This is a genomic window from Rhizobium sp. AQ_MP (genome assembly GCF_014237835.1).
In the GTDB taxonomy this organism is placed as follows: domain Bacteria; phylum Pseudomonadota; class Alphaproteobacteria; order Rhizobiales; family Rhizobiaceae; genus Allorhizobium.
Window position 1 is genome coordinate 278,560 of record NZ_JACJVI010000004.1, and the last position, 55,690, is coordinate 334,249.

Here is a 55,690-nt window from a genome sequence, read left to right on the forward strand (position 1 = left end):
CGGCATGGGCGGTATGGGCGGCATGGACATGATGTAAGACCTTCGGGTCTTACCATCAGGTCCATTGGAGCCGCCCATCACCTAGAGTGGTTCAGCGCGTCAAGCGCGCTGAACTGGCGGCATGGACATGATGTAAGACCTTCGGGTCTTACCATCAGGTCCATCAAAGCCGCCCATCACCTAGAGTGGTTCAGCGCGTCAAGCGCGCTGAACTGGCAGCATGGACATGATGTAAGACTGATCGGGTCCGACATCTGAGCCATCCGGTTCATTTCTTAAAGGGCGACCTCCGGGTCGCCCTTTTTGCATGTGGCGATGCAGTTTCGAAGACGTTTGCAACATATGGTAGCTGAAGTCGTCCCGCTGACTGTCATTTTAATTTATTCTAATATTAAGTATACTTCACTTATCCTGTCATTCTGTCCCGGATTGAAACGGAAACCGTTTTCATCAGAAATAAATCGTGGTATCCAGTTCGTTAATTCCGGCGCCATCAGCGTGTTAATCTTCGACTTTCTTGTGGGGGACAGTCGAGAGCCGGGCGGTAACACTAGTACTGCCGTGGTGCGCATTGCTGTGGCCGGAACACTATGCGGCGATAGGTTTGTCCTGATCGGTCGGTCCGTCGACTGACCGACCTGGTTTCAAAGGCTGTGCTTTCTCGATCAGGAGCGGGTGGCACAGTGATCGTTGTCGTGTGTTTCGAGTGCCGGGAGCCTGATGGACGGATGATCGTTCCGATGGGGGCACCGGCCTGACACGCCGGGATGGGGGTGGCCTCAGGGCAAATTTGCCCGGGCCGATGGAATATGGGCCGGTTCTGGCTATCGACTTGGGGAACGCCTTGTTCAAAATTGCGAATGCGGATCTTGCGACCACCTTCAGGGTGAGCGAACAGGATGGAGACGGTCTGGCAGGGCAGAACGCCTGCCGATTCGGCCTGTCCGAAGACTGGACAGGCGACCTGACAAACGGGCTCCTGAAGCTTGGTGACCGTGCACGATCACTGCACGGTCTGAGCAGCCATGAATGTGGTCTGCTCACGGTGATGCGCTGCTATGATCCCGCCGATCGGGCACATATCTTGCGGCTGTTCGAACAGGCGGCCACACAGCCATCCCGGTTCTGCTACTCGACGACCATCGTCTCGAGCACATCTCACCGCCAACCCGTCTTCTGCATCGGCGAATCCTCTGCCTTTGAAGGCAGTGGCGGCGGCATGGTCGGGCTCTTTATCTTCCCCCGGTTCCAGCTGCCGACAACGGTGTCCGTGACGCCGTCCTAAAATTTCCGGTGCGCGCGTCACTGGGCCTTGGTGCCGAGGGTGCGCTAACACCCTCGGCGCACCTGTGGTCAGACGCGAGCGGGAATACCTAGTCCTTTCTGGCTTGCCGGACGGGCTTCAGCCCGGGCCCACCAGTCAAGAACCCGAGGAAAATCTGCGAGGCCCAGATCGGCCTCGCCGTCGTAGAAGACCTTAAGGCAACGCACCCAGGGCCAGGTGGCGATATCGGCGATCGTGTAGTCTTCGCCTGTCAGCCAAGGCCCCTTTTCAAGCTGTGCCTCAAGCACGCCGAGCAGTCGGCGGCTTTCGTCGCGGTAGCGCTGGGCCGGATAGGGATTGTTCTCCACCTTGTCGGCTGCGAATTTGTGGAAATGGCCGTACTGGCCGAACATCGGACCGACACCGCCCATCTGGAACATCAGCCACTGCAGGACCGCGTAGCGTGCAGCGCCCTCCTTCGGCAGGAGCTTGCCGGTCTTGTCGGCGAGATAGATCAGGATCGCGCCAGACTCGAAGATGCCGATCGGCTTGCCATCCGGGCCATTCGGGTCGATCAGCGCAGGAATACGACCGTTCGGATTGAGCGAGACGAATTCGGGGCTCTTCTGGGCATTGGTGCCGAAATCGACGAGATGCGGCTCGTAGGCAAGCCCGAGTTCTTCCAGGGCGATCGAGACTTTGACGCCGTTCGGCGTCGGCAGGGAATAGAGCTGGATGAGATCGGGATTGGTGGCCGGCCATTTGGCGGTGATGGGAAATGCGGAGAGATCTGCCATGGAAAGCTCCTTTGCTCGGCGGACTTTTTCGTAGGTAGGAAGCGAGCCCGTCGGCGGGAAGAGGAATGCAGCGAACAAGAGCGGATCAGTCGTTTCCTTTTTGTGAACGAACAGTCAAAAACTGTTAACCTATCCCTGCGACAAAAAAGCATGCATCTAGGCGGCAGTTACTGGAACCGCCAAGGCTGGGGGTTTCAGGGTCAACGCTCAACGGAGTTCCCCCCTTATGTCCGCCACCAATAACGGTCTTCTCGTTCTCGTTCGTATCCTCCTCTCCTTCATGTTCATCATGTCGGGCTTCGGCAAGCTGGCCGACCCGGCCGGCACCGCAGGCATGATCTCCGGCGCTGGCCTGCCCGCCGCCGATCTGCTCGCCTATGCCGCCGGCCTCTATGAGCTGGTTGCCGGTCTCTTCATCCTCGTCGGCTTCCAGACCAAGATCACCGCCTGGACCGTTGCTCTGTTCTGCGTCTTCACCGGTCTCGTCTTCCACACCGGCACCGTTGCCATCGAAGGCTGGCCGGAAGGTGCGCTCGGCTGGATCAACACGCTGAACCAGATCATGGTCATGAAGAACATCACGATGGCCGGCGGCTATATCGCTCTCGCCATCACCGGCGCCGGCGCCTACTCGATCGACGCACGTCGCTCGGCTGCCTGATATCCCTGCCTCACAAGGCAAAAGGAAACCCGCTGGAGAGATCCGGCGGGTTTTTTTGTGTTTCTTGCTGACTATCGTCGTGGGGTTACCCCCCTCTGCCCTGCCGGGCATCTCCCCCACACGGGTGGAGAGCGGATGGGGGCGGCGCCGCGCACTCCCTCTCCTCTCCCCACCTGTGGGGGAGATGTCACGAAGTGACAGAGGGGGGCAACACACACACACAAAGGCTGCTGGCGAGTTGCTCCTTAAAGCGCGCCGCGCACGGCCTCGATGATCCGGCCGATCATCGCATTGCCCTCATGCTCCTGCTTCCGTGCCCTGACAAGGCAGGCCTCGGAGCGAAGAATAACGCCGTCCGAGAGGACCTTAAGGTGGTTGGCGCGCAGCGTCGAGCCGGTGGAGGTGATGTCGACGATGATATCGGCCTGGCCGGCAGCGGGGGCCCCTTCGGTGGCTCCCAGACTTTCGACGATGCGATAAAGCTGAATGCCGTGGCTTCCCGAAAAATGCTGTTGCGTCAGGCGCCAGTATTTGGTGGCGATCGCCAGACGCCGGCCATGGCGGGTGCGGAATTCGGCCGCGACATCGCCGAGATCGGCCATGGTGTCGACGTCGTACCAGATTTCAGGCACGGCGACGACGACATCGGCATGGCCGAAGCCGAGGCGAGCTGCGATCTCGACGCGGGCGTCGGCTTCCGCCAAACCCTCGCGGATCAGGTCTTCGCCGGTGACGCCGAAATCGACCGTGCCATTGCCGATCTCGCGCGAGATTTCGGAAGCCGAAAGATAGGCGATCTCGACATCGTCGAAGCCTTCGACACGGCCGCGATAGGAGCGGTCATTGCCGACGGCGACGATCTTCATGCCGGCACGCTCGAAGATGGCGGAAGCATCGTCTTTCATGCGCCCCTTGGAGGGCAGACCGATGGTGATGGTCATGACGCACTCCTTTCCGTCTCGATGCGATCCAGCCACAGCGAGAAGCCGACGGCGGGGATATGACTTTCTGCACCAAGCAGGGTCAGCAGCCGGTCGAAACGACCGCCACCGGCGAGCACGGCGGGTTTGCCTTCCACGGCCACTTCGAAGACGAGGCCGGTGTAATAATCCAGCGGACGGCCGAAGGCGGCGCGGTAGGTGATGCGGGTGAGATCCGTGCCGATATTCGCAAGGGCTGCCACGCGTTCATCGAAGCGGCTGAGTGCTGGTCCGAGCTTGAGGTCGGCGGCATCGGCAAAGCCGGCGAGTGCCGCCGACGCATCGCCAAGCGGCAGTTCGAGCGAGAGGAATTCGCGCAGCAAGAGGAGGGCCGCACCATCGAGGCGGGTCTCGGAGAGTTCCAGCTTTTCCTTGAGGCGGCGGGCGATCTCGGCCGGGGTGCGGCTCGCATTGGTGAGATAGCCGGTTTCCTGCATGGTCGCATCGATATGGGCGATCAGGGCCTCCTGGTCACCCTTTGCCAGCAGGTCCGAAACCTCCGGCGCCAGACCCGGCACCGGCGTCGGCGTCGCGAGCGTGCGCAGGAGCTGGTCGATCTGGACGGGATTGCCGAAGGCCTGGATCAGGCGCTTCTGCCAGCCGGCGGGCAGGCCGAGCGCCTTGACGACGGCTTCGAAGACGGCCTGATCGCCGAGCGTGACGGTGAGCGGCTTTGTCGGCAGCAGGCGCGTGAGGATCGCCACGCTGTCTGAAATCGCGCGGGCATCCGAGGCGGCGACCGCGATATCACCGAGATCCTCGATGCCGGCCTGGTAGAACTCCTGCGGGCCTTCGCGGCGCTGACGGAAGACTTCGCCGAGATAGGCGTAACGCTTCGGCGTGCCGGTCGCGGTTTCGATGTGGCGCAGGCAGACGGGAATGGTGAATTCGGGGCGCAGGCAGAGGCTTTCGCCGCGCTCGTTTTCGGTGAGGAAGATGCGGCGACGCAGGTCTTCGCCCGCCATATCGAGAAAAGGGGCTGCCGGCTGGATCACGGGTGTATCGACGCGGGTCGTGCCGCGCGATGTGAATTCCTGCAGGATGGTGCCGGCGAAATCCGGCATGTCGGTCAGGGGCATGGAATTGAACCTGGAATGTGTTGATACCCCCCTCTGCCCTGACGGGCATCTCCCCCACAAGGGGGGAGAGCGGGTTGGGGCCAGCCCCTCGCGCTGCCGCCACTCTCCCCCCCTGTGGGGGAGATGTCACGAAGTGACAGAGGGGGGTAACCGCCAGCTCTGACATCAGACACCGCAAACGGGGCCCTCAGCATCAGCGACATGCGCCGACCGGCCCCCTCCCCCTTGTGGGGAGGGTTGGGTAGGGGAAAAGCCACCCGCTCAGACATCAATCACCTTTCGCCCGTCGACGATCTTCCGCCTGATGCTCAAGGATCTCCTTGACCTTGGCGACCAAATCCGCCTCGGCTACGACTTCCTGGGCGACGCGGGCTTCGCGCCATTCGGCATTGTCGGTGATCTCGCCGGAGAGGCGCTTGCCCTCGATCAGGTCCTTGATCTGGACGACACCTTGCGCGCGCTCGTCGCCGCCCTGGATGATGGCGATGGGGGCACCGCGGCGGTCGGCATATTTCAGCTGGTTACCGAACTTCTTCCAGTTGCCCTGGTACATTTCGGCGCGAATGCCTTCGGCGCGCAGCTGTTGCGTAAAGCGCTGGTAGCGGCCCATGCTCTCGACATCGCCATCCATGACGGTGACGAGGACCGGGCCCAGCACCTCATCCTGACCGAGCTTGCCGAGGTTCTTCAAGGCCGTCATCAGGCGCGAGACGCCGATCGAGAAGCCCGTGGCCGGGACCGGCTGGCCCATGAAGCGCGAGACGAGACCATCGTAACGGCCACCACCGCCGACCGAGCCGAAGACGACCTTTTCGCCCTTCTCGTTGGTGACGTCGAAGGTGAGTTCGGCTTCGTAGACGGGGCCGGTGTAGTATTCGAGGCCACGGACGACGGAGGGGTCGATCTTGATGCGCGTGGCATCGTAACCGGCGCCGGCGACGAGCGCGCCGATCATGTTCAGCTCCTCGACGCCCTCTTCGCCCTTGGATGTTCCGGCGACGAGAGCGGCCAGTTCGGCTGCGCTTTCGGCATAGGACTTAATGCCGACGAAGAAGAGGACTTTGGCGATCTGATCTTCGTTCAGCCCCGCGCCCTTGGTAAAGTCGCCGCTCTCATCCTTTCGACCTGCGCCCAGCAGCAGCCTAACGCCCTCAGGTCCAAACTTGTCGAGCTTGTCGATGGCGCGCAGGACGCCGAGGCGCCGTCCGGCATTCTCCTCGCCGCCGACGCCGATCGCCTCCATCACGCCGTCCAAAACCTTGCGGTTGTTGACGCGGATCACATAGTCGCCGCGCTTGATGCCGAGGGCTTCCAGCGTGTCAGCCATCATCATGCACATTTCGGCGTCGGACTGGACGCCGGGTGCGCCGACGGTGTCGGCATCGAACTGCATGAACTGGCGGAAGCGGCCAGGACCCGGCTTCTCGTTGCGGAAGACGTAGCCGGCGCGATAGGTGCGGAAGGGCAGCTGGATTTCCTGGAAATTCTCCGCAACATGACGCGCCATCGGAGCGGTCAGGTCATAGCGCAACGACATCCACTGTTCGTCATCGTCCTGCAGCGAGAAGACGCCCTCGTTCGGGCGGTCGCTGTCGGGCAGGAACTTGCCCAGCGCATCGGTGTATTCGAAAAGCGGCGTTTCGATCGGGTCGAAGCCGTAGCGCTCATAGACCTCGCGGATGGTCTCCATCATCTGGTTGGCGGCGCGAATGTCGGCGGCCTCGCGATCGACGAAGCCGCGCGGCAGGCGGGCCTTCAGCTTCTGGGGCTTCTTGTTCTTATCGCTCATGATGACAACCGGAATTTTCGTTTCAAAAAGGTGCCGGTGTCTTAGAGGATCAAGGATTTGGCGGCAAGGGCGAAGGCGGGCGGGGACGAGGCCCGATGCTGGAAAATGGGCGGTGGCGGTGGTATATTCCGGCGCGAAACCAGAGGTTGGACCAATGAACAAGCGCGTCACGCTCGAGATGCCGGAAGAAATGCACCAGTTGATCGTTGAATACGCCTCGGAAGCCGGCGCGGAGCCGGATGATTATCTGCGTCAGATGATCCAGCGCGAGCTTCAAAACCTGCAAGATTTGGCTGCCGCCGATGAGGCCATGAAGCGTATTCAGAGCGGCGAGGACAAAGTTGTCAGCTCCGAGGAGTTCTGGTGTGGCCTGGACGATTGAGTATCGTCAGCCCGTTCAGAAAACGATCAAGAAACTCGACCCCGTCATCCAGCGCCGCATCAAGCAGTTTCTTGAAGAACGCCTTGCTACCCACGACAACCCCCGAAGCCTCGGCGATCCGCTTCACGGCAGCAAGCTTGGTGCCTATTGGCGCTACACAGTTGGCGATTACCGCATCATCTGCGATATCCAGGACCAAAAGCTCGTCGTCCTCGTGGTCGAGATCGGCCATCGCAGCTCCGTCTATCGGTAAGACATGATCCTTGAAGCCCTCAATTATGCCGCGACATGGCCGCTGACCTCGGCTGCGCATCGCCCGTTCATCCGCTCCTCCGTCAATCTCTGGGCGCGGGCCAATCGCTGTTCAGCCGACTGGGCGGACCATGAGCGACGGACCAAGGCCGCAATTCTCGGGGCGGCCGAAGCCTGCCGACAGCGGCGGACGGTGGTGGTGCTGGGATCGGGGCTCTTGCGCGACGTGCCGATCTTCGAGCTTTCGCGGCTCTTCGATACGGTGGTGCTGGTCGATCTCGTGCATCTGGCCAGCGTGCGGGGCTGGCTGAAGCTCAAGGGCCTGAAGAATGTGCGCCTGATCGAGCGGGACCTTTCGGGAATAGATGCTCTGCTTGCCGGCGAGGTTTTGGAGCCGCTCGCGTTTCTCCGGCAGGTGCCCTATCTCGATTTCGTGGCCTCGGCCAATCTGCTCTCGCAGATCGGCATCGGGGTCGCGTGGCGCCTCGGTGGGCAGCCAGCGGAGGACGACAGGATGCGCCAGGTGATCGCAGCGCATATTGAAGGACTGGCGCAGCTGCCGGCGAAGACCTGCCTTGTCACCGATGTCAGCTATGCGGTCATAGACCGTAACGGCCTCAAGCAAGGGACCCAGGACCTGATGCACGGCGTCGATCTCGGGCGATCTTTCGCTCATTGGGACTGGCCGGTGATCCCCTTCGGTGAAGAGAGCCGGGACTATCGCATCGTGCATCACGTCATTGCCCGCTGAGACATCACTCTCGCTTCGGATGCCTTGCTTTCGTCTGAATGACGGCCCATTTTCAGGGCATGAGATCGATCGCCCGCCTCTTGCTGCTTGTCGCAGCGCTTGCCTACGGCGCCATGCCCATGACCGGCATGTCGGCCATGGCGATGCCTGTGGCGCATGCGATGGAGGTGAGCGGCGATGCGGAGATGCCCGTCTCGGCCAGCGAGGTGGCGGTCGACAGCGACTGTCCGCATTCGGTACCGTCAGCGATCGCCGCCGACGCTAGTGGCAGCACCGATCAACCTGCCACACCCTTGAAGTCGGCCTGGCATTGTGCGGCCTGTCTTACCCTGCCTGCAGATCCGGTTCTTGCCGAGAGTGGCAAACCGGCACGCGCCGCTGAGGCTCCTGCGCGTCTCCCAAGGCTTGTCTCGCAGATGACGGCGCCGCTGACGCCCCCTCCCCGCGCCTGATCGGATGAAACGCGCACAGCCCGTTAGCTGCGCAATTCCATCTTCAGATCAGCACAGGAGACTTCAATGCTGAAGACCCTATTCGTTGCGGCGTCGCTTGCGACCGCGCTTTTCACGTCGGTTGTCCTTGCGCAGGACAACACCATGCATCAGGGGCATGATATGTCCACGATGGACCACGGCATGATGCATGACAGCCCGTCGTCCAAGGCCTTTCAGGAGGCCAATGCCAAGATGCACAAGGACATGGCCGTGCCGCTCACCGGCAATGCGGATGCCGACTTCGTCCGCGGCATGATCCCGCACCATCAGGGCGCCATCGACATGGCGAAGATCGTGCTCGAACACGGCAAGGATCCCGAGATCCGCAAGCTCGCGGAAGAGGTGATCAAGGCCCAGGAGGGCGAGATCGCCATGATGAAGGCGTGGCTGGCCAAGAACGGCCAGTAAGCTCGGTCGAAACCCGAAACTGCAATGGCGCTCACGGGCGCCATTGCTTTGCCCGAGAGAGGGATTAGTCTCACGCTCCCTGATCGATAAGGAGGCGTCATGTCCAACCGCCCTGTCTCCGTCATCGGCTTCGATGCCGACGACACGCTCTGGCAGAACGAGCAGTATTACAAACTGACGGAAGGCCATTTCCGCAGCCTGCTCACCGACTATGCCGAGGGCGATCATGTCTCCGAGCGCCTCTTAAAAGCGGAGAAGCGCAACCTTGCCCATTATGGCTTCGGCATCAAAGGTTTTACCCTCTCGATGATCGAGACGGCGCTGGAGATCACCGAGGGTCGGGCGCCCTCCTCCGTGATCAGTGAAATCCTGGCCATCGGACGCGATCTCCTGAGCCACCCGGTCGAATGCCTGCCGCATGCCCGCGAGGCACTGGACTCACTGGCCGGCAAATTTTTCCTCGTGCTGATTACCAAGGGAGATCTCTTCGACCAGGAGCGTAAGCTGGCGCAATCCGGGCTTGGCGACTATTTCGACGCGGTCGAGATCGTCTCCGACAAGACAGCCACCACCTATCGGCGCATCTTCGGCAAGCATGGCGAGGGACCGGAGCGATCGATGATGATCGGCAATTCGCTGAAATCCGATGTCGTGCCGGCAATCGCGGCTGGCGCCTGGGGCGTGTTCGTGCCGCATGAACTGACCTGGGTGCTGGAGCATGTCGAAAAACCCGAGGAGGCGCCCCGCTTCCGCGAGATCCCGGATCTCGGGCATGTGCCTGACCTCGTCGCCAACCTGCAGCCCTGAGGCCCTCATGCGATCCTTCGACCAGATCTATGCACTCGCCGTCGCTCGAAAGGGCGAAGACGGTGTTCTGGAGAGCCTGCGGCATCCAAAATCGCGGGTTGAGATCGCGGCCATGCCGGATGACCGTTTCCTCGCGCTGATGACGAAATGCATCTTCCAGTCCGGCTTCAACTGGAAGGTCGTCGAGGCCATGTGGCCGGGGTTCGAGGCCGCATTTCACGGCTTCGACATCGCACGCTGCGCGATGCTGCATGACGAGGATTTCGGCCGTCTCGTTTCTGATACGCGGATCGTGCGGCATGGGCCAAAAATCCGAGCGGTGCAGGAGAATGCCGTCTTTCTATCCGGTCTGGCACGCGACCATGGAACAGCAGCCGCTTTCTTCGCCAGCTGGCCGACGGAGAATTATGTCGGGCTGCTCGATCTTCTGCAGAAGAAGGGTTCGCGGCTTGGCGGCAATACGGGGCAGTATTTCCTGCGCTTTGCCGGTATCGACAGCTTCATCCTCTCGCAAAGCGTGGTGAACCGTCTGATCGCCGAGGGCATGGTCGGAAAAGTACCGACATCGGCGAAAGACAAAACAGCCGTGCAGGCGGCGTTCAACAAGTGGCGCGGACAGTCCGGCCGTTCCCTGACCGAGATCAGCCGGATCCTTGCCATCAGCATCGACTGAGGCTCACGGGCGCACGAGCCTAGCCCTCAACTCTTCCGTGGTCCCCCGGCAACAGCAACCCTCGATGTGGTCGTTGACCAGGCCCATGGCCTGCATGAAGGCATAGACGGTGGTCGGACCGACAAAGGTCCAGCCGCGCTTCTTCAGGTCCTTCGACAGGCGGATCGAGGTCGGCGAGGTTGGATTGGCCTTGAGGGTGGCATAATCCATGCGCGGCGGGCGCTCGACGGCGTCGGGTTCGTAACTCCAGAAGTAACGAGACAGCGAGCCGAATTCCGTTTTCAGATCCACCGCGCGGCGGGCGTTGTTGACGGTCGAGACGATCTTGCCGCGATGGCGGATGATGCCGGCGTCCGCCAGGCAGCGGGCGATATCCTCGTCACCGAAACGTGCGACTTGATGAAAATCGAAGCCGGCAAAGGCGGCGCGGAAGTTTTCACGCTTCCTGAGGATTGTCAGCCAGGACAGGCCCGATTGAAACCCTTCGAGGCAGATCTTCTCGAAGAGCCTGACATCGTCAGTCACAGGCCGGCCCCATTCCTCGTCATGGTAGCGACGATAGTCTTCAAGGCCGCCATGCCAGAAGCAACGGTCGAGACCGTCGTCTCCCCGGATCAGGCCTTCTGCGATCGTCTCCATGCGATTCCCTCCCGCCATTGAGGGCGTTTACCATTTGTTCACGATTTTTCCAAACCGGGCGCTAACCCTTCCGAAAGGTTTACGGACCGGATCGCATTTTCATGAATGCGTCTTTACCAAATGGCGGGCTCCGCTCTGGCACCTTCAGGGGGAATTGGTGGCATGTCGTGCCGCCGCATCCGGTCCTTAAGTTCATGAGTTGTCCGATGTCCAAGCGTTCCCTGTTTCTGGCCTTGCTGACCAGCCTCTCGATTGCCCTGCCCGTTCACGCCAACGACCGCTATCGCAGCCGCCCGCCCGTCATGGTAAGCCCAGACCTGCAGGCGTCGTGGGTGATGCAGCTCGGCGGCGTTCCCGCACAGACGCGCGGCTATACAACGCCGCAGCGGATGCGACAGGCCATCCCGGCGGGCCGGCAGCGCGTGGTGCAGCCGCAGCAGGTGCTTCGCGAGCAACCCTTACTCCGCCAGCAGCCGGTGCAGCAGCGCCGCGTTGTGCAGCAGCGGCGCGTGCTCTTCCCGCAACAGCCAGCGGCCCAGCCGGTGGCGATGCGGCCTGAAAAACCCGTTCGCACGCAGATCGAACCGAAATTCCTGCCACAGATGGTCGAGTACCAGACAAAGCAGAAGCCCGGCACGATCGTTATCGATACCCGCGAGCGCTTCCTCTATCTGGTCATGGCAGACGGCATGGCGAAACGTTATGGTGTCGGGGTCGGCAAACCGGGCTTCGAATGGGCCGGCACTCACAAGGTGACGGACAAGCGCGAATGGCCGGATTGGCGCCCGCCGCAGGAGATGATCGCGCGCGAGGCGGCCAAGGGGCATTTCCTGCCTGCCCATATGCCGGGCGGCCCGGAAAATCCGCTGGGTGCCCGCGCCCTCTATCTCGGCTCGACGCTTTACCGCATCCACGGAACGAACGCGCCGTGGTCGATCGGCAACGGCGTATCCTCGGGCTGCATCCGCATGCGTAATGAAGATGTCATCGACCTCTATGAGCGGGTGAAGGTCGGAACGAAGGTGATTGTGATCTGAGGCGCTTCTCAGATCACACAGACTCGATTAGCTCTTGCTTTGAAGGGCGAAGCAGTTAGGCTTGAAGCCCTGCAAATCAGGGGGATTGCTAATGCTCAACACGACTTTCCGCAAGGCGGCGGTGGCGGTGATCGCGCTCACGCTCGCCTTGCCGGCGCCCGCCAGCGCCATCAGCCTCAACCGCATCCAGACGACCAGCGACGTGACGCTCGTTGCGCAGCAGCGCAAGGAAGTGCCTGAGAAGTTCAAGCGCAAGGTCGTGCGGCTGACCACCGATGAAAAGCCGGGCACGATCATCATCGATACCAACAACAAGTTCCTTTACTATGTCGAAGGCAACAACCGCGCGACCCGCTACGGGGTGGGCGTCGGTCGTGAAGGCTTCGGCTGGTCGGGCGTGGTGAAGATCGGCCGCAAGGCGGAATGGCCGGAATGGCGTCCGCCGGCAGAGATGCGCCGCCGCGAAGCCGCCAAGGGCCATATCCTGCCGGTCGTGCAGGAAGGCGGTCCGGACAATCCGCTTGGTGCGCGCGCCATGTATCTCTACAAGGGCGGTCGTGACACCATCTTCCGCATCCACGGCACCAACCAGCCCTGGACGATCGGCCTTAACATGTCCTCGGGCTGCATCCGCATGATGAACAAGGATGTCGAGCACCTCTACGAGCGCGCCGATATCGGCACCAAGGTGATCGTCATCGGTCCGGGCAACCGCCAGGGCGACGTCTCCTTCGACGACAAGGGTGTTGACATCCTGCGCACGATTTTCGGCGGATGAAGCGAAAGATCCGTTTTTAGAGGCAGACGGTCGCATCCGAAATGGGGCGGCCGTCTTTCATTCCAGGGTTCAGTTCGCTCAGCGCTTCACGTCGCAAAAGATGTCCCCCTGATGCGTGAGGATCGGCTCGCCACCAACGGCGCTGCCCATCTTCAGCTTGACTACCTTCAGGTCGTAGCGCCCGCTAAAGCGCTTTGCGGTACTCGAACTGCGATCGGTGATCATCGCCATGGACACGCGATAGAGGGGTTCCCTCTCCGGCGCAAAGGCGTGGATGCTGAAGCGCAGATCGCGCTCATCGATCCAGTATTGCTTCAGCATTTTCGAGGTGATCTGAAACCGCTGGAAGCCTGACGGGACAGCCTTATCCTTCACGCCAGCCATGCCGCGGAAATGGACGATCCTCTCCTGATCCTTGTTGCTGAAGCCGCTTTCCAGGGACATGTCGATCACAGCGTCGGATGTGGCGCAGTAGATGCGCTCGATCGCTGCCGCCGATGTCACCGACGAACACATGAACATGCAGGCGACTGCCAAAATCTTCTTTGCCATGATGGCCTCCCGGGATGCCCCATCCCGGGACAATTATTACAGCAATCGCTTAACAATTCGCTCAGGCTGACGCGCGGCGATCGAGCGCCCTGGGTCGCGGACCACCATAGGCCCAATTCAGAAGCTCGACCGTATGCACCACCGGAATGCCGGTGGCGGAGCCGATCTGGGTCATGCAGCCGATATTGCCGGCGGCGATGATATCGGGCTTCGTGGCCTCGATGTTCCTGACCTTGCGGGCCTTAAGCCGCGCGGAGATTTCCGGCTGCATGATGTTGTAGGTGCCGGCGGAGCCGCAGCAGAGATGGCCTTCCGGCGGGTCCTTGACCGTGAAACCGGCCGACTTCAAGAGCAGTTTCGGCGCCATCGTCACCTTCTGGCCGTGCTGCAGGGAGCAGGCGGAGTGATAGGCGACGGTCAGGCCCTTGGTCTCCGAGATCGGCAGGTCGAGGGTGGAGAGATATTCGGTGACGTCCTTCGCCAGCGCCGAAACGCGCGCCGCCTTTTCGGCATAGGCGGGGTCGAGGCGCAGCATGTGGCCGTAATCCTTGATCGTGGTGCCGCAGCCCGAAGTCGTGACGATGATTGCGTCGAGGCCGCCCTCTTCGATGGCACGGGTCCAGACATCGACATTGCGGCGGGCACTTTCGAGCGCCTGTTCCTCACGCCCCATGTGGTGGACGAGCGCGCCGCAGCAGCCTTCGCCCTGCGGTACGACAACCTCGACGCCCAAGCGGGTCAGAAGCGAGATCGCCGCTTCGTTGATGCCGGGGTCGAGGATAGGCTGGGCGCAGCCTGTGAGGATCGCGACGCGGCCTCGGCGGGCAACTGACGCAGCATGGGTGGCGGGTTTGGCGTAGTCCGAGGGTGGCGGCACCCTGGAGGGGGCAAGCCTGAGCATGGCAGCCATCGGCTTCAAGGCCTTCACCTGGTCGAAAAGGCCGGCAAAGGGCCGCCCAAGAGCCGCGAGTTTGAGCGCCAGGCGGAAGCGGCCGGGATAGGGCAGGACCATCGCCAGCATGTTGCGCGTCAGCCGGTTCGCGACCGGCCGCTTATAGGTCTTTTCGATATGGGTGCGGGCGTGGTCGACCAGATGCATGTAGTCGACGCCGGAAGGACAGGTCGTGGTGCAGGCCAGACAGGAGAGACAGCGGTCGATATGGGTGACGACCTGCTCATCCGCCGGACGGCCGTTTTCCAGCATGTCCTTGATCAAGTAGATCCGCCCGCGCGGGCTGTCGAGCTCGTTGCCGAGCGTCACATAGGTGGGACAGGTGGCGGTGCAGAAGCCGCAATGCACGCATTTGCGCAGGATGCTCTCGGCTTCCGCGACATGGGGATCGGCGAGCTGTTCGGCGGTGAAATTGGTCTGCACGCATTTCCTCCCCTGGAGCGGCCCACCTGGCCGCTCCTGTGACTTCAATTCAGATCCACCAGTTGGTGGGGCGGGCGATCGGTTCGCCGGCCGAGGCCTTCTGCAGACCGATGACGCAGCGGACGACGATCCAGATGGCGACGCCGAAGATCAGTACGACGCCGATGGCCACAAGCATCAGGATAGAGGCGATCAGCGCGTAGAGCAGACCGATCCAGAAAGTGCGGATGGCGTAGGTGTAATGCGTATCGACCCAGGCCGCGCTCTTGCCGCGGTTCACATAGGCCATGATCAGCCCGACGATGCCGGTGAGGCCGACAACGAAGCTCACGAGATAAAGGACGTAGACCACCTGGACATTCATACGCCCAGGCGAGAACCAGCCCTCGCCTCCCGAGGTCGCGGGCGGCTGGTATTGTGGATCAGTCATGGCAAAGCTCCTTGCATCATCAGACCGGGATTGAAGATCCGGTGTGGATCGAGTTTTGCCCTGACTCGGTCTGAAAGCAAAGCGACGGCCGGCGATTGCGGTTCAAAGGCAGAGAGTTCGGCGCGCACCAGCGGTGCGGCCCTGACAAGCGTCGCGTGGCCGCCGCCAAGGGTGCGAATGCCATGGCGCAAGACGTCGGCTTCGGGATCGGCCTCCATGCGCATCCAGACGAGCCCGCCCTGCCAGTCGTAATAGGCATCGATGCCGGCGCGCAGCCGCAAGCCGGCGACGAGCTTCCAGGCTTCCGACGGTGCCATGGACACACGCCAGAGCGGGCGCGCCGTGCCATCGGCATAGGGCAGGACGTCACGGATTTCACGCCAGAGGGTTTTCGAATCCGCATCATCGAGGCGGCTGACCGGTCCAAAGCCTGCCATGGCCGCCGTCAGCTTTTCGGCACGCACGGCAACGGAGGCCTCCAGGCCTTCGAGGCGCATGACGGTGGCTACGCCATCTGCAAGCTTTCCACCGATGAAACGGCCGCGCACGCTTTCCGGCAGGTGGGCCGCGCCGGAGACTTCGACGGAGAGCGACATGGCGGCGGCGAGAGCCTTCATCGCCTGCTCGTCCTCAAGGCCGGAGAGAACAAGGGTGGTGGAGGTTTTCGGCACCGGCAGAACCTTGAAGGTGACTTCGGTGAGGAAACCCAGCGTGCCGTGAGACCCGGCGAGCAGCTTGACGAGATCGAGCCCGGTGACGTTCTTCATCACCTTGCCGCCGGCCTTCACGACATCGCCTGCGCCATTGACGAAGCGGACACCGAGCAGATGGTCACGGGCAGCGCCCGCCATGAAGCGGCGCGGACCGGAGCTGTTGACGGCAAAGAGCCCGCCGATGGTGGGTGTGCCCGAAGTGCCCATGGCGCCGCGATGGTCGACGGGTTCGAAGGCCATGCCTTGGCCGTTTGCAGCCAGTGCTGCCTCGATCTCGGCAACGGGGGTGCCTGCGCGGGCGGTGATGACCATTTCAGCGGGGTTGTATTCGACAATGCCGGTGAGGCCCGCGGAGGAGAGTGTGGCCTCAGCAGCAACCGGATTGCCGAAGCCCGCCCGGGTGCCACCGCCACGGATCTTGAGCGGGGTTTTGCTGGCAGCGTGCTCGCGGATGATCTTGGCGGCTTCGATTTCGGTCGAGGGGGTCAGCATGGGGTGGATTCCGAAGCTATTGAAAAGCCCCTCATCCGCCTGCCGGCACCTTCTCCCCGTAAACGGGGAGAAGGCCGGGTGCGGTGACGTCTCCGTCCCCTCTCCCCGCCTGCGGGGAGAGGGTCAGGGTGAGGGGCGAATTTGTACTGAGAACGATCCATCATCCCCTGCCCTCCAGTGGAAAGACCTTGGAGGGATTGAGGATCCAATCCGGATCGAAAGCCGAACGCACGGCCATTTGCTGGTCAAGATCGACCTGGGTGAACTGGTGCAGCATCAGGTCGCGTTTCTCGATACCCACGCCATGTTCGCCGGTGAGGCAGCCGCCAGCATCGACACAGAGCTTGAGGATCTCCATGCCGGCGGCTTCCGCCCTTGCGGCATCTTCCGGGTCGTTGATGTTGTAAAGGATCAGCGGGTGCATGTTGCCGTCGCCGGCGTGGAAGACATTGGCGACGCGCAACCCGTAGCGGTCGATGATCTCGGAGGTCTTGCGCAGGACATAAGCGAGCTGGCTGAGCGGCACGGTGCCATCCATGCAAATGTAATCGGCGATGCGACCGGTGGCGCCGAAGGCGGATTTGCGGCCTTTCCAGATGAGGGCGGCCTCAGTTGCCGACTGGCTTTCGCGCACGGTCTTCACCCCGTGGCGTTTGGCGATCTCGACGATCGAGGCCAGCATGGCGTCCATCTCGGCCTCGGAGCCCTCGACCTCGACGATCAGTAGCGCTTCGACATCAAGCGGATAGCCGGCCTTGGCGAAGGCCTCGCAGATCTCGATGGCGGGCTTGTCCATGAATTCGATGGCAACCGGAATGATGCCGGCGCCGATGACATCGGCCACGCAGGAGCCGGCGGCTTCCGCGCTGTCGAAGCCGAAGAGCACGGGGCGCGCGCCCTCGGGCTTGGCCAGCAGGCGGACGGTCGCCTCCGTAACCACGCCGAGCTGGCCCTCGGAGCCGCAGACGAGGCCGAGCAGATCGTAGCCCTCGGCATCGAGATGTTTGCCGCCGAGATCGACCACCGTGCCATCGACGAGGACCATTTTCACGCCGAGCAGGTTGTTGGTGGTGACACCGTATTTCAGACAGTGAGCGCCGCCGGAATTCATCGCGATGTTGCCGCCGATGGTGCAGGCGAGCTGGGAGCTCGGATCAGGGGCGTAGAAATAGCCATCGGCGCCGACGGCATCGGAGATGGCGAGGTTGGTGACACCAGCTTGAACGGTGGCGGTACGGTTCGGATAGTCGATGTCGAGGATGCGCGTCATGGCGGAGAGGCCGAGAACGACGGCATCTTCCTGCGGGATTGCGCCGCCCGACAGCGACGTGCCGGCGCCGCGCGGGACGACGGGGATGCCATAGCGGTGGCAGTATTTCATCACGGCCGCGACCTGGGCTGTGGTCTCGGGCAGGACGACGGCGAGCGGGCGGCGGCGATAGGCGATGAAGCCATCGGTTTCGAAGGGCACCAGCGCTGTGTCTTCGGCGACGAGGCGGCCAGCGGGCACCAGCTCCTTCAGGTCGGCCAGGATCTCGGCGCGGCGCGACAGGACTTGTGCTCTCGGCGGCAGAAAGGCGATTGCCTCGCTCATGATGGTATCCTCCCCATGTGCCGCGATCCTAGCGGCAGGACGCTCGCCACTCAACTGGTCTAGTTTTCTTACCACTAGGACTTTCGCAGGGCAAATGCTATGCACTTATGACCAAATCGGAAAAAGTAGCAGCCACTCATGACCAATCTCAGTGATCTCGAAGTCTTCGTCCGCGTCATCGCTGCCGGCAGCATGTCGACGGCGGCGCGCGACCTGGGGCTTTCGCCTGCCGTCGTCTCCAAGCGCATCAAGCGGCTCGAGGACAAGCTCGGCACACGGCTTCTGCAGCGCACGACGCGGCAGATCTCGCTGACGGAGGCCGGCCAGGGGTTTCACGAGCGGGTGCTGACGGTGCTCGGCGGACTGGAAGAAGCGGAAGCCTTTGCCTCGGGCCGCTCGTCGGAGGTCAACGGCACGCTGAAGATTTCGGCATCGACCTCGTTCGGCCGCATGCATGTCGCGCCGCACCTGAAGCCCTTCATGGAGGCGCATCCGGATCTGGCGATCCATCTGGTGCTGTCAGACGAGTTCACCGACATCGTTGGCGGCGGCTTCGATCTCGCGATCCGCATTGCCGAACTCAACGATTCCTCGCTGGTCGCACGCCGGCTTGCCCCGGTGCGCCGCGTGCTCTGTGCATCGCCTGACTATCTCGCCGAACACGGGACTCCTGAGACACTCGACGACCTGAAAAGGCACCGCTGCCTGCCGGCGCATAACCACGAATCCTGGCGGCTGGAGGGTCCGGGCGGTCCGGTCACGCTCCGACCGGAGGGTATGCTGATCACCAATTCCAGCGAGGTGATCCGTGAGGCTGTGATCGCCGGCCTCGGCATTGCGCTGCGCTCCACCTGGGATGTCGGAACCGAATTGAAGAGCGGCAAACTCGTGCAGGTGCTGCCGCAGTATGAAAGCTCGCGCAATGTGGCGCTGTCGGCCGTCTATCCGAGCCGCCAGTTCTTACCCGCCAAGGTGCGGCTTTTCATCGACTATCTGGCGGAGTTGTATGGGCCGGTGCCCTATTGGGAGCGTTAGGACTGCGCCGAAAGCCCACCCGGTACCGAGCTCCAGAAGCCATATTTCTTCGAATGATTGCGCCTTAGCTCCGCGAGAAAGGCGGCGTGGGTCGAGAGGCCATGGCCTTCCGGCAGGTTCGGCATGAGGCGCGCGATTTCGCCGACGTAACGCCCGGCATGGGGATAGGCCATGCCGATGCCACGCCGCAGGATATCTTCGACCAGCACACGGTAAAGCACGACAGCGGCCAATGGCTCTTTGGCGGCAAGCGCTTCGGCGGCGGGGGCGAGGTCGTCATAGTGACGGCCTTCCCAATCGTGGCTGTGGCGCAGGACATGGGCGGCAGCGAGATCCAGGCGCGGCCAGGCGAGGAAAAAATCGAGGGCGAGATAGATGTCCTCGTGCTCCTTCGCCAGCGCCAAGGCACGGTCGAGTTCATCGAACTCGGCGAAATCGTCGAGCTTCGAAAGATAAAGTTTCAGTACGGATGGATCCAGAGTCTCGGCAAACTCGCGCCAGCGCAGTTCCTGGGCATCCTCGCGACGCTTGAGCCTTTCGAGGATTTCGGCCTCCAGCAGGCGGCGTTCATGGGCGCCGTAGTCCGGACCGACGGAGGCGAGCACGCCGTTGACCGGGATGAGACGCACGCCGCGCGGGCGCTCACGCACCCATTCGAGCGCGTCCTCGAAACGGCCGGCCTGATGCAGCATGCTGGCCACGGCCAGCGTGTCGCGACGATTGTCGGGCTTCTGGCGTTCGAGCGCGAGAAAGTCGTCGATATCGCCCTGATGCAAAGCAAGCGATTGCAGGAGATCCAGCGCGCCGAGCTTCAAGGGTTCTGACGGGACGACCTCCGCCAGCACCTTGCGCCATGCCGTCGCAGCCGGGCTTGAGACAACGCCGGTGAGGGCTCGCAGCAAACCGGTGTGCTCGCCGTAGCGGTCGCGCAGACGGAGACGCTCGAGATGCGGCACGAGCAGCGGCTGTTCCTCGGCGCCGACGATCCTGATGAGCTCGATTGCGGCAAGCTCCGTGTCCTCGAAGACCTTCCAGAGGCGGGCATTGTCGGTTGCCATGCGGGCCGAAACGGGGAAGCGCAGGCCCAGGAAACGCAGGATTCGCTCAGCCGCAGCCTGGGGATCGGCAGCGCCGAGTTCGGAGAGGATATTGCGGGCAAGCGCTGCGAATTCACCGGCAAGATCACGGGCGCGGGCCCGGTTGATGCGCGTCGTGGCCTGATCGATCGCGTCGAGGCGCTTGTCGATCAGGCGGGCCATCTCATCCGGGCCGGTTTCGCCGGCCAGCGCCGTTTGCAGTCTGGCCTTCAACGCCTTGTTGGCGGCAGCCTCCTCAAGAAGGATATCGACCAGTTTCTCGAGCCCGAGGCCTGACAGCCCCTTCTTGTCGAGTTTAGCCTTGGTCTGCTTCGCCATTCTGCCCGTTACCCATTTCCGCGTGCTCTATATCGAACGGAGATGCATGCTCGGCAAGGACAAAAGCATATCGACTGATTTCCGCTCCCGAGCCTGACTTGATGCAGTACTGTTTTCTGGTATCATTTCACGATGAAGAAGAAACATCGGGCCACGCTGGAGCAGATCTTCGCCCGACCGGTCAGCGGCACGATCCGCTGGTCGGACATTGAGGCGCTGTTCGTCGCGCTCGGGGCCGAGGTCAGTGAGCGCGAGGGGTCACGCATCGGCGTGTTTCTGTTCGGGCAGGTCAGGGTGTTTCACAGGCCGCACCCGACACCGGAGACGGACAAGGGCGCGGTCGCCAGCATCCGCAAATGGCTGGAAGAAAATGGAGTGACGCCATGAACAATGTGATCGAAATCGATGGCCACAAGGCCGTGGTCTCGCTCGATCCAGATCTCGGTCTCTTGCGCGGGGAGTTTCTAGGGCTGAACGGCGGAGCGGACTTCTACGGCGAAAGCATCGAGGCCCTGCGCCGGGAAGGCGCCATATCGCTCGCCGTCTTTCTGGAGATGTGCGCGGAAAAGGGCGTCGAGCCCCATCGACAGTTTTCCGGCAAGTTCAATCTACGACTCGATCCGAAGCTGCACGAGGCAGCCGTGATCGCAGCGCGTGCCAAAGACAAGAGCCTCAACGAATGGATCGCCGACGTCATAGCCGAGGCGGCTGAGCACTGATCATCCGTCCTGTTCGTGACTTCTGCGGATCCGGCGCACGACCCACCACACGCCTAACACGGCGAGTGGAACCGAGAGGCCGGTGATGATCGCGGGGTCGAAGGGCAGGACGTCATGCGGAATGGCCTTCACAGCATAACCGACCAGACCGACGACATAATAGGAAATAGCGGCGACCGAGAGGCCTTCCACCGTCTGCTGCAGTCGTAGCTGCATTTCGGCACGGCTGTTCATGGCGGTCAAAAGGTCGGAGTTCTGCCGCTCCAGCTCGACATCGATCCAGGAGCGGACAAGCGCGGTCGCACGCGACAGCTTGCGCGAGAGGTTGGCCTGGCGTTCCTCGACGGACTGGCAGGTGCGCATGGCGGGCGCGAGGCGGCGTTCGAGAAATGCCCCGAGCGTTTCGTGGCCGGGTACTGGTGTTTCATCCAGCGTCTTGATGCGTTCGCGCACGATGCCGTCATAGGCACGGCTTGCGCCGAAACGGTAAAGGCTCAAGGCCGCATTGGCTTCGAGCTCGGCGGCGAGACGCGTGAGTTCGGAGAGCATCTCGTCGGACTCGTCGCGGGCATGGGCCTTCATCCGCTGGGTGACGGCAGTCAGGCCGTCCTCGATGCGGCGAATCTCGGGCGAGAGCGTCTGGGCGAGCGGCAGGCCGAGCATGGCCATGGTGCGGTAGGTCTCGATGTCGAGCAGGCGCTGGACGACGGCGCCGCGACCGGCTTCGGTCATGCCTCTGTCGATGACGAGGATCTGGGTGAGGCCGTGACCGTCCTGGCGAAAGTCGGTGAGAACGGCTGCCTGGCCGTTCTTCAACTCGCTGTAGCAGAGGCTTGCGGGATCGAAGACGCCGCGCGCCTCAACCGTCTCCGGGCTCTCGGGTCTCAATTCAAGCCGAATGCCGGAGATCAGCGGCCCCGGCGCGGTGAAACCATCCCCGAAGGGATGGACGGGCACTTCTCCGCCGAACTTGTCCGGCAGAGGCCCGTCCCAAAACCAGGTCGAGAACTCCGTGTGCCGTTCCCAGCGCAACGTCCCCTGGCCCCAGGCGAGCGAATGATAACGGCCATTCTTCTCGGGCGGGGCGACGCCGCGAGCGCGCGACAGTTCCGAGATCGCAGCGTGATGGACCGCTGAGCCGCCATCCATCATGAAGGCAAGCTGAAAGATCACGCGGCCGGATTTGACCAGCGCATAAGGCCGCGCATGGATCTCCCCAAGCGCCAGCGCGCGCTCCGGCGCCATTGGAAATGCAAAATCACCCTTCGCCACGCCGATCGTCTCCCTTGCCCAGGCTGCAAGCTAGCAGCGCGTCGACTTCTGCGCAAAGGTGCAAACGTCACAGCTCGACCTTCCAGGACTGGAGCATTTCTAACTGGACAAGAAAGTTGACCAGTTAGCATTTCACTTGCTATGAAACGGTATGGAGAGAGGCTGATGAACGAAAGCGAAGAGACGCTGTTTTCCGGCGTAAGCCACAGCCGCACGGCAGACGAAGTGGTGCAGCAGATCGAGCTTCTGATCCTCGATGGCGTGCTGCGCGACGGAGATCGCCTGCCTGGCGAGCGGGAGCTTTCGCAATCGCTGGAGGTCTCCCGGCCAATCCTGCGTGATGCGCTGAAGGAGCTCGAAAGCCGGGGACTTCTGCTCAGCCATCATGGCGGCGGAACCTTCGTTGCCGACATCATCGGCCAGGTGTTTTCCAAGCCGGTCACCGATCTCATTTCGCGGCATGCCCGCGCCACGCGCGACTATCTCGAATATCGCCGAGAACTTGAGGGCCTGACGGCGGAGTTGGCCGCTCAGCGGGCGACGGAAACCGACAAGGCGCTGCTCACGCGGATCATCGAGGACATGCGCCGCGCGCATGTGGATCAGGAACCTGAGGACGAGCTCGCCGCCGATGTCGAGTTTCACAATGCCGTCGGCGAAGCGGCCCACAACATCATTCTGCTGCACACGATGCGCGCCTGTTACCGGCTCTTGTCGGAGGGCATCTTCTTCAATCGCAAGGCCGTGTTCTCGCTGCCCAATGCGCGGGAGCGGCTGCTCGAGCAGCATGTGGCCATCCATGACGCGATCCTCGACGGCGATCCCGAAGCGGCCAAGGCCGCAGCGCAGGCGCATATCGATTTCGTCATGCGCGCGGCCGACGAAAGCGCGCGGGCGGGCGAATGGGGACGCGTCGCGAAACTCAGGCTGATCCGGCGCGATGGCGGGCGCGGGAACCGCACTGCCGGCAATTCCAAGACGGAGACGAAAGCGTGAGCCAAGCCCAATCGCGGCCGAAGGTCGGCCTGTTTGCCACCTGCCTGGTCGACCTCTTCCGGCCGAGTGTCGGCTTTTCAGCCGCCAAGCTGATCGAGGATGCCGGCTGCGACGTGCATGTGCCGATCGCCCAGACCTGTTGCGGCCAACCGGCCTATAATTCCGGCGACACGAAGGATACGCGCGATCTGGCCAAACAGGTGATCGAGCAGTTCGAGGGCTTCGACTATGTCGTGGTGCCCTCCGGCTCCTGCGGCGCCATGCTGAAGATGCATTATCCGGAACTCTTCAAGGGCGACGTCCGCTGGGAAGAGCGCTGTCGGCGCTTCTCGGACAAGGTGTTCGAGCTCGTTTCCTTCCTGACCGACGTGCGCGGCATGACACGCGTGCAGGCGCAGCTCGACAGAAGCGTGACCTATCACGACAGCTGTTCGGGCTTGCGCGAGCTTGGCATCGCGAAACAGCCGCGCGCGCTGCTGTCGAGCGTCGAAGGGCTGGACCTCAAGGAGATGTCCGGACCAGATGTCTGCTGCGGGTTCGGCGGAACGTTCTGCGTCAAGTATCCCGATATCTCCGGCAAGATCGTCTCGAAGAAGACGGCAATGATTGCCGAGACCGGCGCCGAGCTGCTGCTCGCGGGCGACATGGGCTGCCTGATGAACATGGCGGGCAAGCTGAAGCGCGAGGGCTCATCCATCGAGGTGCGGCATGTCGCGGAAGTGCTGGCCGGCATGACCGACGGCCGGCCGATTGCCGGCAGCCGCAAGTAGTGGACACAAAGGGAGGACGAAGGCATGCAATTCACCGCCCCGCAGTTCAAGGACAATGCCGCCAGGGCGCTGGCCGACGGCCAGTTGCAGAAGGCGCTGACCAATGTCGAGAAGGGTTTCATCGCCAAGCGTGCGGCCGCCGTGGCCGCCCTTCCCGAATTCGACGCCCTGCGCGACAAGGGTCGCGAGATCAAGAACCATACGCTTGCCCATCTCGACCTCTATCTCGAAGCCTATGAGCGCAAGGTGACGGCATCAGGCGGACATGTGCACTGGGCGGAAAGTGCCGAGGATGCGCGCCGGCTGGTGCTCGACATCTGCCGGCGGGTCGGGGCCAAGACCGTGACCAAGGGCAAGTCGATGATCACCGAGGAGATCAACCTCAACGACTTCCTCTCCGAGCATGCGATCGAACCGGTCGAGACCGATCTCGGCGAATATATCATCCAGCTTCGCGGCGAACATCCTAGCCACATCATCGCGCCAGCCGTGCATCTTAACAAGGAGCAAGTGGAAGAGGATTTCCGCCGGGTGCATACGCATCTCGATGCCGATCGTGACCTGACGGCGCCGGAAACGCTGCTGTCGGAGGCGCGGCAGGTGCTGCGCAAGCGTTACTTCCAGGCCGATGTCGGCATCACAGGCGCGAACTTCCTGATCGCCGAAACGGGCACTTCCGTGATCGTCACCAATGAGGGCAATGGCGACCTGACGCAGTCGCTGCCGAAGGTGCACATCGTCGTCGCCTCCATCGAGAAGCTGGTGCCGACACTCGAAGACTGCTCGCAGATCCTGAGGCTCCTCGCCCGCTCCGCGACGGGTCAGGACATCTCGGTCTACACGACATTCTCCACCGGGCCGCGCCGCGCCGAGGACACTGATGGGCCGGAGGAGTATCACGTCATTCTGCTCGACAATGGCCGTACCGCGATGCTCGGCAGCGAATTCCAGGACATGCTGCGCTGCATCCGCTGTGGTGCCTGCATGAACCACTGTCCGGTCTATCACGCAGTCGGCGGCCACGCCTATGGTTCGGTCTATCCGGGGCCGATGGGCGCGGTGCTGACACCTTCGCTTTTCGGCGTCGACATTTCAGGCCACCTGCCGAATGCCTCGACCTTTTGCGGACGTTGCGAGAGCGTGTGCCCCATGCATATTCCGCTGCCAAAGATGATGCGGCACTGGCGCGAGCGCGAGTTCGAGAAGCACCTGAACCCGGCCACGGCACGCTACGGCCTCGGTGTCTGGGCCTTCTTTGCCAAGCGGCCGAAGCTTTACCGGCTGGCGGCGTCAGTCGGCGCGCGGATGTTGAGCGTCATTGGCGGCAGCCGCGGGCGGATCGCCGCCCTCCCCTTCGCGTCGGGCTGGACCAGCGTCCGCGATCTGCCGGCTCCGGAGGGACAGACCTTTGCCCAGCAATGGGCCGCACGCCAGAAGCAGGGAGCCTGACCCATGGACAGCCGCCAGGCCATTCTTTCCCGCATCCGTACCTCGCTGAAAGTGGGCGCAGGTGACACCGATCGTGCCGCAACTGTCGCTACACGACTTGCCGAGCGTCCGCGCGGGATTATCCCCAAGCGCGGCCAGCTGCCGGCCGAGGAGCGGCTGGCACTCTTCATCGCCATGGCCGAGAAATACAATGCGACGACGGAGCGGCTCACCTCGCGCGAGACCCTGCCTCAGTCGGTCGCCGAGTATCTCAAACAGCGCAATCTGCCGGCCTCGATCCGGATCGGTGCCGACACCAGACTTGTGAACCTGCCCTGGCAGAGCGCCGGAGCGCTTGAGATCCTGGATGGCGCCTCCGACGGCAACGACCTCGTCGCGGTCAGCCATGCCTTCGGCGGCATTGCCGAGACGGGTACGCTCTGCGTGCTCTCCGGCCCCGACAATCCGGTAACGCTCAACTTCCTGCCCGACCACCACATCGTCGTCGTCGCGGCATCTGACATCGTTGGCGACATGGAGAGCCTCTGGGCAAGTCTGCGCGCAGCACAGGGGGACATCATGCCGCGCACGGTCAACCTGATCACCGGGCCGTCGCGCTCGGCCGACATCGAGCAGACGCTGCTGCTCGGGGCGCATGGGCCGCGCGCGCTCCACATCGTCATCGTCGGAGAGCCTAGCCTAAACTGAGCTCACGGCGCACTTCCAACGGTGCGCCGACCCCAAAAATGGAACAATCGTATCGTCGAGGCGTTTCTTACGCTCTTCAAACGAACGAATTTTCCAGAGTGGGGATTATGGCTTTACCAACGGATCCGCACGAAACGCCGCGCATCGCGCTCGTTTCCACGCATGGCTACGTGGCCGCCCAGCCGCCTCTCGGGGCTGCCGATACCGGCGGCCAGGTGGTCTATGTTCTTGAGCTCGCAAAGAAAATAGCCCAGCTCGGACACAAGGTCGACATCTTCACCCGTCGCTTCGAAGACCAGCCCGAGATCGACGAGGTGGACGAGAATGTCCGGGTGGTGCGCATTCCCTGCGGCGGCCGCGACTTCATCGCCAAGGAATATCTCCACCGGCATCTGACGGAGTGGAATGAGAAGGCGCTACGCTGGATCAAGCGCGAGGGTCTCTCCTATCTCTTCATCAACAGCCATTACTGGGATGCCGGTGTGGCCGGACAGCGCCTGTCGGAGGCGCTGCGCGTTCCGCATATCCACACGCCGCATTCGCTCGGCATCTGGAAGAAGCGGCAGATGGAGACCGACTATCCCGAACGCGCCGACCTGTTCGAGCAGGAGTTCAACTTCAAGGAACGTATCCAGCACGAGTTGATCATCTATCGCAGCTGCCAGCTGGTGATCGCGACGACCCCCATCCAGCTGGACATGCTGACCGAGGATTACGGGCTGGCACGCAACCGCGTGCACATGATCCCGCCCGGCTATGATGACAATCGTTTCTATCCCGTGTCGGAATCCTCGCGGCAGATGGTACGCCAGCGCTTCGGATTCGAAGGCAAAACCGTCCTCGCCCTGGGGCGGCTTGCCACCAACAAGGGCTACGACCTTCTCATCGACGGCTTCTCAGTCCTCGCGGAACGCGTGCCCGACGCGCGGCTGAGGCTTGCGCTCGGCGGGGAGAACCTCGACGCGCAGGAACAGTCTATCCTCTCACAGCTCAAGCAGCAGGTTGCCGATCTCGGCATCACCGACAAGGTCGATTTCTCGGGCTTCATTCCGGACGAAGATCTGCCCGACATGTATCGCGCCGCCGATCTTTTCGTACTTTCCAGTCGCTACGAACCCTTCGGCATGACTGCGATCGAGGCAATGGCGAGCGGCACGCCGACGATCGTCACGATCCATGGCGGCCTCTTTCGGGCCGTCAGTTATGGCCGCCATGCGCTGTTTGCCGACCCCTTTGACAAGTACGATCTCGGCATCACCATGATGAAGCCTTTCAAGCATCCGAGGCTTTACGGGCGCTTGTCACGCATGGGGGCACACAAGGCCCGAAGCCTTTTCACCTGGACCGGGATCGCCCAGCAACTCGTGGCCCTTGTGGAAGGCCGTCCAGTGGCGCAAGCTCTCGAAGAAAGCGACTGGGCAGAGCCATGGAACGACGGGGATTGAAACCGGTACGCCTCTTTTCCTCCGACCTCGACGGAACGCTCGCGGGCGATCGCGACGCGTCGCGGGAGTTTGCGCGGCTCTGGCAGGCGCTGCCCTATGGGAAGCGCCCACTTCTCGTCTACAACAGTGGACGGCTGATCGAGGACATGCTCGACTTCACCCTCGCGGAAGGACTGCCGCCAGCGGATTTCCTGATCGGCGGCGTCGGCACGATGTTGCATTCGCAGACACATCCGCATCTATCGGAGCATTACACCGCGCTGATTGCTGAAGGGTTCGACGTCGATCTCATCGAAGCCGAGCTTGTCATGATGGAGCGGCTGACCCGCCAGCCGGCGCAGTACCAGCATGACTACAAGTCCAGCTGGTATCTGCATGACGCAACGGTCGAAGAAATCCTGGAACTGGAACAGCATCTCGCTGGTTCCGGACATCGTGCTCGGATCGTCTATTCCAGCGCGCGGGATCTCGATGTGCTGCCGGAAATCGCCGACAAGGGGAGAGCCCTGACCTGGCTCTGTGAAGAGATCGGAATCGCGCTCGATGAGGTCGTCGTCGCCGGAGACACCGGCAACGACCGGGCCATGTTTGAGCTGGATGGTGTGCGCGGGATCCTGCCCGGCAATGCTCTCCCCGAGCTCATCAGCCTGGCGCAGGGCAGAGCCGGCATGTTCTTGAGCCAAGGCGTCGCCGCAAACGGCGTGATCGACGGACTGAGACAATTTGGCGTATTCGCGGCATTCTAATCGGTCCCGATGTCGTAAAACGGCGATGCGTGGGTGCCGAATGTCGCATTGAATTGAACCCTGACGGTTCACACCTGTTAGGCAGCAATAACCATCGCGTGAAAAGCGCTGCTTTTTAATACTCGGCGTCGCGCCTTAAGGGTATTTCGGCGTATTCTCATCAACGAATCGAGGTGCAAGTTCATTGGGTATCATCGGCCGCATCACATCCAACCTCAAACTCATGCTGCAGCGTCCGCCGCGGCAGCAATTCGCTGCGATCTGTCATCGGACAAAGAAGAAGACGGGCGAACTCGAGGTTCTCGTGATCACCAGCCGGGATACCGGTCGCTGGGTCATTCCGAAGGGCTGGCACATGCCCGGGAAGCTGCCGCATGCGATTGCCGAACAGGAAGCGTATGAAGAGGCTGGCATCAAGGGCAAGGCGTGCCGCGAACCCTTCGGCTACTATAGCTACATGAAGCGCATGCGGGGTGGGCATCAGGTGCTGACCCGCGTGCAGGTGCATGCCCTGGAAGTCAAAAGCCTGCTCAAGGAGTTTCCTGAGAAAGGCAGCCGCAATCTCGAATGGGTGAGCTGCCAGGAAGCGGCATCCCGAGTGGACGAACCGGAGCTCAAGGCACTGTTCCTTGCCTTCGGAAAGCAAACCAATCCCGTCGCCGACAGTCTCAAGATCAAGGCCAACGTCGCCTGAAACTTCTTGTCACGATACTGTCATATTGAACCCAAGAGACTTTGCCGCTAGGCCTTCGGGATCGAAGCGAAGTCTGCGGTGATTTGGTCGCCACCTTCGTTTCACATCATTCTGCCACCATGTCACGTATGAGGAACCGGAAGGGAGCCTCTTCCGGAAAGCATTTGCCATGGGCAAGACGACGCCAAAGCTCGTAAAGCCGACCCTCGACAAGGATCTGGAGAAGATCGCGCATGTCGAAGAAGCCTCGCAGTATGTCTCGCGAGGACTTGCCCCCTATGGTCTGGCGCTGATATTTCTCATACTGGCCGCGATCGTCGCCGCGGGCGCCGCCATGGACCGGCCCGGCACGACCATCGTCATGGCCGCCGCAGCGCTGGCTGCCTACATGGCGATGAACATCGGCGCCAATGACGTCACCAACAATGTCGGCCCGGCTGTCGGCGCCCGCGTCATCAGCATGGGCGCGGCTCTGGCGATGGCGGTGGTGTTCGAGATTGCCGGTGCGATGATCGCCGGCGACCAGGTGGTCGCGACCATATCGCAAGGGATCATCGATCCTTCGGTGACGCCGACGGCCAGCGCCTATGTCTGGGTGATGATGGCAGCCCTGCTCTCGGCCGGGCTCTGGGTGAATTTCGCCACCTGGGTGAACGCGCCGGTGTCGACCACCCATTCGATCGTCGGCGGCGTACTCGGCGCAGGCGTGGCAGCGGCCGGCATCGGCAGCCTCAACTGGGGCGTTGTCGCCGGGATCACCGGAAGCTGGGTGATCTCGCCGCTTCTCGGCGGCGCAATCGCCGCGCTGGTGCTCGCCTTCATCAAGGAATTCATCATCTACCGTGAAGACAAGATCGAAGCTGCGAAGCGCTGGGTTCCGGTCCTGATCGCGGTCATGACCGCAACCTTCATCACCTATCTCAGCCTCGAGGGTCTGAGCCAGATCATGACGATCGGACTGAAAACCGCCGTTGTGATCGGTCTTGCCTGTGGCCTGGTCGCCTGGGTTGTCGTCAAGCCGCTTATCCGCCATCAGGCGGCGGGGCTCGAAAACCGCAACCAGTCGCTGCGCAAACTCTTCCGTCTGCCGTTGATCTTCGCGGCAGCCCTTCTTTCCTTCGCCCATGGCGCCAACGACGTCGCCAACGCCATCGGCCCCCTCACAGGGATTGTCGAGGCCACGCGCGCCGGCGGCCTCGTGGAGGGCGGGCAGCCGCAGCTCTGGGTCGTGATGATCGGCGCAATCGGGATTTCCCTCGGCATCCTGCTCTTCGGCCCGCGCCTGATCCGCATCGTCGGCGAAGAGATCACCAAGCTCAACCCGATGCGGGCCTATTGTGTCTCGCTGTCGACAGCGACGACCGTGATCCTCGCTTCCGCACTCGGGCTTCCCGTCAGCTCGACCCATATCGCCGTGGGTGCCGTATTCGGTGTCGGTTTCTTCCGCGAATGGTACACCCGCAACTCGAAGCGCCGCGTCGAATACATGCGGGCCAAGGCGGAGCGCTGGGAGGTGGAGCCGAAGCCCGAACGCAACTCCGAAGAGGTTCGCCGGCGCTACCTCGTGCGCCGCTCTCATTTCATGACGATCGTCGCGGCGTGGATCATTACCGTTCCGGCGTCTGCGGCCCTTGCAGCTCTGCTCTATTGGGTTATGTCTCAGCTCGCTCTTTGATCCCGGAGACGAGACTTCATGCGTGCCAATTACCGGATGCAGCGGCTCTATGTGACCGCCGACCTCAACTTGAATCAGGCCTTCGAGGCGACGGCGGAGCAGTTCAACTACCTCGCCAATGTGCTGCGCTTCGAGGACGGGGCTGAGCTTCTCGTCTTCAACGGACGACAGGGCGAGTGGAAAGCGGCAGTGCATTTTCCGACGCGCAAGAAGATCCTGATCACGCCTGTCGAAGAGACGCGGCCGCAGCCTGAGGTTCCAGACCTGCATTTCCTTTTTGCCCCGCTGAAGGTCGGCCGGATGGACTATCTGATCCAGAAGGCGGTGGAGATGGGTGCCGGCGTGCTGCAGCCCGTCATGACACAGCATGTGCAGGGCAAGATCGGCAGCGTGGACCGGCTGCAGGCCAATGCGGTCGAGGCCGCCGAACAATGCGGCATCCTCGCAATACCCAGGGTCTTCGAGCCGGTGAAGCTTCGAGACCTTCTCGACCGCTGGCCGGCGCAGCGCAGGATCATCTATTGCGACGAGGACAGCGCGACGCAGAACCCTCTGCCCGCCCTGTCGCGCATCGAGGAAAGGTCGCTTGCACTGCTGGTCGGCCCGGAAGGCGGCTTCTCAGACGAGGAACGCGTGCTCCTGCGGTCCCTGCCTTTCGTGACGGCCATTCCTCTCGGCCCGCGCATCCTCAGAGCAGACACGGCAGCAGTGGCTGCATTGGCCGTCGTCCAGGCTGCGATCGGCGACTGGCGCTAGTCTCTTCCCGCATCTCAAGTCGTTCCAGTTTTTTGAGCCGTGCTGCAGAGAATTTCACTTGCACGGCACATAAATCCGGTTCAATCAGCCACAGTGATGGGCCTGCTCGTGCCCACCGGCGACGCCCAGCAAGGTATCTTTCATGGCCCGTGATACGACCGACCAGACCCCTCTCGGCACTCTCGACGACATGGCTGCCTATATGGCCGCCGGGTCCAAGCCGAAGGAGAAATTCCGGATCGGCACCGAACACGAGAAGTTCGCCTTCTTCCGCTCCGACAACAGCCCCGTTCCCTATTTCGGCGAGGCCAGCATCTGTGCGCTTTTGAAGGGCATGCAAGAGAAGCTCGGCTGGGAGCCGATCATCGACGGCGAGAACATCATCGGGCTTGGCGAACAGCACGGCATGGGCGCGATCTCGATCGAGCCGGGCGGCCAGTTCGAACTCTCGGGCGCGCCGCTCGAAACGCTGCACCAGACCTGCAAGGAATCAAACCAGCATCTGGCCGTTCTGCGCGAGGTCGCAGAACCCATGGGCATCCGTTTCCTCGGTATCGGTGGCAGCCCGAAATGGTCGCTTGCCGAGACGCCGCGCATGCCGAAGTCGCGCTACGACATCATGACCCGCTACATGCCGAAGGTTGGCAGCCAGGGTCTCGACATGATGTACCGGACCTGCACGATCCAGGTTAACCTCGACTTCTCGTCAGAAGCCGACATGCGCCAAAAGATGCGGGTGTCGATGAAGCTGCAGTCGCTGGCGACCGCGCTTTTCGCCTCTTCCCCATTCACCGAGGGCAAGCCGAACGGGCTTCTCTCATGGCGCGGTGACATCTGGCGTGACACCGACAATCGCCGTGCAGGTGTCCTGCCCTTCACCTTCTCCAAGGACTTCTCCTTTGGCGACTATGTTGCCTGGGCGATCGATGCCCCGATGTATTTCATCGTGCGCGACGGCCGCTATCACGACTGTACCCACATCACCTTCCGCCAGTTCATGGACGGGGCGCTGAAGGGCGAGGTCGCCGAATGGGAACCGCAGCAGGGCGACTGGACCAACCATCTGTCGACGCTCTTCCCCGATGTGCGCCTGAAGCGCTTCCTGGAGATGCGTGGCGCCGATGGTGGCCCATGGCGGCGCATCTGTGCGCTGCCGGCTCTCTGGGTCGGCCTGCTCTATGATGAGACAGCGCTTAATGCGGCAGACGATCTGACTGCAAATTGGACGGTCGAAGATGTCATCGCCATGCGCGATGCAGTGCCCTCCCAGGGCCTGAAGGCATCGGTCGCCGGTCGCCCGCTGATGGAGGTCGCCCGCGAGGTGGTCGAGCTTTCCCGTAAGGGCCTGAAGGCTCGTGCCCGCCTCAACGGCGACGGCCAGGACGAGAGCGTGTTTCTCAACACGCTCGACGAGGTGCTAGCCAAGCGTACGACGCTCGCAGACGACATGCTTGCGCTCTATCACGGTCGCTGGAACGGATCGGTAGAGCCGGTCTTCGAAGAGTATCAATACTAAGGCGAAGTCAGGTCGCGAGCTCGCCTTTCTGCGGTTGGCAAAAAGCGGTTTGCCTCAGGGCCTTTCCGGATATAGTGCTGTTACATCTGCACGCATCCGGGGAGAAATGCCATGCTGCCACTGTTCGACATGATGCTGCAGGCTCAGAACGGGACCGCCATGGAGGCGATGGCGAAGCAATTCGGCCTCGCGCAGGAGCAGGCGGCCAAGGCGGTCGCGGCGCTCATGCCGGCCTTCGCCTCCGGTTTCAAGCGAAATGCCACCAATCCCTATGATTTTTCGGCCCTTGTCCAGGCGATGACCTCGGGCAATTATGCCAAGTATTTCGAGGACATGAGCTCGGCCTTCACACCACAGGGCATTGCCGACGGAAACCAGATCCTGCAGCAACTCTTCGGCTCCAAAGAGGTGTCGCGGGCAATCGCGGCGCAGGCGGCCCAGTTTACCGGGATCGGACAGGACATCTTCAAACAGATGATGCCCGCCATGGCGGATGCGCTGATGGGCGGGTTGTTCAAACAGACCACAGGTCAGTTCACCGGGGCGAATGCCTTCGCCGGCACGCCCATGGGCGCGATGATGCAGCAGTGGCTGGAAAACACAGGGCTGCAGCCAAAGCCTCAGCCCCAGGCTGCCACGATGTTCGACAATCCGTTTACACGCGCCTTCCAGGAGATGATGGGCACGGCGCAGAGAAAACCGGAGCCGCAGGCGACCGCCAATCCCTTTCTCGACAATCCCTTCACCAAGGCGTTCCAGGACATGGCGGCAGCCTATACGACGCAGATGACGGGACAGGCGGCAGAGCCGCCGAAGGCCGCGCCCGAACCTGCGAAGACGCCAGAGAAAGAAGCACAGGAAAGCTTTGCGGCCATGGTCAACACCATGTTCGACAGTGGGCTTGAGGTGCAGAAGAGCTACCAGAAGAGCATGGAGCAGATCTTCGACACCTATCTTTCGGCTTCACGCAAGGATGCCCCGCAACCGGCAGACCCGGCACCGGACGCCAAGAACTGAGCCGTCACGACCCCGGTGAAACGACAAACGGCGCGGTTTCCCGCGCCGCTCTGCATTTCGGCTTCACTTCTCTCTCAGAACTCTTCCCACTCGCCTTCGGGCTTACCATTGTCCTTCGCCTGATTGAGCTTGGCGCCTAGACCAATCGAGATCTTGTCCATCAGCGAGCGTGCCGGCGAGGCAACTGCACGGCTTCCGGCTTCCGCAGGGGCGACTTTGGGCTTGAGGAAGGAGCGCGACGCAGGCTTTGGAGCACCGTTCGCTGGCGACGGCTGGGACGTTGCCGGGGAGACGGGACGGCTGAAACCCGTGTCGCGCTGGTCGGCGAAGCGGTTCTGCAGGGTCGAGGCATTGGCCTCGAGCGTGAACTGGCCGACGAGACCGGAGAGCATCTCGGCGTCGCGGGTCAGCCCCGCCATGTCGGCATTGGTCTGCTCGGCCGCCCGTGCGTTCTGCTGGGTGACATTCTCCATGCGGGCAACCGCATCATTGATCTCGTTGAGGCTTGCGGATTGCTGCTTGGCGGCCGATGCGATGGAATGGATGTGATCACCGATCTGGACGACCTGGCCGGCGATCGAGGACAGGACGGTGCCGGTTTCACGAACCATGCCGACCCCGGTTGCGACTTCCTCGCCAGACTTGGTGATAAGTGCCTTGATGTCCTTGGCAGCCGTTGCCGAACGCTGGGCGAGTTCTCGAACCTCTTGGGCAACCACCGCAAAGCCCTTGCCGGCTTCACCGGCTCGCGCGGCTTCGACACCGGCGTTCAGAGCCAGCAGGTTCGTCTGGAAGGCGATCTCGTCGATCACGTTGATGATCTTTGAGATTTCGCTTGAGGCATTCTCGATGCGCTGCATGGCGTCGACGGCACCGCCGACGATCTCGCCGGAACGGTCAGAATTCGCGCGGGCTTCGCGGGCGAGACGAGAGGCGTTCTCCGCGCGCTCCGAGGAATGCCGGATTGCGTCCATGATCTGACGGATGGCGGTCGATGTCTCCACCAGGGCTGCTGCCTGTTGTTCCGTGCGCTGGCTGAGATCGGCCGTGGACGAACTGACCGTGCCGCTCTTGCGATTAATCTCGGCGACATTTCCATGAACCGCGGCGACCGTCCCGGAGAGGCGCTCGAGCGAGGCATTGAAGTCCAGACGCAGACGATCGAGATTGCCGGCCAGCGGCTGGCGGATCGTGCCGGTCAGATCGCCATTGGCGAGGCGCTGAAGTCCGGCCCCCAGGATCTCGATGGCTTCGGTCAGCTCCGACTGGGCGGCGGCACGTTCGGCCTCGCGCTGCTGACGTTCGCTTTCCGTGACAGACCGACGGTTTTCGTTTTCTGCTTCCAGTTGGCGCTTGTCGATTTCAGCCTGGCGGAAGACAGCAACGGAACGGACCATGTCGCCGATCTCATCCGAGCGGTTGATACCCTTCAGCTCGATATCGGTATTGCCGTCCGCCAGCTGGCCCATGGATTGGACAAGTTCGGAGATCGGGCGCGTCAGACTGCGCGAGAAGATGAAACCGACCGCAGAGCCGACTAGCACGAGCAAGGCCCCCATGCCGACCGACTTCATGCCAGCATCGACCAGTTGCGAAGCCACTTCGTCTTCTCCGATCAGAGCCACGACAGACCAGCGGACATCACCGAAATCGAGGGGTACGACCGCTGCATGGCTCGTGATGCCACGGTAGCCTTCGATTTCGCCGGTTGCATCCTCACCGTTCATCGCGCTTGCCAGCATCGGAGACGACAGGCTGACCTTCAGGCTGTCGACGTCGGATGTGCGGGCGCTGTCGGAGACCAGCATGCCTGACTTGCTGACCAGGAGTGTTTCGCCGCTCTGGCCCAGACCCCGGGTGTTGCCAAAAATGGCGTTCAGTTGATCGTTCGGCAACTGGTATGCGAGGACGCCAAGCTTGCGCTCGTTCATGATGATCGGCACAGCGATAAAGGCCGCCGGCGCGCCGGCGGAAGGCTCATAGGCCTCGAAATCCGAATTGGCAAACACCTCGGGATCGTCGCTGGCAATTGCCTTCTTGAAAACCTGCGCCAGTCCGGAGTCCTTGTAGGGGCCGGTCAACAGATTGGTACCGAAGTCGCGCTCTTTCTGGACCGTATAGACGATGTTGCCTTCGGCATCGATCAGGAAGATATCATAGTAACCCTGCGCCTTCAGATGCTTCAGGAAGGTCGCGTGGCCCTGGCGGTGGGCACGGTCGTAGCTGTCCTTCTTGGCGCTGTCGAGGTTGTACTTCTCGCCGACCGGGCTGGGATTGTCGTCGATGTAGCGCTTCTGCAATTCGGCAGCCGGGTTCTCGCCGAGCTTTGGCCAGGCGCCGGTGATGCCGAAGAGGGCCTGCTGTGTCATCATGTCGGCTGCCGTGCCACGCGCATCCAGCCTGATCGCCTCAAGGAAGCGCCGTGCCTCGTTGCGCCGACCGTCGGCGGTCGCCTCCAACTGCTGGTAAACCTGCTCATCAAGAATTCGGATCTGCTGCACAAGACCGATCGCCACGGAAGCACTCAGGATTACGAGGGCAAACAACGTGGCAGCCAGGGGCAGCTTGGTCGATATACGCATGAGGGGTCTCCGAAACAGGTAGCACGTCAGGCATGTCAATCGCTGACATACGCGCGTTAGCAACAGGTTACTTCCCGCCGCTTTTCCTCTCCTATTTCACACCATTCATTATTATTTTAGCGTTTACAAAAAAGCCCGGTCCAAGAATTTGGGACCGGGCAAGAGGCAGGGCTGTTGGCTATCACCCTGCGGGGATGGAAAGCGTGTTCAGTCAGTCTTCTGACCGCGAAGGGATCGTTCGGCGCGACGGCGCGCCAGACGCGTCAGATGCTGCGAAGGATCGTCAGCATAACCGTGGCGACGCAAGACATCCTGAACTTCACCTCGCGTGAGGCCGAGGTCATTCAGGAGACGTTCGTCGAGATCGGCCAGGCTGTTTACAGCAAGACGATTGCGAAGCGTCACGCGAAGGGATCGGAACCATGCATTGAGGCGAGCCAGACGCGCGGCAAGCGTCCGGTTCGGCAGGTCAACGGCGAGGTCGAGGTCAAAATCGAGGATCCGATCGTTCGTGCGCATGGCATCTTCCTTTCAGCAGGCACGAGGGACTTGCCCCGTCCGCGAACACGGACAGGAGACGAGGGTTGGAGGTGGGTGTTTGGCCGGAGACCGGTCGGTGAGGATGACGATCATGAAGATGGCGAAAGGATATTGATCAGTCCAACGAATGTTTCTAATGATAACCATCAACCCTTCTTATGGATGACACCCATGTCGGCCCCTCTCGATATCGATCAGTTGCAGACCTTCATTGCCATCGTCGACACCGGCAGCTTCACCAAGGCGGCCGGACGAGTTTTCAAGACGCAGTCCGCCGTATCCATGCAGATGCGGCGCCTTGAAGAGCGGGTCGGCAAACAGCTCTTCATCAAGGATGGGCGCGGCAACCGGCTCACAGCCGATGGCGACAAGCTGCTGAACTATGCACGGCGCATTATTCGGCTGAATTCCGAGGCAATCGCCGCCTTCGATGACAACCGCCTCGAAGGAACGCTTCGGATCGGCACACCGGACGATTACGCCGACCGCTACATGCCCGAGATCATTGGACGCTTTGCCAAGACACATCCCAACGTGGAGCTTTACATCGTCTGTGAGCCTTCGATGGATCTTGCGGAGAAGATGGCCAAGGGCGAACTGGACATTGCGCTCGTCACCCACAATCCGCTTCTGCGGCAGTCGGATGTCGTGCGTACCGAACCGCTCTGCTGGGTGGGTTCGGCCAACCATCCGCTGAAGGACGACGCGCCGGTGCCCCTTGCCGTCGGAAGACGCGACTGCCAGTGGCGACAACTTGCCTGTTCGGCCCTCGATGCCGATGGGCGCGATTACCAGATCCTGTTCACCAGTTGGTCTTCGACCGTGGTCGCAGCCGCCGTGCTCGCGGGTATGGCCGTATCGATCCTGCCGGAATCAGCCTTGAGAACGGGCATGAAGGTACTGACCGCCAATGACGGCTTCCCTCCGCTTCCGCCGGTACAGATCGGACTTATGAAGCGGCCCGGCCTGTCCACATCGCTGCTCAATGCGATTACCGACCACATCACCGCCTGTCTCGACAACATCACGCCGGCACAGGCGGAAGACGACATGGATGGAGAGCCGAAGACCTATTCGCGCTATTATCCACGGCTGCGCGCCGGGCATATGATTCCGGGCTGGTAGCTGCTTCAATAGGCAAAGATGTTGGCGCGAACGATGCGGTGCCACTGATCGAGGTGGGCTGCCGCGATATCGTCCGACTGGCGGGTCGTGAAGCGGATAACCTCGCCTGTGGCCAGGATCATCAGCTTCAGGTTGACGCGGAACCGCTCAAAATCCTCCGCGGGGATGAGGTGTGCCAGGTCGCGGTAGAAGCTGGTGATGATCTTTTCATGGAAGTCGCTGGAGAGCTGAAGCAGATCATTGTCGGTTGCGATGGCCTGCCAGAGCGCCATGTAGATGGGTTGCTGACGAAACATGGCGTGCAGTTGCATCAGGCTGTCGGCTGCCCGGTCTGCCGCCTCGTCAAGCGACTGGACACCCAGGAAGACCTGGCGGATGAAGTCTTCCAGCTCCGCTGAGAAGCGGTCATGCACGGCCTTGATGACCGCGACCTTCTGGGGAAAGAACTGGTAGAGTGAGCCGATCGAGATTCCGGCACGCTGAGCGATCTCGCTCATGGTCGTGTCGTGAACGCCTTTCTCCAGAAACAGGAGAACCGTCGCTTCAAGGATTGCCTCCAGCCGCTGTATGCTTCGTTCCTGTTGCGGCGTTTTTCGCGGCTGCAGTCGACCGTCCATGGTGTGCTCGCTCAATCAAATCGTCCTTGGGTTCATCCCAAGGTTTCACGTTGCCAATGGCATAGGTAACGGTTGTGGCCAAAAGGTTAATCCGGGGTCACCACAACCACTTTAACCAGATCTTCACAAAAAAGGTCCGTGATCTGAATCAACCCTCGATCTGCAGGTGTCGTTCGCGCGCGAGGTCGAAGATCTGGATACCATCCTTGGGACGGCCGCGGTTGCGCCACTTCGGATGCTTCAGCGTGTATGACGCATCATCGTAGCCCGCCTGCCAGTGCTCCTCAATTGAACGACGGGAAAACTCCGCATCCATGGCATGGGTTGCATGGGAGGCGCGGCGGTGGATCAGATGAACGATGGTGACGTCGTATTCGTGTCCAATCGAACGCAGGATCCTTGCATCCTCGTCATCCTGGAATTCAGGAGGCAGTTTTTCCAGCAGACGCTTGGCGGCGCGGCGAACGATCTGACGCCTTGCGAAGTCATCGGTGTTCATACGGGTTCGGCTTGAGTAGCGGATTTCCTTGATGCGACTTTCCACCTCGAACTGGTCACGCGGCATGTCGCCCCGCGCGTTGAACAGATCGACCTGAAAGATCTCCAGGTCGCGCGAAGCGTCGTTAACGTTCAGCACATGCTGCAGCGGGGTGTTGGACACCAGGCCGCCATCCCAGTAGTGACGTCCGTCGATCTCGACCGGCGGAAAGCCCGGTGGCAGCGCTCCCGAAGCTGCGATGTGGCGCGAATCGAGGCGCGTCTTGCGATTGTCGAAATAGGCGAAGTTTCCGGACCGGATCTCGACTGCCCCTAGGCTGAGGCGGGTCTGGCAGTCGTTGAGAAGATCGAAGTCGATCAGTCGGTCGAGCGTCTTCATCAGCGGTTCGGTATCGTAAAAGCTGACCCGCAGGTCGGGGTTGTTCAGGACCTGATGCGGTGTCGGCAGCCGCGGTGAGAAAAAGCCCGGAATACCGAAGGCGACTGCTGCAAGCGCAGCCGCATCATTCTGCATCCGTCGAAGCGTGTTGTCCTGCGCCGCCCACGGAAAACTCAGGCCCGAGGAGACGGTATTCCAGAAATCGCGCAGATTGGCGATCCGTCGCTCCCTCGGGCTTCCGGCGATGATCGCGGCGTTGATCGCGCCGATCGAGATCCCGGCAAGCCAGTCAGGTTCAACATCGTTTGCATGCAGGGCTTCATAGGCGCCCGCCTGGTATGCGCCAAGCGCACCGCCACCCTGAAAGACGAAAATACGGTCGGTTGCGGCGTTGGTGTCTGCTTCAATCATGTTGCGGTCCAGCACTTGTTGCAGTGCAATATATGGAGTCCCGCAAAGCTTTCCGCCAGAGCAAGAGCCTTCACTGTGCATTCATCTTTGTCACGATCTATTGCAGTACCTCCAAAAGTGATGCGATGCATCGTCGCCGATCTGGATTATTCAGGAGGACGAATAGTTTCTGGGGGTATGTCCGCAACATGATCCGATCGAATGCATTTCTGCTGATGGCCGCCTTCGCCGCAGGCCTCCTGACCACCCAGCCGGTCGTCGCAGACGAAGCCTCCGTTGACCAGCAGATCGAGGCGCTTCTGGGCGACGCCGCCGACTACAAGGAACTCTTCTACGCCTTCAAGGTGGCGCTGGAGGAAGGGAAATCGGACATCGTCGCCAGCCTCGTGAACTATCCGATCACCGTCACGATCGATGGCGAGCAGGCCACCTATTCCTCGGAGCAGGAATTGCTCGATGCTTATGATTCCGTCTTTACCGAGACCATTGTCGAAGCGGTCTCAAACCAGGAGTATGGCGACCTCTTCGTCAATTCCGAAGGCGTGATGATCGGCAATGGCGAGGTGTGGATCTCGGGGATCTGCGAAGACAGCGCCTGCAGCAACGCCCCGCCGCGCGTTGCCGTCATCCAGTCGGGTAACTGAGCGGCGCTTTTTGCGAGGAACAGGCGGCACTCTCGTGCCGCCTTCGTCGCATCGCCAGGCTGATTCAAGCTGCCAGGTCGAGAACGATGCGGCCGTCGATCTGGCCTTTTTCCATCCTGTGGAAGATGTAGTTGATGTTTTCGAGCTTGTCCCAGCTGAAATGCGAGGCGACCTTGCCCTCGCCGGCAAACTGCAGGCTCTCTTCCAGGTCCTGACGCGTGCCGACGATGGAACCGCGTACCGTGATGCGTTTCAGCACGGTCTCGAAGACGGGAAGCGAGATGAAGCCCGGCGGCAATCCGACCAGCGACATGGTCCCCTTGGAGCGCAGGAAGCCATAGGCCTGCTCCATGGCTTTGGGCGAAACCGCAGTGACAAGCGCGCCATGCACTCCGCCCGTTGCCTTCTGCACCTGTTCGATCGCATCCGCCGCCGTGCCGTTGACCACCATGTCGGCGCCGAGATCAGTGGCGAGCTTCAGCTTGTCATCGAAAATGTCAGCTGCCACGACATGCATGCCCATGGCCTTGGCATATTGGACTGCCATGTGGCCAAGGCCGCCGATGCCCGAGATGACCACCCATTCGCCGGGCTTCACTTCGGTTTCCTTCAGACCCTTGTAGACCGTCACCCCGGCGCAGAGCACGGGTGCTGCCGGACCGAAGGCCAGATTGTCCGGGAGACGGCCAACATAATCGGGATCGGCCAGGCCATATTGGGCAAAGGTGCCGTTGACCGAGTAACCGGTGTTCTGCTGGCTGCCGCACAGCGTTTCCCAGCCAGTGCGGCAAGGCGAGCAGCAGCCGCAGGCGGTGTGGAGCCATGGAACGCCGACGCGGTCGCCTTCCTTGATGCGCGAGACGCCGGAGCCGAGTTTCGCAACGTAACCGACGCCTTCATGGCCGGGGATGAAGGGCGGGTTGGGCTTGACCGGCCAATCGCCATTGGCGGCATGCAGGTCCGTGTGGCAAACACCTGTCGCCTCGTATTTCACCAGGATCTGGCCTGGTCCCGGATCCGGGATTGTCCGTTCCTCGATCACCAGCGGCTTGCCGAATTCGCGGACCACCGCAGCCTTCATCGTCGATGCCATAACACTCTCCCTCGCTTGATTGCGCGCGGCGCGTGTGTCCGCCGCTCAAGCAAAAGCTAGGCGTGGAAGCCGGCAAGCGGATTGATCGGTGTCAAAGAGCAGGAGATTTCATGGAACTGTCATGAACAGGGGAGCCGCGACGCTCCCCTGTCCGACCATCAGCCAAGGTTCTTCTTCAAAAACTCGACGGTGCGCGACCATGCCAGATCAGCGGCCGCCTTGTCGTAGCGAGCCGCGGAGGTGTCATTGTTGAATGCATGGTTCACCCCGTCATACATATGCAGCTCGTATGTTTTGCCATTGGCATCGAGCGCTGCCTTGAAGGCGTCGATACCGGCGTTGATCCGCTCGTCGAGGCTGGCATAATGCAGCATCAGCGGTGCCCTGATCGCGGGCACCTGTTCGGCCGGGACCTGGGAGCCGTAATAGGCGACACCGGCGCCGAGCTCGGGCGAGGCCACCGCCATGCGGTTCACCATGCCGCCGCCCCAGCAAAAGCCGATCGCGCCGACCTTGCCATTGGTCTTTTCATGGCCGGCGAGAAAGGCGCGGGTCGCCTCGCCATTGGCCACCGCGGCGACCATGTCGAGCGACTGGAACATGGCGCGTGCCTCGTCCTCGTTGGACGGCGTCCCGCCATTCGGCGAAAGGAAGTCGGGCGAAAGTGCTACGAAGCCCTCCAGCGCCATGCGCCGGGCAACATCGCGGATATGCGGATTGAGGCCACGGTTTTCGTGGATGACGATGACGGCGGGCAATTTCTCCGCAGCATCCTTGGGGATCGCGAGATAGCCCTTCATCTCGCCGGACGCGCCGGGATAGGTGATGTCTGCGACCTCAAGGCGGGCGTCGCCTTCTTCGACCATGGCGGCATTCGCCTGGTTGGCCGCGAGCATGGGCATGATGGCGGCGGCCGCGGCACCGGAGCCGGCGAGTGTCGTCAGCTTCTGCATGAAGCCGCGGCGGTCGAGGGTCAGGTGGGTATACTCGTCATAGGCATCGATCATGGCCTGCGTGATTACGGGCTTGGACATGGCACTCTCCTTGGGGACGGATTGGATGCCTTGCCGAAATAGCGCCGCGCCGACCGCCGCCCAGACACGTTGCCGTGAAGGCTTCAGCTGGTGGCCATCCAGACCGCAAGCCACAGCCACATGATGACGAGTGAAACAAATCCGACCATGAAGAACAGGCGGCGCAGGGGCAGATTGCCGGTCAGCTGCATGATGGCCTGCATATAGCGAGCTGCGACGAAGACCCAGGCGAGAACGACAGCAGCCAGATTGTCGGCTTCGGTGAGGTAGAGCAGAATCGAAAAGGCGTAGAAGATGACCGGCAGCTCGAACTGGTTGGCGATCGCGCGATTGACCACACGGCTTTCTTCGGGCTCGGCGAGGTTTTCCCGAAAGGCGATCCGCTCGACTTTGCCGGAGCGCACAACGGCGGCGCGTCGGACAACCAGCAGAGCGTAGAGACAAAACACGAGGAAGGCATGGGCCAAAAGCGGCCAGAACATCTCAAAACCGGTCATCGAAAAATCAAGTCCTTGAATGGGTCAAAAGAGGGATCAGGAATCGTTTGCGGCCTTGGGGCCAAAGGCCAGCCGCAGAATGAGGATGCCCGAGATGACGAGCGCTGCGAACTTCACGCGCGTCAGCCAGGACAAAATTTCAGCCAGTAAGCCTGCTGTCCCTGGTGCCGGCGAGGCCGGCGGGAAAAGCATGAGGCTCGTCACGTTCTCGACGTAGTCAAAAGCAGCGTAACCAATCGGCAATGCCAGCAGAACGGGCAAAAGCCCTTCGGCCGGACGTCCGTAGAGGCTCGCACCGGTCGCCAAGCGTCTCGTCAGGAGGGCGAGAAAAAGACCGAGGACAGCTGGCAGAACCAGATCGGGGCCGAGATGCATGGCCCGGAGAAGCTCGGCCGCTTCCGGCCTCGTCTCCAGGAGCGACCTCAGCGCAAGCAGCCCCTGCCCCGAGCTCTCGATATCGAGATCGGGAATGGACCTTCCACCGGTCACACCGGCGAAGGGCAGGGCGAAGCTGAGGTTCATCCAGCCGAGCAAAGCAGCAGAGAGGACGCCGCTTGCCCAAAGGAGCGGCGCCTGACGTGGGCCGGGCACACGCCCCAGGATCATGCCGCGCCCGGGTAGTTCGGGCTTTCGCGGGTGATGGTCACGCCATGCGGATGACTTTCGCGCAGGCCGGCGCCGGAGATGCGGACGAAGGTCGCCTTCTCCTGGAAGTCCTTGATGTCCTTGCCGCCGACATACCCCATAGCGGCCTTCAGCCCACCGGCGAGCTGGTGCAGGACGGCTGAAACGGGGCCCTTGTAGGGGACCTGGCCTTCGATGCCTTCGGGCACGAGCTTCAGCGTGTCGCGCACTTCCGCCTGGAAGTAGCGGTCTGCCGAGCCGCGGGCCATGGCACCGACGGAACCCATGCCGCGATAGGCCTTGAAGGAGCGGCCCTGGTAAAGATAGACCTCGCCCGGGCTTTCGTCCGTGCCGGCGAGCAGAGAGCCGACCATGACGGCGGACGCACCGGCTGCGATGGCCTTGGCGACGTCGCCGGAGAACTTCAGGCCGCCATCAGCGATCACTGGAATGTCGTACTTGTTGGCCTCCTCGACGGCAGCCATGACGGCGGCGAGCTGAGGCACGCCAACGCCGGCGACGACTCGGGTGGTGCAGATCGAGCCCGGGCCGATGCCGACCTTGACGCAATCGGCGCCGGCATCGATCAGCGCACGCGTGCCCTCTCCCGTCGCAACATTGCCGGCGATGATGCGGATGGCATTCGACATCTTCTTCACATGGGCGACAGCATCCAGAACCTTCTGGCTGTGGCCATGAGCGGTGTCGACAACGATGACATCGCAGCCGGCATCGATCAGGCGCTCGGCGCGCTCGACACCGTCGTCTCCGGTGGAGATGGCGGCTGCGACACGCAGGCGGCCCTGGGCGTCCTTGGCAGCGTGCGGGTTCAGCTGCGACTTCTCGATGTCCTTGACCGTGATCAGGCCGACGCAGCGGCCTTCGTTGTCGATCACCAGAAGCTTTTCAATACGGTGCTTGTGCAGGAGGCGCTTGGCTTCCTGCTGGTCGACGCCGTCCTTGACCGTCACGAGGTTCTCGCGCGTCATCAGTTCGTAGATCTTCTGGCTCGGATCGGAGGCGAAGCGGACGTCGCGGTTGGTCAGGATGCCAACGAGGCGACCGGGACGGCTTGAACCTTCAACAACCGGAATACCCGAGATGCCATGCGCGCCCATCAGCGCCTTGGCTTCGGCGAGCGTCGCGTCCGGACCGATCGTGACCGGATTGACGACCATGCCGCTTTCGAACTTCTTGACCTGGCGAACTTCTTCAGCCTGCTCGACCGGTGTGAGGTTGCGGTGAATGACGCCGATACCACCGGCCTGGGCCATGGCGATGGCAAGCCGGCTTTCGGTGACGGTGTCCATGGCAGAGGAGAGGATCGGGAGGGAGAGGTCGATATCCTTGGCGATGCGGGTCGCGATATTCGTCTGCCCCGGCATTACTTCGGAATGCCCCGGCTGCAGGAGGACGTCGTCAAAGGTGAGCGCTTCTGCGCCTGTCGCCGACATTACAATGCGTGCCATGCCAATTTCCTTCGTTTGAATAGGCAGAATCCACCCGGGACAGAGGTTTCCACCCGGTCGCTTCTGCATGAAATGCTTGGAAGTTGGCGAGGGCTGGTAACACGTTCATGACAGGAAGGGAATAGCAAAACGTGGGCCAGAGCCGGCTTTGAACGTGCCGGAACGATAGCCCACAGAAAACTACCAAATCATTCGAATTTTAGGTTCAGCTTACACGGAGCCTGAATTCCTGTCGCGTATAACCGATCCCATCCTCAGGGGGCTGGGGGTACAAGAGCAAGAAGAAACGCTGCGAGGGGATTTGACATGACCGCATTGAAGAAGCGTGCACAGGCACTCGAAAACCAGTTCGCCCGCCAGGCAGAAGTCGAATTCAAGGCCAAGGTGCGCGGCAGCAAGATGATCGGCCGCTGGGCCGCCTATACGATGGGGCTCGACGACGTGGAAGCCTATGCCCGTACCGTCGCCGCCAAACAGGTCGTTGAACCACACCGCCTTCTCGAGCAGTTGCGCAAGGACTTCGGCCAAGCGGGCGTCACGGTCAGCGAGGCCGATATCGATAGCCGCATGCACGCCTTCATCGAGCAGGCGACCGAAGAGATCTATGCCGGTCGATGAGGCCTCGAAAGGGGCCGCACGCTAAAGCGCGGCCCCGAACCCGTCAGATGTCGAACTGGTAGGCCTTGGGCACGAAGCGATAACCCTGGTCGATCTTTTCGACGAAACCGACAGACGGGAACGGCATGTGGTAGCCAAGGAAGGCGAGCTTGTCGGTCGCCAACATGTCGAAGACCCGGGCACGGGTCGCCGCTGCGGCAGCCTTGTCCATGTCGAAGCGGACTTCCCAATCCGGGCGCTGCAGCGACAGGACGAAATGGTTTGCCGTGTCGGCGGTCAGCACCAGCTGGCGGCCTTCCGACTCGATCCGATATATCATGTGGCCCGGCGAGTGACCGAAGGCCGCCATGCCGGTGATGCCGGACACGACCTCACCCCCGTCGCCAATGAAGGTGGTTTTCTCGGCCATCGGCTTCATGCTGGCAAGCACGCCCTTGTGGCCGTTTTCGGCCGGCGTGCCGACGCGCGCCGGATCAACCCAGAAATCATATTCCACCTGGCCGGTGACATAACGCGCATTCGGGAATGTCGGTTGGCCACCTACCATCAGGCCGCCGATGTGATCGCCATGCATGTGGGTGATGACAACAGCGGTCACATCCTCACGCTTGTAGCCGGCCGCCGTCAGGCCCTCAACCAGTCGGCCCAGACCGTTTGCCCGACCGCCTTCGCCGAGACCGGTGTCAAAGAGGATGACGTCAGAACCGGTATTGACCAGCACAGGCGAGAAGCTGTTGACGAACTTGTCGGCCGGCAGGAAGTTTGCCTCAAGCAGCGCGCCGACGGTCTCAGGCGACTGGTTGGTTCCAAAGGTCTCCTGCGGATTTTCCGAGGTGCGCGCGCCATCCTTGACCACCACGACCTCGAACTTGCCGACATTGAAGCGGTGCGTTTCCGGCGGCATTGCATGGTCGATATCCATCGAGGTCTCCGCACCCGACTGCTGCGCCATGGCAGCCCGCGTCATGATCATGGGAGCGGCCAGTGCTACTCCAGCGCTCCCGAGCAGCATACGTCTTTTCATCGAAATCATCGCAATCTCCTCAAACAAATCGCCTAGGCCCTGCACAGGCTCACCTCGACATAGGGGAAGCCGGGGCGGCGGGAAGCGCTCTCACACCATCGTGATGCGTGCTGATCGACACTGCTGGAACCCCGCTTAGGCAGGGTGCGTCTGGCAGGCGATCGCCGGTTTCAACATGGGCGTGTCTGCGCTATTTGACACTTTGGCCGGTCGCACTCGCGACATCTTCCGGAATGCCGATGAACCGCATCACACCGCTTATCCTCGCAGTCGCCCTGTTCATGGAGCAGATGGACTCGACCGTCATCGCCACAGCACTTCCGACGATCGCCGCCGATCTCGGCGTGGGACCGATCACGCTGAAGCTGGCGCTGACCTCCTATATGGTGGCGCTCGCGATCTTCATTCCCATCAGCGGCTGGATGGCCGATCGCTACGGTGCAAAGCGCGTGTTTCGCGCGGCAATCCTCGTCTTCATGCTCGGCTCGATCTTTTGCGCCATCTCGGACTCGCTTCTCACCTTCGTCGCGGCACGCTTCCTGCAGGGCATGGGCGGTGCGATGATGACGCCAGTCGGAAGGCTGGTGCTGCTGCGCACGACGAAGAAGAGCGAACTCGTCTCGGCCATGGCGCTGCTGACCATCCCTGCCCTGCTGGGCCCGATCACCGGTCCACCCGTCGGCGGGTTCATCACCACCTTCTTCAGCTGGCACTGGATCTTCCTGATCAATATTCCGATCGGTCTTCTGGGTCTCTGGCTCTCCGGCCTCTACCTACCCGAGATAGCGCCGATCGAAACCGGGCGCATCGACTGGATGGGCTTTCTGCTGAGCGCTGCCGCTGCGTCCGGCCTCGTCTTTGGGCTCTCGGTGATGAGCCTGCCTGCGCTCTCGGTCTGGATCGGCATTGCGGCCACCCTCATCGGCATCGTCTCGCTTGTGCTTTATGTGCTGCACGCCCGCCGGCACCCTGCCCCATTGCTCGACCTGTCGCTCTTCGCCAACAAGAGCTTCCGCGCCTCGATCGTCGGCGGCACGCTGTTTCGCATCGCGGCCGGTGCCACGCCTTTCCTCCTGCCCCTGATGCTGCAGCTCGGCTTCGGCATGACCGCCTTCGAATCGGGCATGACCACCTTTATCGCAGCCGTCGGGGCGATCTCGACCAAGTTCATTGCCAGACGCGCCTTCGCAGCGGCCGGTTTCCGCAACGTGCTGATCCTTGCCGGGATTTTTGGCGCGATCACGACGGCAGCCAATGCGCTCTTCACCCCGGCCACCCCGATTGTGCTGATCATGGCTATCCTCCTGATCGGCGGCTTCTGCCGTTCCTTCTTCTTTACGGGCGTGAACACGCTGGGCTATGCGGAGATCGAGGATCGCACCGTCTCGCAGGCAACCTCGCTCACCTCGGTGCTGCAGCAGGTGAGCCTGGCGCTCGGTGTCGCCGCCGCAGCCTCAATCCTCGAGGCCAGCACGCGGATCACCGGCGAGACGCTCTCGCTTGGCGATTTTCACCTCGCCTTCGCGATCGTCGCCGGACTGTCGCTGTTTGCAGTGGTGCCCTTCTTCGGGTTGCCGCGCGATGTCGGCTCTGCCGTCTCGGGCTACCGACGGACCAGCGAGGACGAGACGATCGGTGTGAAGTGATTATTCCGGCCGCTCGCAGAGCGCCGAAAGCTTGTTGCCATCGGGATCGCGGACATAGCAGGCGTAGAAGTTCGGATGGAAATGGCGCAGGCCAGGTGCGCCTTCGTCCGTTGCACCATTGGTTAATGCTGCCCTATAGAAAGCATCGACTGCGGAACGCGACGGCGCGTCGATGGCCGGCATGGAGCCATTGCCGACGGTGGCTGGTTTTCCGTCGAAGGGTGCGGTCACCCAAAAACGGCACCTGACATCATCCGGCGGGCCGTAGCCGGCCTCATTCTCGACCGTGACCCGACGCCCGATACCGAGCGTGGCAAAGACGGCATCGTAGAAGCGGATGGCCCGCTCAAGATCATTGGTGCCGACGGTAATATAGGTGAACATCCGTAGCGACCACTCAGCCTTCCGTTTCGTCGGCTGTATCAAGCTCGCGCGGATCGCGGGCAAAGCCCTCCTCGTCGAGTTCGCCACCCAAGGCTCCGCCCTTGCGGCCCTTGAAGCCCTTGGCGAGCAGGAACATCTCGACCGATTCCGAGCGGGACGAGGCCGGCTTGATATGCAGCACCTGGCGGAAATTCTGCTTCAGCATGTTGAGCAGATCCTTCTCCGTGCCGCCCTGGAAGGTCTTGGCCAAGAAGTGTCCGCCCTCGGCCAAAACCTCGACGGCAAAATGTGCCGCGACTTCGCACAGATGCATGGTACGCAGATGGTCGGTCTTCTGGTGGCCGGTGGTGGGCGCTGCCATGTCCGAGATGACGAGGTTCGGCGTGCCGCCGACGCCTTCGATCAGCTGGCGCGGGGCGTCCGGATCGAGAAAGTCGAGCTGCAGGATCTTCACGCCCGGGATCGGGGCCATTTCCAGGAAGTCGATCGCCGCGACGCGGATATCCTCATCCGTCGAATCGGTGACCTTGGCGGCAATCTGCGACCAGCTGCCCGGGGCGGCCCCCAGATCGATGATGCGCTTGGCACCTTTGAGGATCTGGTGCTTTTCGTCGATTTCGAGCAGCTTGAAGGCCGCGCGGGCGCGGTAGCCTTCGAGCTTCGCCCGCTGGACATAGGGGTCGTTGATATGGCGCTCGATCCAGCGCCTGGACGAGGCCTTGAGCTTGCCCTTCTTGACCTTCTGGCCGAGCTTTCGGCCGGTGCGGTTGCCGCCGATGGGTGGTTTTGCCAAGGTCAGCGCTCCCTCGAAACTGGAGGACGTCGATTGCGGCCGCGGCGCCAGACGCCATCGTCGGCCATCATGTCGGTGAGAAGACCTTCGCGCAGGCCACGATCGGCAACCCGCATGCGGCTCGACGGCCAGCGGCGACGGATCGCTTCCAGGATCGCGCAACCGGCCAGAACGAGGTCGGCGCGGTCAGGCCCGATGCACGGATTTGCAGCGCGTCCGGCATAATCCCAGGAGAGGAGCTTTGCCTGCATCGCCGTCACCTCGGCATCGGACAGCCAGAGGCCATCGACCTTGCGGCGATCGTAGCGCGGCAGATCGAGATGCACGCCCGCGAGCGTCGTCACCGTCCCGGAGGTGCCGATCAGATGGAAATCGTCCATGCTGCGCGGGATATCGGGGCATTCGAACTTCGCCAGCATGCCCTCGACCTCGCGGGTCATGGCCTCGAAGATATCGGGCGTGACATCGCGGCCGCCGTGGCGCTCGGAGAGCGTGACCACGCCCACCGGAAGCGATGTCCAGTGGGTGATGTGGTTGGCGAGCCGGCTGGAACGGTTGTCGTTGATGCGGATGACGGCGATTTCAGAGGAACCGCCGCCGATGTCGAAGAGCACGACCGAGCGGGCCTCGCGACCGACCAGCGAGGAGCAGCCGGAGACGGCAAGCCGCGCCTCGGTCTCTCGATTGATGATCTCGAGCCTGAGGCCGGTTTCGGCCGTCACACGATCCAGGAAGAGTTCACCGTTTTCGGCCGCGCGGCAGGCTTCGGTCGCAATCAGCCGCATGCGCCTGATCTCACGACCAGAGAGCTTGGAGGCGCAGACACGCAGCGCATCTACCGCACGGTCCATGGCATCCTGAGAGAGGCGGCCATGGGCGGCGAGACCCTCGCCAAGACGCACGATGCGGGAAAAGGCGTCAACCACGCGGAACTGGCCCGGCCGGGTGGGCTGGGCAATCAGCAGGCGGCAATTGTTGGTGCCGAGATCAAGGGCCGCATAGAGGTCGTCGGGGCCACCGTCCTGAACTGGGCGAACACGCTCAACGGGCCGAACAATACTCTGAGGCAGCAGGTTTTCATTCGGCGGCTGCACGGACGCAGCCGCCCCGGTCTCCGGGCGACGCTGCCTGGTGACCAAGACAGACGGGGGCTCGGAGCCCGCCAGCGGTCGGATATGGCCCGGCTTTGGCACTGCCGCATGACGATTTCGGTTGCGCTTGCGCTTGCGACCCGGGCGGCCACCCGGCACCGCATCGCCGCTGCCGGCCGTATCGGGAGAAACCGCACGAAGCTGCGGGGCGGTCGCTCCACCAGCACGGGAAACATCGGCATGGACGAAGTGATCACCGACGGCGGAACCACTGATCCGAGCCTGGGCATCCTGCGTGCCGCCCGGCACCGATGCCGGGAGCGGGCCTCCGCCCTTGCCGCGCCGACGGCGCTTGCGCTTGCGGATGGGACCATCCGCATAGACTGTTTCGGAACGTCGCTCGGCAACCGGCGTGCCCGCCTGTCCTGCCGAGGCAGAAGCATCGTGACCGTTCCTTGCCGGTCCCGCCTTCTTGCCCTTGCCGCGCCGGCGGGAGGCCCCGCCCTTGCGCTTGCCTGTCGACGCCCCCTCGCTGTTCGGCTGTCCGCCGCGATTGGGGTCTGTCACTGGAGTTATCCACTGCACCGCGCAAGGCGCCAAGACTGACGCATGCCGCTGGTGTCTCATTCGTTTCGTTGGACAAAGCATACCAGCGCAAGCCCACGGCGCCAAACGGTTTTTCAAATGGGGACGCAGGCCGTTTGGCTTCAAACCCGCCTCACCTCGATCCGGAGACACCTCAGAGCCGCTTCGCCAGCCTTTTCCCGGGCCCGACATTTTTTTTGAAATTCGGCCTTTGCAATGACGGATCTTTTGGCTATAAGCCCGCTCACCGATCGCCGCAGCGATACCCTGGTGGGGAATAGTTCAACGGTAGAACGACGGACTCTGACTCCGTTAATCTTGGTTCGAATCCAGGTTCCCCAGCCAATTCTCCCAAAAGTCCTTGCTTCTCATGTTTTTCCGTCGTGCCGGATCCCGTTTTGGCGTCATCGGCGACCTGATGCCCAAAACTGATGCCCAAAGGTGATGCCCAAGCTGAAATCGGCATGGGGTGACCTTCGGGCCTGATACAGGGTGTCTTCGTCATGGGAGTCCGCCACGGGGTCGAAAATCTTATCCGCCGGGGAAACATCTTCTACTGGCGGCCACGCATTCCAGCAGCCTTCATTCACTGCCAACCCGGCAGCCGACTTTCACTGACCCTTCATTGTTCGGACCATAGGAAAGCACAGATGATCGGCCGCAGACTGAACACGCGGCTTGCCGAATTGAAGATGCAGTCGAAGGAAACAATGTCCAAGCAGCAGCTCCAGAAGCTCTTTGAACATGAGCGCGACAAGGAACTCGAGCGACTGGGAGAGATCAGCGAAGCCTCGAAGATCTTCGGGCGCGCGGGTGATGTCGTTGACATGGAGCTCGATCTTGAAGCGGGCTGGGCCTACCAACTTCTCGCCAAGTTCGGAACCCGTGTGGAACTCTCCCTGGAGGGAGACTGCATCGGCCTCAGCTATCTCTTGAAGAATGGCGTACCAGTCTCCCATGTCGATGCCATCCGCACCAACTATCGCGCTGAGCGCACCACAGCCGTTAGCGCAAGCTTTGAAGCCGGCATCCGCAGGCTGATGTACCACTTCGAGATCGAAGACACCGCGATCAATCGCCAGCGAGCAGCGTCAAAGATCTTCGAAGGTCGCGCAGCAGCCCTCCTTGAGATCGATGAGCGCCACGAACTAGTGGATAGAACCTTGAGCGAGTTCACTGGCGGCGGCAGACCAGCCAGTCCCGCACCGCGGGCCCCAGCAGTCGAAGTCGCCGCTCCGGTTTTAGACCAAACGCCTTCCATTCCCGCAGAGGCGGAGGCCCTACCTCCACCCCTGGCCCCGGCCCCGCCCTCGGAAGAAGCAAAGCCTGCCTATCTCGATCTTACCCCGCGCCCGGCAGAGCCAAGCAAAGCCAGTGTGACACCGAAGTCAGGGGCACAGCGGGTCGTCCCCGTTTCTGACTTCGAGCAGGAATGTGAAAAGCTGATCGCCAATATGGGTAACGAGTGGGAGCCAGCGACCGGGCGAGATGCCATGGCGTTGGTTCGAATTTTCAAGTCCGTTCTCATCGAGCACGGCGTCGAACATTCCGGCCAGATCGAGCAGTATCACATTGGCCAGCTCCGTCAGCACTTCAATTATATCCCCACAGACTGGGGACGAAGCAGCAGAATGCGTGTCATGTCAGCCCCGGAGTTGCGTGCTGAAGGTGACAGATTGAAGCGCCTGGCTGAGGCTGCCGGAACCAAGCCGAAAGTGGGGCTCGCGGCCACGACAATTCGCAAACATTTCGGAAACCTTCAGCATTTTCTGAAGCACCTCAAAGGCCACGGTTTCGAAATCGAGGCCTGGACTTTCGAGGGTCTGCGACCGAGGAAGCCGAAAGCAGGAGACATTCGTCACCAGCAATACAAGCCTACGCCGAAAGACATCGCTCCGATTTTCTCGACTCCCGTCTACACCGGATCTCTGGGCCAATTTCGGCAACGGAAAAAAGCCGGCCCGCACGTCTTTCACGACTCGCTCTACTTCCTCCCGATCCTCTTCACCTATCTCGGGCCGAGGCGCAAAGAATTTGCCGGGCTGGCGGTGGATGACATTGCGAAAGACGATGATGGATATGTCATCATCCTTCGAACCAATACCTATCGCCGCCTGAAAAACAGACAATCGAAGCGGATGTTGCCGCTCCCAGACGAAATGGTGCGTCTCGGCTTCATCGAATACGTCGAAGCAATCAAGAGATTGGGCTATGGGCCGCTGTTCCCTGACCTCTTCTCCGACAAAACCAACAATGATCCCGGCGATCGCTTCTACGATACATTCGTGCCCATCATGCAAGAAGCGCTGGGCGAAAAGATGTGGGACCGGGCGATCCATGCGTTCCGCCACGGCATGGCAGATACATTGAAACAGGCCGGAGTCTCGCCCGATGTTATCGATGATATCTCAGGTCGCCTTACCGAGGGGAGCGAGACCAATACGCGCTACACCAACCCTGCCGGGCTCCCACTGATGCGGAGCGTTCTTCAAAACTACCCCGTGATCACGTCGAACGTCGAACATAAGCCACTCCAGCTCCTGCCCTGGATTGAGAACAAGCAGTCCCCTCCGTGGGCGCGTGAGGGGAAGAAGTAAGGGCGTCGAGGCGGAAATGATTTCCGCCTCGATCAACCCTGGCCCCTACGCTGCTTCCCAGACCTGGTTCAGAATGCGTGCGGCGAGTGCCGACTTATCTTGTGGCAGGAAGCGACCGTAGTGCTTGGCAACCATGTCCGCTGTGTCCTGGATGGCATAGCTCGCCTGCTCATATGAGCCCGTCTGCTTCAGTATGTGTGTGGCAAGCACATCGCGGACATTGTGCGGGCCGTGGGGCAAGAGACCCTTGATGGCCCCTCGCCCGGTATAGGGATTGTAGATGCCGTATCGCTGGATCGTCAGCCGCCACGCTTCATAGAAGCTGGTGATGTCATAGGCTGCCTCAGTGCTGGTCGTTTTGACCGTCTTCACAAAGAAGGTTCCGGGATCCTCTGCCGTTCGCAACAGCACCGCCCTATGCCGTTCGATATAGGCGTCGATGTAACGATACAGATCGAGAAGATCCGGCAGGATCAAACGAAAGGGCTTGTCGCCGAAGAATGAGGAATGGGCATTCTTGAATGCGACGGCCGGGATCAACACTTCCCAACCGCCGTCTCGATCGCTCCACCGGATCTCGCCGCGCTTCATCTTCTCGAGGACACGCTCAGACCGCGGGATCTGCCCCCGAGGGCACAACATCAATTGCCTCAGGTTCTTCTGGCGCAATCCGAGATGCAGCCCAAGTCGCAACATCAGAAATGAGCGGACGGCCTCGGCGGCAGGGCGAGGATAGAGCTCCTCATCAGGCATCAGCCGAATGATCTCTTCTGTGATCTTCCTGTACTCGCCGACCGGGCTTTCAGCTTCAAGAACGGGCATAATGGGTTCGAAGGGATCGCGATGAACGCGTGCGATGCGCTGAATTTCCTTCACGCGTTGTGACGCATGCTTGTGGAAATCCTCGCAGGCGCCATGCCAGTCCTCGCGGGCGTAGTCGATCTCGTTTTGAGAGACGAGCACCGGAATCGCATGCACCCGGGTCAGAAGCTCTGGATGTTGGCGAAGCCACCCAGTCCCCTCCTTGGTGATCGCCAACGCAATGCGCAGCATGTCGACTTCCCAGGACGTGTAGAAGCCCCGGCGGCACTCCCGCCATTGCAGATACCAGTCCCAAACGCCTGGAAAGATCAGAAGGCCAAAGTTCAGATGGCGCAGGGACACCCCGCACCCTTGAATTTCTCCGCTCTTCGAGGCCGCCAGCGCCCCGAACATCAAGCCAAGATGTTCGATCTTTTGGGAAGCAGTTTCTTCGCCCCAGACCCCGCTGCGCTGAAAGCCGATCGAGGTTAGCGCAGAC

57 protein-coding genes and 1 tRNA gene (2 of these 58 running past the window's edge) are annotated in these 55,690 nt (G+C 61.8%); 32 read left to right on the forward strand and 26 right to left on the reverse strand.

All coding sequences use genetic code 11. From position 1 onward, the window contains the following. A protein-coding gene (gene groL, locus H6M51_RS09400) for a chaperonin GroEL (protein ID WP_185809594.1) crosses the window boundary here: on the forward strand, positions 1–37 show its 3' portion. The gene continues 1,604 nt to the left of window position 1, outside the view; the window shows 37 of its 1,641 coding nt (coding positions 1,605–1,641); its start codon lies beyond the left edge, outside the window; it ends in the stop codon at positions 35–37. A gap of 807 nt (positions 38–844) precedes the next feature. Next, on the forward strand, positions 845–1,285 hold the full coding sequence (locus H6M51_RS09405) for a hypothetical protein (RefSeq protein ID WP_185809595.1): 441 nt from the start codon (positions 845–847) through the stop codon (positions 1,283–1,285). A 68-nt stretch (positions 1,286–1,353) separates the two neighbouring features. Here H6M51_RS09405 and H6M51_RS09410 read toward each other — a convergent pair whose 3' ends face one another. Beyond that, on the reverse strand, positions 1,354–2,061 hold the full coding sequence (locus H6M51_RS09410) for a glutathione binding-like protein (protein WP_185809596.1): 708 nt from the start codon (positions 2,059–2,061) through the stop codon (positions 1,354–1,356). A 226-nt stretch (positions 2,062–2,287) separates the two neighbouring features. Here H6M51_RS09410 and H6M51_RS09415 point away from each other — a divergent pair, with 226 nt between their 5' ends. Further along, positions 2,288–2,722: a DoxX family protein gene (locus H6M51_RS09415; RefSeq protein ID WP_162548153.1), complete on the forward strand. Its 435-nt coding sequence runs from the start codon at positions 2,288–2,290 to the stop codon at positions 2,720–2,722. A 245-nt stretch (positions 2,723–2,967) separates the two neighbouring features. Here the strand turns inward: H6M51_RS09415 and hisG are convergent, their stop codons facing one another. From hisG to hisS, 3 genes are all read right to left on the reverse strand, one after another. Then, complete coding sequence (hisG, locus tag H6M51_RS09420) at positions 2,968–3,663, reverse strand: ATP phosphoribosyltransferase (protein WP_185809597.1); 696 nt, start codon at positions 3,661–3,663, stop codon at positions 2,968–2,970. Further along, a complete protein-coding gene (locus H6M51_RS09425) occupies positions 3,660–4,781 on the reverse strand; it encodes an ATP phosphoribosyltransferase regulatory subunit (RefSeq protein ID WP_185809598.1) in 1,122 nt (373 codons plus the stop codon). The genes hisG and H6M51_RS09425 overlap by 4 nt, the downstream gene beginning before the upstream one ends. A gap of 268 nt (positions 4,782–5,049) precedes the next feature. Beyond that, a complete protein-coding gene (gene hisS, locus H6M51_RS09430; RefSeq protein WP_185809599.1) occupies positions 5,050–6,570 on the reverse strand; it encodes a histidine--tRNA ligase in 1,521 nt (506 codons plus the stop codon). A 154-nt stretch (positions 6,571–6,724) separates the two neighbouring features. Between hisS and H6M51_RS09435 the strand changes: the two genes are divergently transcribed. From H6M51_RS09435 to H6M51_RS09465, 7 genes are all read left to right on the forward strand, one after another. Continuing rightward, positions 6,725–6,952 carry a DUF6290 family protein gene (locus tag H6M51_RS09435; RefSeq protein WP_185809600.1) on the forward strand — a complete coding sequence of 76 codons (228 nt, stop codon included), beginning with the start codon at positions 6,725–6,727 and terminating at the stop codon, positions 6,950–6,952. Beyond that, positions 6,936–7,205, forward strand: a complete 270-nt coding sequence (locus H6M51_RS09440; protein WP_185809601.1) for a type II toxin-antitoxin system RelE/ParE family toxin — start codon at positions 6,936–6,938, stop codon at positions 7,203–7,205. Before H6M51_RS09435 ends, H6M51_RS09440 begins: the two co-directional genes overlap by 17 nt. Positions 7,206–7,208: 3 nt before the next feature. Continuing rightward, on the forward strand, positions 7,209–7,955 hold the full coding sequence (locus H6M51_RS09445; protein WP_185809602.1) for a hypothetical protein: 747 nt from the start codon (positions 7,209–7,211) through the stop codon (positions 7,953–7,955). Between the two features lie 59 nt (positions 7,956–8,014). Next, on the forward strand, positions 8,015–8,407 hold the full coding sequence (locus H6M51_RS09450; RefSeq protein ID WP_185809603.1) for a hypothetical protein: 393 nt from the start codon (positions 8,015–8,017) through the stop codon (positions 8,405–8,407). 66 nt (positions 8,408–8,473) lie between these two features. Further along, positions 8,474–8,857, forward strand: a complete 384-nt coding sequence (locus tag H6M51_RS09455; protein WP_185809604.1) for a DUF305 domain-containing protein — start codon at positions 8,474–8,476, stop codon at positions 8,855–8,857. A gap of 99 nt (positions 8,858–8,956) precedes the next feature. Next, positions 8,957–9,664 carry an HAD family hydrolase gene (locus H6M51_RS09460; RefSeq protein ID WP_185809605.1) on the forward strand — a complete coding sequence of 236 codons (708 nt, stop codon included), beginning with the start codon at positions 8,957–8,959 and terminating at the stop codon, positions 9,662–9,664. A 7-nt stretch (positions 9,665–9,671) separates the two neighbouring features. After that, a complete protein-coding gene (locus H6M51_RS09465; protein ID WP_185809606.1) occupies positions 9,672–10,337 on the forward strand; it encodes a DNA-3-methyladenine glycosylase I in 666 nt (221 codons plus the stop codon). Positions 10,338–10,340: 3 nt separating this feature from the next. On the opposite strand, the gene H6M51_RS09470 is transcribed toward H6M51_RS09465, so the two are convergent. Continuing rightward, the gene (locus H6M51_RS09470) at positions 10,341–10,976 is read right to left on the reverse strand and encodes a DNA-3-methyladenine glycosylase I (protein ID WP_185809607.1); all 636 of its coding nucleotides are present in this window, start codon (positions 10,974–10,976) and stop codon (positions 10,341–10,343) included. Positions 10,977–11,182: 206 nt separating this feature from the next. On the opposite strand from H6M51_RS09470, the gene H6M51_RS09475 reads away from it, so the two are divergent. Together H6M51_RS09475 and H6M51_RS09480 are read left to right on the forward strand one after the other, a co-directional pair. Then, complete coding sequence (locus H6M51_RS09475) at positions 11,183–12,013, forward strand: L,D-transpeptidase (RefSeq protein ID WP_185809608.1); 831 nt, start codon at positions 11,183–11,185, stop codon at positions 12,011–12,013. 91 nt (positions 12,014–12,104) lie between these two features. Then, the gene (locus H6M51_RS09480) at positions 12,105–12,791 is read left to right on the forward strand and encodes a L,D-transpeptidase (RefSeq protein WP_185809609.1); all 687 of its coding nucleotides are present in this window, start codon (positions 12,105–12,107) and stop codon (positions 12,789–12,791) included. A 78-nt stretch (positions 12,792–12,869) separates the two neighbouring features. Here the strand turns inward: H6M51_RS09480 and H6M51_RS09485 are convergent, their stop codons facing one another. From H6M51_RS09485 to H6M51_RS09505, 5 genes are all read right to left on the reverse strand, one after another. Continuing rightward, positions 12,870–13,343: a hypothetical protein gene (locus tag H6M51_RS09485; RefSeq protein ID WP_162548141.1), complete on the reverse strand. Its 474-nt coding sequence runs from the start codon at positions 13,341–13,343 to the stop codon at positions 12,870–12,872. A gap of 61 nt (positions 13,344–13,404) precedes the next feature. Next, the gene (gene glcF, locus H6M51_RS09490) at positions 13,405–14,718 is read right to left on the reverse strand and encodes a glycolate oxidase subunit GlcF (protein ID WP_185809610.1); all 1,314 of its coding nucleotides are present in this window, start codon (positions 14,716–14,718) and stop codon (positions 13,405–13,407) included. A 49-nt stretch (positions 14,719–14,767) separates the two neighbouring features. Next, positions 14,768–15,148 (reverse strand): DUF4870 domain-containing protein, encoded by a 381-nt coding sequence (locus tag H6M51_RS09495; protein ID WP_185809611.1) that lies wholly within the window; start codon positions 15,146–15,148, stop codon positions 14,768–14,770. Beyond that, positions 15,145–16,353: a glycolate oxidase subunit GlcE gene (gene glcE / locus H6M51_RS09500; RefSeq protein WP_185809612.1), complete on the reverse strand. Its 1,209-nt coding sequence runs from the start codon at positions 16,351–16,353 to the stop codon at positions 15,145–15,147. Before glcE ends, H6M51_RS09495 begins: the two co-directional genes overlap by 4 nt. Positions 16,354–16,513: 160 nt before the next feature. Beyond that, the gene (locus H6M51_RS09505) at positions 16,514–17,947 is read right to left on the reverse strand and encodes an FAD-linked oxidase C-terminal domain-containing protein (RefSeq protein WP_185809613.1); all 1,434 of its coding nucleotides are present in this window, start codon (positions 17,945–17,947) and stop codon (positions 16,514–16,516) included. Between the two features lie 138 nt (positions 17,948–18,085). Here H6M51_RS09505 and H6M51_RS09510 point away from each other — a divergent pair, with 138 nt between their 5' ends. Then, positions 18,086–18,982 (forward strand): LysR family transcriptional regulator, encoded by an 897-nt coding sequence (locus H6M51_RS09510; protein ID WP_185809614.1) that lies wholly within the window; start codon positions 18,086–18,088, stop codon positions 18,980–18,982. Here the strand turns inward: H6M51_RS09510 and H6M51_RS09515 are convergent. After that, positions 18,979–20,397 (reverse strand): DUF6880 family protein, encoded by a 1,419-nt coding sequence (locus tag H6M51_RS09515; RefSeq protein ID WP_185809615.1) that lies wholly within the window; start codon positions 20,395–20,397, stop codon positions 18,979–18,981. The two genes, H6M51_RS09510 and H6M51_RS09515, sit on opposite strands and share 4 nt — an antisense overlap. A gap of 132 nt (positions 20,398–20,529) precedes the next feature. On the opposite strand from H6M51_RS09515, the gene H6M51_RS09520 reads away from it, so the two are divergent. Together H6M51_RS09520 and H6M51_RS24620 are read left to right on the forward strand one after the other, a co-directional pair. Then, positions 20,530–20,784, forward strand: coding sequence for a type II toxin-antitoxin system HicA family toxin (locus H6M51_RS09520; protein ID WP_185809616.1), 255 nt, complete (start codon positions 20,530–20,532; stop codon positions 20,782–20,784). Further along, positions 20,781–21,116: a type II toxin-antitoxin system HicB family antitoxin gene (locus H6M51_RS24620; protein ID WP_185809617.1), complete on the forward strand. Its 336-nt coding sequence runs from the start codon at positions 20,781–20,783 to the stop codon at positions 21,114–21,116. The genes H6M51_RS09520 and H6M51_RS24620 overlap by 4 nt, the downstream gene beginning before the upstream one ends. Here the strand turns inward: H6M51_RS24620 and H6M51_RS09530 are convergent, their stop codons facing one another. Continuing rightward, on the reverse strand, positions 21,117–22,388 hold the full coding sequence (locus H6M51_RS09530) for a DUF3422 family protein (RefSeq protein WP_185809618.1): 1,272 nt from the start codon (positions 22,386–22,388) through the stop codon (positions 21,117–21,119). Between the two features lie 165 nt (positions 22,389–22,553). Here H6M51_RS09530 and H6M51_RS09535 point away from each other — a divergent pair, with 165 nt between their 5' ends. The 11 genes from H6M51_RS09535 to H6M51_RS09585 all read left to right on the forward strand — a co-directional run bounded on the left by H6M51_RS09535 (position 22,554) and on the right by H6M51_RS09585 (position 34,139). After that, positions 22,554–23,384 carry a FadR/GntR family transcriptional regulator gene (locus tag H6M51_RS09535; RefSeq protein WP_185809619.1) on the forward strand — a complete coding sequence of 277 codons (831 nt, stop codon included), beginning with the start codon at positions 22,554–22,556 and terminating at the stop codon, positions 23,382–23,384. Further along, entirely contained in the window at positions 23,381–24,154 is a 774-nt protein-coding gene (locus H6M51_RS09540; protein ID WP_185809620.1) for a (Fe-S)-binding protein, read from the forward strand. The genes H6M51_RS09535 and H6M51_RS09540 overlap by 4 nt, the downstream gene beginning before the upstream one ends. A gap of 24 nt (positions 24,155–24,178) precedes the next feature. Next, on the forward strand, positions 24,179–25,603 hold the full coding sequence (locus H6M51_RS09545; protein ID WP_185809621.1) for a LutB/LldF family L-lactate oxidation iron-sulfur protein: 1,425 nt from the start codon (positions 24,179–24,181) through the stop codon (positions 25,601–25,603). 3 nt (positions 25,604–25,606) lie between these two features. Beyond that, complete coding sequence (locus tag H6M51_RS09550; RefSeq protein ID WP_185809622.1) at positions 25,607–26,290, forward strand: lactate utilization protein; 684 nt, start codon at positions 25,607–25,609, stop codon at positions 26,288–26,290. A 107-nt stretch (positions 26,291–26,397) separates the two neighbouring features. After that, positions 26,398–27,735, forward strand: coding sequence for a glycosyltransferase family 1 protein (locus H6M51_RS09555; protein WP_185809623.1), 1,338 nt, complete (start codon positions 26,398–26,400; stop codon positions 27,733–27,735). Beyond that, positions 27,732–28,481 (forward strand): HAD-IIB family hydrolase, encoded by a 750-nt coding sequence (locus tag H6M51_RS09560; RefSeq protein WP_185809624.1) that lies wholly within the window; start codon positions 27,732–27,734, stop codon positions 28,479–28,481. The genes H6M51_RS09555 and H6M51_RS09560 overlap by 4 nt, the downstream gene beginning before the upstream one ends. A gap of 184 nt (positions 28,482–28,665) precedes the next feature. After that, positions 28,666–29,175, forward strand: coding sequence for an NUDIX hydrolase (locus H6M51_RS09565; RefSeq protein WP_185809625.1), 510 nt, complete (start codon positions 28,666–28,668; stop codon positions 29,173–29,175). 169 nt (positions 29,176–29,344) lie between these two features. Further along, the gene (locus tag H6M51_RS09570; protein ID WP_185809626.1) at positions 29,345–30,850 is read left to right on the forward strand and encodes an inorganic phosphate transporter; all 1,506 of its coding nucleotides are present in this window, start codon (positions 29,345–29,347) and stop codon (positions 30,848–30,850) included. A gap of 18 nt (positions 30,851–30,868) precedes the next feature. Further along, positions 30,869–31,606 (forward strand): 16S rRNA (uracil(1498)-N(3))-methyltransferase, encoded by a 738-nt coding sequence (locus tag H6M51_RS09575; RefSeq protein WP_185809627.1) that lies wholly within the window; start codon positions 30,869–30,871, stop codon positions 31,604–31,606. 142 nt (positions 31,607–31,748) lie between these two features. Next, complete coding sequence (locus tag H6M51_RS09580) at positions 31,749–33,122, forward strand: glutamate--cysteine ligase (protein WP_185809628.1); 1,374 nt, start codon at positions 31,749–31,751, stop codon at positions 33,120–33,122. Between the two features lie 111 nt (positions 33,123–33,233). Further along, positions 33,234–34,139, forward strand: a complete 906-nt coding sequence (locus H6M51_RS09585) for a DUF937 domain-containing protein (protein WP_185809629.1) — start codon at positions 33,234–33,236, stop codon at positions 34,137–34,139. 74 nt (positions 34,140–34,213) lie between these two features. Here H6M51_RS09585 and H6M51_RS09590 read toward each other — a convergent pair whose 3' ends face one another. Together H6M51_RS09590 and H6M51_RS09595 are read right to left on the reverse strand one after the other, a co-directional pair. Further along, positions 34,214–36,721: a methyl-accepting chemotaxis protein gene (locus tag H6M51_RS09590; protein WP_162548121.1), complete on the reverse strand. Its 2,508-nt coding sequence runs from the start codon at positions 36,719–36,721 to the stop codon at positions 34,214–34,216. 207 nt (positions 36,722–36,928) lie between these two features. Continuing rightward, the gene (locus tag H6M51_RS09595) at positions 36,929–37,240 is read right to left on the reverse strand and encodes a DUF1127 domain-containing protein (RefSeq protein ID WP_162548120.1); all 312 of its coding nucleotides are present in this window, start codon (positions 37,238–37,240) and stop codon (positions 36,929–36,931) included. A 192-nt stretch (positions 37,241–37,432) separates the two neighbouring features. Between H6M51_RS09595 and H6M51_RS09600 the strand changes: the two genes are divergently transcribed. Then, positions 37,433–38,386, forward strand: a complete 954-nt coding sequence (locus H6M51_RS09600) for a LysR substrate-binding domain-containing protein (protein ID WP_185809630.1) — start codon at positions 37,433–37,435, stop codon at positions 38,384–38,386. Positions 38,387–38,391: 5 nt separating this feature from the next. On the opposite strand, the gene H6M51_RS09605 is transcribed toward H6M51_RS09600, so the two are convergent. Together H6M51_RS09605 and H6M51_RS09610 are read right to left on the reverse strand one after the other, a co-directional pair. Next, positions 38,392–39,018, reverse strand: a complete 627-nt coding sequence (locus H6M51_RS09605; protein WP_246780453.1) for a TetR/AcrR family transcriptional regulator — start codon at positions 39,016–39,018, stop codon at positions 38,392–38,394. A 133-nt stretch (positions 39,019–39,151) separates the two neighbouring features. Further along, positions 39,152–40,291: a patatin-like phospholipase family protein gene (locus tag H6M51_RS09610; protein WP_162548118.1), complete on the reverse strand. Its 1,140-nt coding sequence runs from the start codon at positions 40,289–40,291 to the stop codon at positions 39,152–39,154. Between the two features lie 188 nt (positions 40,292–40,479). On the opposite strand from H6M51_RS09610, the gene H6M51_RS09615 reads away from it, so the two are divergent. Continuing rightward, positions 40,480–40,935 carry a hypothetical protein gene (locus H6M51_RS09615; RefSeq protein ID WP_185809631.1) on the forward strand — a complete coding sequence of 152 codons (456 nt, stop codon included), beginning with the start codon at positions 40,480–40,482 and terminating at the stop codon, positions 40,933–40,935. A 64-nt stretch (positions 40,936–40,999) separates the two neighbouring features. Here H6M51_RS09615 and adhP read toward each other — a convergent pair whose 3' ends face one another. The 5 genes from adhP to guaB form a co-directional block, all read right to left on the reverse strand. Further along, positions 41,000–42,028, reverse strand: coding sequence for an alcohol dehydrogenase AdhP (adhP, locus tag H6M51_RS09620; protein WP_185809632.1), 1,029 nt, complete (start codon positions 42,026–42,028; stop codon positions 41,000–41,002). A 158-nt stretch (positions 42,029–42,186) separates the two neighbouring features. Beyond that, a complete protein-coding gene (locus H6M51_RS09625; RefSeq protein WP_185809633.1) occupies positions 42,187–43,062 on the reverse strand; it encodes a dienelactone hydrolase family protein in 876 nt (291 codons plus the stop codon). An 83-nt stretch (positions 43,063–43,145) separates the two neighbouring features. Further along, positions 43,146–43,559 carry an MAPEG family protein gene (locus H6M51_RS09630; protein ID WP_185809634.1) on the reverse strand — a complete coding sequence of 138 codons (414 nt, stop codon included), beginning with the start codon at positions 43,557–43,559 and terminating at the stop codon, positions 43,146–43,148. Between the two features lie 36 nt (positions 43,560–43,595). Then, positions 43,596–44,165 (reverse strand): hypothetical protein, encoded by a 570-nt coding sequence (locus tag H6M51_RS09635; protein ID WP_185809635.1) that lies wholly within the window; start codon positions 44,163–44,165, stop codon positions 43,596–43,598. Continuing rightward, on the reverse strand, positions 44,162–45,652 hold the full coding sequence (guaB, locus tag H6M51_RS09640; protein WP_162548112.1) for an IMP dehydrogenase: 1,491 nt from the start codon (positions 45,650–45,652) through the stop codon (positions 44,162–44,164). Before guaB ends, H6M51_RS09635 begins: the two co-directional genes overlap by 4 nt. Before the next feature lie 306 nt (positions 45,653–45,958). Here guaB and H6M51_RS09645 point away from each other — a divergent pair, with 306 nt between their 5' ends. Next, positions 45,959–46,270, forward strand: a complete 312-nt coding sequence (locus tag H6M51_RS09645; protein WP_185809636.1) for an ATPase inhibitor subunit zeta — start codon at positions 45,959–45,961, stop codon at positions 46,268–46,270. A 43-nt stretch (positions 46,271–46,313) separates the two neighbouring features. Here H6M51_RS09645 and H6M51_RS09650 read toward each other — a convergent pair whose 3' ends face one another. Next, a complete protein-coding gene (locus H6M51_RS09650; RefSeq protein WP_185809637.1) occupies positions 46,314–47,303 on the reverse strand; it encodes an MBL fold metallo-hydrolase in 990 nt (329 codons plus the stop codon). A gap of 230 nt (positions 47,304–47,533) precedes the next feature. Between H6M51_RS09650 and H6M51_RS09655 the strand changes: the two genes are divergently transcribed. After that, positions 47,534–48,940, forward strand: a complete 1,407-nt coding sequence (locus tag H6M51_RS09655) for a DHA2 family efflux MFS transporter permease subunit (protein WP_185809638.1) — start codon at positions 47,534–47,536, stop codon at positions 48,938–48,940. Here H6M51_RS09655 and H6M51_RS09660 read toward each other — a convergent pair whose 3' ends face one another. Genes H6M51_RS09660 through H6M51_RS09670 form a run of 3 tightly spaced genes read right to left on the reverse strand, consistent with a single transcriptional unit; the run spans position 48,941 to position 51,775 of the window. Continuing rightward, positions 48,941–49,324 carry a VOC family protein gene (locus tag H6M51_RS09660; RefSeq protein ID WP_185809639.1) on the reverse strand — a complete coding sequence of 128 codons (384 nt, stop codon included), beginning with the start codon at positions 49,322–49,324 and terminating at the stop codon, positions 48,941–48,943. 13 nt (positions 49,325–49,337) lie between these two features. Next, complete coding sequence (locus H6M51_RS09665) at positions 49,338–50,117, reverse strand: RlmE family RNA methyltransferase (protein ID WP_185809640.1); 780 nt, start codon at positions 50,115–50,117, stop codon at positions 49,338–49,340. A 2-nt stretch (positions 50,118–50,119) separates the two neighbouring features. Then, complete coding sequence (locus tag H6M51_RS09670; RefSeq protein WP_185809641.1) at positions 50,120–51,775, reverse strand: Ppx/GppA phosphatase family protein; 1,656 nt, start codon at positions 51,773–51,775, stop codon at positions 50,120–50,122. Between the two features lie 289 nt (positions 51,776–52,064). On the opposite strand from H6M51_RS09670, the gene H6M51_RS09675 reads away from it, so the two are divergent. Both H6M51_RS09675 and H6M51_RS09680 read left to right on the forward strand, forming a co-directional pair. Next, positions 52,065–52,138, forward strand: a tRNA-Gln gene (locus H6M51_RS09675). Between the two features lie 305 nt (positions 52,139–52,443). Continuing rightward, positions 52,444–54,390, forward strand: a complete 1,947-nt coding sequence (locus H6M51_RS09680; RefSeq protein ID WP_246780454.1) for an integrase — start codon at positions 52,444–52,446, stop codon at positions 54,388–54,390. Between the two features lie 45 nt (positions 54,391–54,435). On the opposite strand, the gene H6M51_RS09685 is transcribed toward H6M51_RS09680, so the two are convergent. Beyond that, positions 54,436–55,690 carry the 3' portion of a hypothetical protein gene (locus H6M51_RS09685; RefSeq protein ID WP_185809643.1) on the reverse strand. Its footprint extends 1,067 nt past the window's final position, so only the last 1,255 of its 2,322 coding nucleotides appear in the window; its start codon lies off the right edge, out of view; the stop codon is at positions 54,436–54,438.

Bases quoted from the DNA above. Each gene is read 5' to 3' on its own strand.
- H6M51_RS09410 (WP_185809596.1), bottom strand. From the start codon at position 2,061: ATGGCAGATCTCTCCGCATTTCCCATCACCGCCAAATGGCCGGCCACC.
- H6M51_RS09415 (WP_162548153.1), top strand. From the start codon at position 2,288: ATGTCCGCCACCAATAACGGTCTTCTCGTTCTCGTTCGTATCCTCCTC.
- hisG (WP_185809597.1), bottom strand. From the start codon at position 3,663: ATGACCATCACCATCGGTCTGCCCTCCAAGGGGCGCATGAAAGACGAT.
- H6M51_RS09425 (WP_185809598.1), bottom strand. From the start codon at position 4,781: ATGCCCCTGACCGACATGCCGGATTTCGCCGGCACCATCCTGCAGGAA.
- hisS (WP_185809599.1), bottom strand. From the start codon at position 6,570: ATGAGCGATAAGAACAAGAAGCCCCAGAAGCTGAAGGCCCGCCTGCCG.
- H6M51_RS09435 (WP_185809600.1), top strand. From the start codon at position 6,725: ATGAACAAGCGCGTCACGCTCGAGATGCCGGAAGAAATGCACCAGTTG.
- H6M51_RS09445 (WP_185809602.1), top strand. From the start codon at position 7,209: ATGATCCTTGAAGCCCTCAATTATGCCGCGACATGGCCGCTGACCTCG.
- H6M51_RS09450 (WP_185809603.1), top strand. From the start codon at position 8,015: ATGAGATCGATCGCCCGCCTCTTGCTGCTTGTCGCAGCGCTTGCCTAC.
- H6M51_RS09455 (WP_185809604.1), top strand. From the start codon at position 8,474: ATGCTGAAGACCCTATTCGTTGCGGCGTCGCTTGCGACCGCGCTTTTC.
- H6M51_RS09460 (WP_185809605.1), top strand. From the start codon at position 8,957: ATGTCCAACCGCCCTGTCTCCGTCATCGGCTTCGATGCCGACGACACG.
- H6M51_RS09465 (WP_185809606.1), top strand. From the start codon at position 9,672: ATGCGATCCTTCGACCAGATCTATGCACTCGCCGTCGCTCGAAAGGGC.
- H6M51_RS09470 (WP_185809607.1), bottom strand. From the start codon at position 10,976: ATGGAGACGATCGCAGAAGGCCTGATCCGGGGAGACGACGGTCTCGAC.
- H6M51_RS09475 (WP_185809608.1), top strand. From the start codon at position 11,183: ATGTCCAAGCGTTCCCTGTTTCTGGCCTTGCTGACCAGCCTCTCGATT.
- H6M51_RS09480 (WP_185809609.1), top strand. From the start codon at position 12,105: ATGCTCAACACGACTTTCCGCAAGGCGGCGGTGGCGGTGATCGCGCTC.
- H6M51_RS09485 (WP_162548141.1), bottom strand. From the start codon at position 13,343: ATGGCAAAGAAGATTTTGGCAGTCGCCTGCATGTTCATGTGTTCGTCG.
- H6M51_RS09495 (WP_185809611.1), bottom strand. From the start codon at position 15,148: ATGACTGATCCACAATACCAGCCGCCCGCGACCTCGGGAGGCGAGGGC.
- glcE (WP_185809612.1), bottom strand. From the start codon at position 16,353: ATGCTGACCCCCTCGACCGAAATCGAAGCCGCCAAGATCATCCGCGAG.
- H6M51_RS09505 (WP_185809613.1), bottom strand. From the start codon at position 17,947: ATGAGCGAGGCAATCGCCTTTCTGCCGCCGAGAGCACAAGTCCTGTCG.
- H6M51_RS09510 (WP_185809614.1), top strand. From the start codon at position 18,086: ATGACCAATCTCAGTGATCTCGAAGTCTTCGTCCGCGTCATCGCTGCC.
- H6M51_RS09515 (WP_185809615.1), bottom strand. From the start codon at position 20,397: ATGGCGAAGCAGACCAAGGCTAAACTCGACAAGAAGGGGCTGTCAGGC.
- H6M51_RS09520 (WP_185809616.1), top strand. From the start codon at position 20,530: ATGAAGAAGAAACATCGGGCCACGCTGGAGCAGATCTTCGCCCGACCG.
- H6M51_RS24620 (WP_185809617.1), top strand. From the start codon at position 20,781: ATGAACAATGTGATCGAAATCGATGGCCACAAGGCCGTGGTCTCGCTC.
- H6M51_RS09535 (WP_185809619.1), top strand. From the start codon at position 22,554: ATGAACGAAAGCGAAGAGACGCTGTTTTCCGGCGTAAGCCACAGCCGC.
- H6M51_RS09545 (WP_185809621.1), top strand. From the start codon at position 24,179: ATGCAATTCACCGCCCCGCAGTTCAAGGACAATGCCGCCAGGGCGCTG.
- H6M51_RS09550 (WP_185809622.1), top strand. From the start codon at position 25,607: ATGGACAGCCGCCAGGCCATTCTTTCCCGCATCCGTACCTCGCTGAAA.
- H6M51_RS09555 (WP_185809623.1), top strand. From the start codon at position 26,398: ATGGCTTTACCAACGGATCCGCACGAAACGCCGCGCATCGCGCTCGTT.
- H6M51_RS09570 (WP_185809626.1), top strand. From the start codon at position 29,345: ATGGGCAAGACGACGCCAAAGCTCGTAAAGCCGACCCTCGACAAGGAT.
- H6M51_RS09575 (WP_185809627.1), top strand. From the start codon at position 30,869: ATGCGTGCCAATTACCGGATGCAGCGGCTCTATGTGACCGCCGACCTC.
- H6M51_RS09580 (WP_185809628.1), top strand. From the start codon at position 31,749: ATGGCCCGTGATACGACCGACCAGACCCCTCTCGGCACTCTCGACGAC.
- H6M51_RS09585 (WP_185809629.1), top strand. From the start codon at position 33,234: ATGCTGCCACTGTTCGACATGATGCTGCAGGCTCAGAACGGGACCGCC.
- H6M51_RS09590 (WP_162548121.1), bottom strand. From the start codon at position 36,721: ATGCGTATATCGACCAAGCTGCCCCTGGCTGCCACGTTGTTTGCCCTC.
- H6M51_RS09595 (WP_162548120.1), bottom strand. From the start codon at position 37,240: ATGCGCACGAACGATCGGATCCTCGATTTTGACCTCGACCTCGCCGTT.
- H6M51_RS09600 (WP_185809630.1), top strand. From the start codon at position 37,433: ATGTCGGCCCCTCTCGATATCGATCAGTTGCAGACCTTCATTGCCATC.
- H6M51_RS09610 (WP_162548118.1), bottom strand. From the start codon at position 40,291: ATGATTGAAGCAGACACCAACGCCGCAACCGACCGTATTTTCGTCTTT.
- H6M51_RS09615 (WP_185809631.1), top strand. From the start codon at position 40,480: ATGATCCGATCGAATGCATTTCTGCTGATGGCCGCCTTCGCCGCAGGC.
- adhP (WP_185809632.1), bottom strand. From the start codon at position 42,028: ATGGCATCGACGATGAAGGCTGCGGTGGTCCGCGAATTCGGCAAGCCG.
- H6M51_RS09625 (WP_185809633.1), bottom strand. From the start codon at position 43,062: ATGTCCAAGCCCGTAATCACGCAGGCCATGATCGATGCCTATGACGAG.
- H6M51_RS09630 (WP_185809634.1), bottom strand. From the start codon at position 43,559: ATGACCGGTTTTGAGATGTTCTGGCCGCTTTTGGCCCATGCCTTCCTC.
- H6M51_RS09635 (WP_185809635.1), bottom strand. From the start codon at position 44,165: ATGATCCTGGGGCGTGTGCCCGGCCCACGTCAGGCGCCGCTCCTTTGG.
- guaB (WP_162548112.1), bottom strand. From the start codon at position 45,652: ATGGCACGCATTGTAATGTCGGCGACAGGCGCAGAAGCGCTCACCTTT.
- H6M51_RS09645 (WP_185809636.1), top strand. From the start codon at position 45,959: ATGACCGCATTGAAGAAGCGTGCACAGGCACTCGAAAACCAGTTCGCC.
- H6M51_RS09650 (WP_185809637.1), bottom strand. From the start codon at position 47,303: ATGATTTCGATGAAAAGACGTATGCTGCTCGGGAGCGCTGGAGTAGCA.
- H6M51_RS09655 (WP_185809638.1), top strand. From the start codon at position 47,534: ATGAACCGCATCACACCGCTTATCCTCGCAGTCGCCCTGTTCATGGAG.
- H6M51_RS09660 (WP_185809639.1), bottom strand. From the start codon at position 49,324: ATGTTCACCTATATTACCGTCGGCACCAATGATCTTGAGCGGGCCATC.
- H6M51_RS09680 (WP_246780454.1), top strand. From the start codon at position 52,444: ATGATCGGCCGCAGACTGAACACGCGGCTTGCCGAATTGAAGATGCAG.